Origin of the sequence: Enterococcus sp. DIV2449a, from assembly GCF_051711225.1 — a bacterium.
GTDB classification, from domain to species: domain Bacteria; phylum Bacillota; class Bacilli; order Lactobacillales; family Enterococcaceae; genus Enterococcus_D; species Enterococcus_D casseliflavus.
This window is the reverse complement of sequence record NZ_JBIOME010000001.1, coordinates 575,980-620,000: the sequence shown is the minus strand read 5'-3', so window position 1 is coordinate 620,000 and position 44,021 is coordinate 575,980. Positions and strand designations below refer to the sequence as shown.

36 protein-coding genes, 2 rRNA genes, 1 other RNA gene and 1 pseudogene (2 of these 40 only partly in view) are annotated in these 44,021 nt (G+C 42.7%); 14 read left to right on the top strand and 26 right to left on the bottom strand.

Translation table 11 applies throughout. The annotated features are described in order from the left end of the window. From IGI76_RS02960 to IGI76_RS02945, 4 genes are all read right to left on the bottom strand, one after another. Positions 1 to 863, bottom strand: a 23S ribosomal RNA gene (locus tag IGI76_RS02960) (it extends 2,052 nt beyond the left edge of the window). Between the two features lie 229 nt (positions 864 to 1,092). Continuing rightward, positions 1,093 to 2,652, bottom strand: a 16S ribosomal RNA gene (locus IGI76_RS02955). Together the 16S and 23S rRNA genes form the textbook arrangement of a ribosomal RNA operon. A gap of 565 nt (positions 2,653 to 3,217) precedes the next feature. Beyond that, positions 3,218 to 3,580 carry a hypothetical protein gene (locus tag IGI76_RS02950; protein ID WP_005227664.1) on the bottom strand — a complete coding sequence of 121 codons (363 nt, stop codon included), beginning with the start codon at positions 3,578 to 3,580 and terminating at the stop codon, positions 3,218 to 3,220. Positions 3,581 to 3,647: 67 nt separating this feature from the next. Further along, positions 3,648 to 4,028 (bottom strand): CvfD/Ygs/GSP13 family RNA-binding post-transcriptional regulator, encoded by a 381-nt coding sequence (locus IGI76_RS02945; RefSeq protein WP_005227662.1) that lies wholly within the window; start codon positions 4,026 to 4,028, stop codon positions 3,648 to 3,650. A gap of 93 nt (positions 4,029 to 4,121) precedes the next feature. Between IGI76_RS02945 and IGI76_RS02940 the strand changes: the two genes are divergently transcribed. Beyond that, positions 4,122 to 5,303, top strand: coding sequence for a MalY/PatB family protein (locus IGI76_RS02940; protein WP_438781023.1), 1,182 nt, complete (start codon positions 4,122 to 4,124; stop codon positions 5,301 to 5,303). A gap of 90 nt (positions 5,304 to 5,393) precedes the next feature. Here IGI76_RS02940 and IGI76_RS02935 read toward each other — a convergent pair whose 3' ends face one another. Beyond that, positions 5,394 to 5,981 (bottom strand): peptidylprolyl isomerase, encoded by a 588-nt coding sequence (locus IGI76_RS02935; protein ID WP_438781021.1) that lies wholly within the window; start codon positions 5,979 to 5,981, stop codon positions 5,394 to 5,396. A 140-nt stretch (positions 5,982 to 6,121) separates the two neighbouring features. On the opposite strand from IGI76_RS02935, the gene IGI76_RS02930 reads away from it, so the two are divergent. The 5 genes from IGI76_RS02930 to IGI76_RS02910 all read left to right on the top strand — a co-directional run bounded on the left by IGI76_RS02930 (position 6,122) and on the right by IGI76_RS02910 (position 9,859). After that, the gene (locus IGI76_RS02930) at positions 6,122 to 7,099 is read left to right on the top strand and encodes an NAD(P)/FAD-dependent oxidoreductase (protein WP_010748839.1); all 978 of its coding nucleotides are present in this window, start codon (positions 6,122 to 6,124) and stop codon (positions 7,097 to 7,099) included. A gap of 5 nt (positions 7,100 to 7,104) precedes the next feature. After that, entirely contained in the window at positions 7,105 to 7,746 is a 642-nt protein-coding gene (yqeK, locus tag IGI76_RS02925) for a bis(5'-nucleosyl)-tetraphosphatase (symmetrical) YqeK (RefSeq protein ID WP_010748838.1), read from the top strand. Between the two features lie 108 nt (positions 7,747 to 7,854). Next, a complete protein-coding gene (locus tag IGI76_RS02920) occupies positions 7,855 to 8,364 on the top strand; it encodes a phosphatidylglycerophosphatase A family protein (protein WP_010748837.1) in 510 nt (169 codons plus the stop codon). 83 nt (positions 8,365 to 8,447) lie between these two features. Further along, a complete protein-coding gene (locus tag IGI76_RS02915) occupies positions 8,448 to 9,014 on the top strand; it encodes a helix-turn-helix domain-containing protein (protein ID WP_016249835.1) in 567 nt (188 codons plus the stop codon). Next, on the top strand, positions 8,972 to 9,859 hold the full coding sequence (locus IGI76_RS02910; RefSeq protein ID WP_438781735.1) for an IS3 family transposase: 888 nt from the start codon (positions 8,972 to 8,974) through the stop codon (positions 9,857 to 9,859). The genes IGI76_RS02915 and IGI76_RS02910 overlap by 43 nt, the downstream gene beginning before the upstream one ends. A 108-nt stretch (positions 9,860 to 9,967) precedes the next feature. Here IGI76_RS02910 and IGI76_RS02905 read toward each other — a convergent pair whose 3' ends face one another. From IGI76_RS02905 to IGI76_RS02860, 10 genes are all read right to left on the bottom strand, one after another. Next, positions 9,968 to 10,606, bottom strand: a complete 639-nt coding sequence (locus IGI76_RS02905; RefSeq protein WP_074934539.1) for a TIGR01906 family membrane protein — start codon at positions 10,604 to 10,606, stop codon at positions 9,968 to 9,970. After that, positions 10,603 to 11,373 carry a TIGR01457 family HAD-type hydrolase gene (locus tag IGI76_RS02900; protein WP_010748835.1) on the bottom strand — a complete coding sequence of 257 codons (771 nt, stop codon included), beginning with the start codon at positions 11,371 to 11,373 and terminating at the stop codon, positions 10,603 to 10,605. Before IGI76_RS02900 ends, IGI76_RS02905 begins: the two co-directional genes overlap by 4 nt. Position 11,374: 1 nt before the next feature. Continuing rightward, positions 11,375 to 11,995: a YutD family protein gene (locus tag IGI76_RS02895; RefSeq protein WP_005227649.1), complete on the bottom strand. Its 621-nt coding sequence runs from the start codon at positions 11,993 to 11,995 to the stop codon at positions 11,375 to 11,377. Positions 11,996 to 12,085: 90 nt separating this feature from the next. Beyond that, a complete protein-coding gene (locus IGI76_RS02890; protein ID WP_333718967.1) occupies positions 12,086 to 13,468 on the bottom strand; it encodes a bifunctional metallophosphatase/5'-nucleotidase in 1,383 nt (460 codons plus the stop codon). 633 nt (positions 13,469 to 14,101) lie between these two features. Next, positions 14,102 to 14,188: signal recognition particle sRNA small type (gene ffs, locus IGI76_RS02885), an RNA gene on the bottom strand. A 29-nt stretch (positions 14,189 to 14,217) separates the two neighbouring features. Further along, the gene (tadA, locus tag IGI76_RS02880) at positions 14,218 to 14,724 is read right to left on the bottom strand and encodes a tRNA adenosine(34) deaminase TadA (RefSeq protein ID WP_010748833.1); all 507 of its coding nucleotides are present in this window, start codon (positions 14,722 to 14,724) and stop codon (positions 14,218 to 14,220) included. A 131-nt stretch (positions 14,725 to 14,855) separates the two neighbouring features. Beyond that, entirely contained in the window at positions 14,856 to 15,191 is a 336-nt protein-coding gene (locus tag IGI76_RS02875; RefSeq protein WP_005227636.1) for a hypothetical protein, read from the bottom strand. A gap of 68 nt (positions 15,192 to 15,259) precedes the next feature. Next, on the bottom strand, positions 15,260 to 16,627 hold the full coding sequence (locus IGI76_RS02870; RefSeq protein WP_270788097.1) for an RsmB/NOP family class I SAM-dependent RNA methyltransferase: 1,368 nt from the start codon (positions 16,625 to 16,627) through the stop codon (positions 15,260 to 15,262). Positions 16,628 to 16,766: 139 nt separating this feature from the next. After that, positions 16,767 to 17,516, bottom strand: coding sequence for a YczE/YyaS/YitT family protein (locus tag IGI76_RS02865; protein WP_081116963.1), 750 nt, complete (start codon positions 17,514 to 17,516; stop codon positions 16,767 to 16,769). A gap of 99 nt (positions 17,517 to 17,615) precedes the next feature. After that, positions 17,616 to 18,419: a MerR family transcriptional regulator gene (locus IGI76_RS02860; RefSeq protein WP_270788102.1), complete on the bottom strand. Its 804-nt coding sequence runs from the start codon at positions 18,417 to 18,419 to the stop codon at positions 17,616 to 17,618. Between the two features lie 106 nt (positions 18,420 to 18,525). Here IGI76_RS02860 and IGI76_RS02855 point away from each other — a divergent pair. Further along, positions 18,526 to 20,259: pseudogene (locus IGI76_RS02855) on the top strand (ABC transporter ATP-binding protein). Further along, a complete protein-coding gene (locus IGI76_RS02850) occupies positions 20,252 to 22,036 on the top strand; it encodes an ABC transporter ATP-binding protein (protein WP_333718966.1) in 1,785 nt (594 codons plus the stop codon). The pseudogene IGI76_RS02855 and the gene IGI76_RS02850 overlap by 8 nt, the downstream one beginning before the upstream one ends. Positions 22,037 to 22,161: 125 nt before the next feature. Here IGI76_RS02850 and IGI76_RS02845 read toward each other — a convergent pair whose 3' ends face one another. From IGI76_RS02845 to IGI76_RS02825, 5 genes are all read right to left on the bottom strand, one after another. After that, on the bottom strand, positions 22,162 to 24,573 hold the full coding sequence (locus IGI76_RS02845) for a glycoside hydrolase family 2 TIM barrel-domain containing protein (protein ID WP_438781017.1): 2,412 nt from the start codon (positions 24,571 to 24,573) through the stop codon (positions 22,162 to 22,164). A 24-nt stretch (positions 24,574 to 24,597) separates the two neighbouring features. After that, positions 24,598 to 26,304 carry a glycoside hydrolase family 3 protein gene (locus tag IGI76_RS02840; protein WP_333718964.1) on the bottom strand — a complete coding sequence of 569 codons (1,707 nt, stop codon included), beginning with the start codon at positions 26,302 to 26,304 and terminating at the stop codon, positions 24,598 to 24,600. A 108-nt stretch (positions 26,305 to 26,412) separates the two neighbouring features. Continuing rightward, positions 26,413 to 27,702 carry a PTS sugar transporter subunit IIC gene (locus tag IGI76_RS02835; protein WP_008378054.1) on the bottom strand — a complete coding sequence of 430 codons (1,290 nt, stop codon included), beginning with the start codon at positions 27,700 to 27,702 and terminating at the stop codon, positions 26,413 to 26,415. Positions 27,703 to 27,707: 5 nt separating this feature from the next. Further along, positions 27,708 to 29,078 (bottom strand): glycoside hydrolase family 1 protein, encoded by a 1,371-nt coding sequence (locus IGI76_RS02830; RefSeq protein ID WP_333718963.1) that lies wholly within the window; start codon positions 29,076 to 29,078, stop codon positions 27,708 to 27,710. Between the two features lie 113 nt (positions 29,079 to 29,191). Further along, entirely contained in the window at positions 29,192 to 29,992 is an 801-nt protein-coding gene (locus tag IGI76_RS02825; RefSeq protein ID WP_010748825.1) for a MurR/RpiR family transcriptional regulator, read from the bottom strand. 205 nt (positions 29,993 to 30,197) lie between these two features. Here IGI76_RS02825 and IGI76_RS02820 point away from each other — a divergent pair, with 205 nt between their 5' ends. Beyond that, positions 30,198 to 30,965, top strand: coding sequence for a helix-turn-helix domain-containing protein (locus IGI76_RS02820; protein ID WP_010748824.1), 768 nt, complete (start codon positions 30,198 to 30,200; stop codon positions 30,963 to 30,965). Here the strand turns inward: IGI76_RS02820 and IGI76_RS02815 are convergent. Then, entirely contained in the window at positions 30,870 to 31,733 is an 864-nt protein-coding gene (locus IGI76_RS02815) for a hypothetical protein (protein WP_228077445.1), read from the bottom strand. The two genes, IGI76_RS02820 and IGI76_RS02815, sit on opposite strands and share 96 nt — an antisense overlap. A gap of 881 nt (positions 31,734 to 32,614) precedes the next feature. Here IGI76_RS02815 and IGI76_RS02810 point away from each other — a divergent pair. Next, a complete protein-coding gene (locus IGI76_RS02810) occupies positions 32,615 to 32,818 on the top strand; it encodes a hypothetical protein (protein WP_081116967.1) in 204 nt (67 codons plus the stop codon). A 196-nt stretch (positions 32,819 to 33,014) separates the two neighbouring features. On the opposite strand, the gene IGI76_RS02805 is transcribed toward IGI76_RS02810, so the two are convergent. Beyond that, positions 33,015 to 34,505 (bottom strand): helix-turn-helix domain-containing protein, encoded by a 1,491-nt coding sequence (locus IGI76_RS02805; RefSeq protein WP_333718961.1) that lies wholly within the window; start codon positions 34,503 to 34,505, stop codon positions 33,015 to 33,017. A 177-nt stretch (positions 34,506 to 34,682) separates the two neighbouring features. On the opposite strand from IGI76_RS02805, the gene IGI76_RS02800 reads away from it, so the two are divergent. Then, positions 34,683 to 35,258, top strand: coding sequence for a recombinase family protein (locus IGI76_RS02800; RefSeq protein WP_005227582.1), 576 nt, complete (start codon positions 34,683 to 34,685; stop codon positions 35,256 to 35,258). Positions 35,259 to 35,427: 169 nt separating this feature from the next. Here the strand turns inward: IGI76_RS02800 and IGI76_RS02795 are convergent, their stop codons facing one another. Continuing rightward, entirely contained in the window at positions 35,428 to 38,325 is a 2,898-nt protein-coding gene (locus tag IGI76_RS02795; protein WP_333718960.1) for a bacterial Ig-like domain-containing protein, read from the bottom strand. 266 nt (positions 38,326 to 38,591) lie between these two features. On the opposite strand from IGI76_RS02795, the gene IGI76_RS02790 reads away from it, so the two are divergent. From IGI76_RS02790 to IGI76_RS02780, 3 genes are all read left to right on the top strand, one after another. Continuing rightward, on the top strand, positions 38,592 to 40,097 hold the full coding sequence (locus tag IGI76_RS02790; protein WP_016609732.1) for a helix-turn-helix domain-containing protein: 1,506 nt from the start codon (positions 38,592 to 38,594) through the stop codon (positions 40,095 to 40,097). A gap of 459 nt (positions 40,098 to 40,556) precedes the next feature. Continuing rightward, positions 40,557 to 41,432 (top strand): LysR family transcriptional regulator, encoded by an 876-nt coding sequence (locus tag IGI76_RS02785; protein ID WP_074934566.1) that lies wholly within the window; start codon positions 40,557 to 40,559, stop codon positions 41,430 to 41,432. 489 nt (positions 41,433 to 41,921) lie between these two features. Then, positions 41,922 to 42,074: a hypothetical protein gene (locus tag IGI76_RS02780; protein WP_270788088.1), complete on the top strand. Its 153-nt coding sequence runs from the start codon at positions 41,922 to 41,924 to the stop codon at positions 42,072 to 42,074. Between the two features lie 51 nt (positions 42,075 to 42,125). Here IGI76_RS02780 and IGI76_RS02775 read toward each other — a convergent pair whose 3' ends face one another. The 3 genes in view from IGI76_RS02775 to IGI76_RS02765 are tightly spaced (at most 36 nt apart) and all read right to left on the bottom strand, a layout consistent with a single transcriptional unit that may run on beyond the window. Further along, on the bottom strand, positions 42,126 to 42,659 hold the full coding sequence (locus IGI76_RS02775; RefSeq protein ID WP_005227576.1) for an IbrB-like domain-containing protein: 534 nt from the start codon (positions 42,657 to 42,659) through the stop codon (positions 42,126 to 42,128). Continuing rightward, entirely contained in the window at positions 42,586 to 43,077 is a 492-nt protein-coding gene (locus IGI76_RS02770) for a hypothetical protein (RefSeq protein ID WP_005227570.1), read from the bottom strand. Before IGI76_RS02770 ends, IGI76_RS02775 begins: the two co-directional genes overlap by 74 nt. 36 nt (positions 43,078 to 43,113) lie before the next feature. Next, on the bottom strand, positions 43,114 to 44,021 hold the 3' portion of the coding sequence (locus IGI76_RS02765) for a DUF3440 domain-containing protein (protein WP_333718959.1). It continues 400 nt past the right edge of the window; 908 of the gene's 1,308 nt are visible here — the last part of the coding sequence; its start codon lies beyond the right edge, outside the window; its stop codon occupies positions 43,114 to 43,116.

Here is a 44,021-nt window from a genome sequence, read left to right as displayed (position 1 = left end):
CTATTTCGGAGAGAACCAGCTATCTCCAAGTTCGTTTGGAATTTCTCCGCTACCCACACCTCATCCCCGCACTTTTCAACGTACGTGGGTTCGGTCCTCCAGTGCGTTTTACCGCACCTTCAACCTGGACATGGGTAGATCACATGGTTTCGGGTCTACGACAACATACTCATTCGCCCTATTCAGACTCGCTTTCGCTACGGCTCCGTCTCTTCAACTTAACCTCGCATGCTATCGTAACTCGCCGGTTCATTCTACAAAAGGCACGCTATCACCCATTAACGGGCTCTAACTTGTTGTAGGCACACGGTTTCAGGATCTATTTCACTCCCCTTCCGGGGTGCTTTTCACCTTTCCCTCACGGTACTGGTTCACTATCGGTCACTAGGGAGTATTTAGCCTTGGGAGATGGTCCTCCCGGATTCCGACGGAATTCCTCGTGTTCCGCCGTACTCAGGATCCTCCTAGGTGTTATCCAAATTTCGCCTACGGGGTTTTTACCCTCTTTGACATACTTTTCCAAGTATTTCGACTATCTGAATAGACTACCATATCGGAGTCCTACAACCCCAACAAGCAAGCTTGTTGGTTTGGGCTTTTCCCGTTTCGCTCGCCGCTACTCAGGGAATCGAATTTTCTTTCTCTTCCTGCAGGTACTTAGATGTTTCAGTTCTCTGCGTCTACCTCGACTGCGCTATGTATTCACGCAGACGTAACATCCTATAAAAGATGCTGGGTTCCCCCATTCGGAAATCTCTGGATCATAGCTTACTTACAGCTCCCCAAAGCATATCGGTGTTAGTCCCGTCCTTCATCGGCTCCTAGTGCCAAGGCATCCACCGTGCGCCCTTATTCACTTAACCTTTGACCTTACGGTCGGTTTTGAGTACTTCTTCTAGCGATAGAAGGTTGCTCAAGAAAATAAGCGTTGAACTTATTAAAAAACTCTTTTAACATTTCAACTCGGTGTGTGTTACTTGTTTTGATTATTTCTTCGATATCCAGTTTTCAATGAACAAATTTTGTTTGAGAGTAAACCTCTCAAAACTGAACAAAGGCAAACGATGTGTAGTCTTCCGAAATATTCCTTAGAAAGGAGGTGATCCAGCCGCACCTTCCGATACGGCTACCTTGTTACGACTTCACCCCAATCATCTATCCCACCTTAGGCGGCTGGCTCCAAAAAGGTTACCTCACCGACTTCGGGTGTTACAAACTCTCGTGGTGTGACGGGCGGTGTGTACAAGGCCCGGGAACGTATTCACCGCGGCGTGCTGATCCGCGATTACTAGCGATTCCGGCTTCATGTAGGCGAGTTGCAGCCTACAATCCGAACTGAGAGAAGCTTTAAGAGATTAGCTTAGCCTCGCGACTTCGCAACTCGTTGTACTTCCCATTGTAGCACGTGTGTAGCCCAGGTCATAAGGGGCATGATGATTTGACGTCATCCCCACCTTCCTCCGGTTTGTCACCGGCAGTCTCGCTAGAGTGCCCAACTAAATGATGGCAACTAACAATAAGGGTTGCGCTCGTTGCGGGACTTAACCCAACATCTCACGACACGAGCTGACGACAACCATGCACCACCTGTCACTTTGCCCCCGAAGGGGAAGCTCTATCTCTAGAGTGGTCAAAGGATGTCAAGACCTGGTAAGGTTCTTCGCGTTGCTTCGAATTAAACCACATGCTCCACCGCTTGTGCGGGCCCCCGTCAATTCCTTTGAGTTTCAACCTTGCGGTCGTACTCCCCAGGCGGAGTGCTTAATGCGTTTGCTGCAGCACTGAAGGGCGGAAACCCTCCAACACTTAGCACTCATCGTTTACGGCGTGGACTACCAGGGTATCTAATCCTGTTCGCTCCCCACGCTTTCGAGCCTCAGCGTCAGTTACAGACCAGAGAGCCGCCTTCGCCACTGGTGTTCCTCCATATATCTACGCATTTCACCGCTACACATGGAATTCCACTCTCCTCTTCTGCACTCAAGTCTCCCAGTTTCCAATGACCCTCCCCGGTTGAGCCGGGGGCTTTCACATCAGACTTAAGAAACCGCCTGCGCTCGCTTTACGCCCAATAAATCCGGACAACGCTTGCCACCTACGTATTACCGCGGCTGCTGGCACGTAGTTAGCCGTGGCTTTCTGGTTAGATACCGTCAAGGGATGAACATTTTACTCTCATCCTTGTTCTTCTCTAACAACAGAGTTTTACGATCCGAAAACCTTCTTCACTCACGCGGCGTTGCTCGGTCAGACTTTCGTCCATTGCCGAAGATTCCCTACTGCTGCCTCCCGTAGGAGTCTGGGCCGTGTCTCAGTCCCAGTGTGGCCGATCACCCTCTCAGGTCGGCTATGCATCGTTGCCTTGGTGAGCCGTTACCTCACCAACTAGCTAATGCACCGCGGGTCCATCCATCAGTGACGCAAAAGCGCCTTTCAACTTTCTTCCATGCGGAAAATAGTGTTATACGGTATTAGCACCTGTTTCCAAGTGTTATCCCCTTCTGATGGGCAGGTTACCCACGTGTTACTCACCCGTTCGCCACTCTTTTTCTTTCGGTGGAGCAAGCTCCGGTGAAAGAAAAAGCGTTCGACTTGCATGTATTAGGCACGCCGCCAGCGTTCGTCCTGAGCCAGGATCAAACTCTCATAATGATTTGTTTGAATGACCATACGGTCATTAAGCTCATAAAAATTAACTTTGCTAGCTATTGCTTGCATGTATTTGTTTCAATAAATTGAAACGTCCTACACATTGGTTCGTTTGCTTGCTTTGTTCAGTTTTCAAAGGTCTACCGTGCTGCGTTAGCAACTTTTATATCATATCAGAGCGACGTTTGATTGTCAACTCTTTTTTAAAAGTTTTTTCGCTCGTTGTTTTTCAACTTCGTAGCGGCTGTCTCAGCGACTTAATTAGAATAACGAATGATTTGTTATTTGTCAACAACTTTTTTCAATTAATTTTGTTGATGTATCAACATTGATTAAATGTTTTATTATTGCGACTTAGTTATAATATCATCTGTTGCATTTTTGGTCAAGTCTTTTTTTTGAAGTTTTTTCAACTGTTGTTTTGACCCGCTGGCTCAATTGCCAACGTTGACTAATTTACCATTCTTCTTGAATCAGGTCAAGGAAATATTTCATTTTATTTACAAAAAGTTTTCAATAAAAAAAGACCGTCGTAACGGTCTTCAGTTTTTTCGCTAATATTCAGGTGCTAAAAGAACGGAACGCCTTCAATCTCGTAGTCTTCAATGATCTTACGAAAGATATTAGGCTCTTCCCACGCATACCCTTCTGGCAGCTGTTGCGTTTGTCCTGCTTCTTGTGTTTCAAAAACAAATAAAGGAATGTTTTGCGTATCAATATTGCCATTTGTGAGTTCAACGAGTTCGATCGCTGTCACATCAAGGTGGATACGGTCTTTAAACAATTGTAAGATCGTAGCCAAGCCGGTTTTATCTTCAGAAAAATCCGTTGACGCTAATTCCGCAGTGCCTTCGTGTATTTGCATCAAAAATCGTTTCGAACCATTTGCTAAGTGCATCATAACTGTACCCGCTACTTTTTTGGATCCCAAAATACCCACCTCAGTTATTCATCTGTTTGTAAACTAATTTTAGCACATTTTCAGAAAATATGCACGATTATCTGCTGCTGTTTTCTTTTTCTAACATTTCTTTGGCCTCTTTCACCCACACTGGTAAAGCTTCTCCAATCGTACGAAAACCGATCCGCTTATTCTTATTTGTAAAGTAGCGTTTACGCTTAAAGGGTGGCTGAACAAAACTCGTTTCCAATGTACGGCGGGACAAACTGATCTTTTGGCTGTATTCGTCAATATCAATGATTTGTACACGGATCTTTTGCCCGATCTGTAAGACTTCATGGATATTTTTGGTAAACCCAGATTGGATCTCTGAAACATGGATCAATCCTTGTGTTTCCTTATCTAACGAAACAAATGCACCATAGGGTTGAATCCCAGTGACTGTTCCTTCTATAATGTTCCCGATTTGATAATTCATAGTCTTTCCTCTCTTTTCCACTTTCATTATACTTGAACTAGTGGTAGATTTGAAGCATCAGAAACAACGTTGCACAATATAGGAGGGAAACGCATGATCAATTTTGACAAAGTTCATCCGCGCTTAAATACCAATAGCGTCAAATGGGATACCATTGCAAAAACCTATAAGGAAGAAAACTTGTTGCCGCTTTGGGTAGCCGACATGGATTTTCTGGCACCAGAACCTGTGAAAAAAGCGTTAGAAAAAGCAGTTGCCCAAGGGATCTATGGGTACTCTACCATCCCTGATTCGCTGCTTGAATCCATCATCGATTGGCAGCAAAGACGTCATGGTTATACCATCAATAAGGAAGCGATCCTTTTTAACAGCGGTGTCGTCCCTAGTATTGCACTGGCGATCCAAAGTTATACGCAAGAAGGAGATGCCGTATTGATCCACGATCCGGTCTACCATCCCTTTGCCCATGTTGTCAAAAACAATCAGCGGACCTTAATTCAAGAACCATTATTGGAAAAAGATGGCCACTTCGTCATCGATTTTGAGGCGATGGAACAAACCATCATCGAAAAGAAGGTAAAATTGTTTCTTCTATGTAATCCTCATAATCCTGGCGGTCGCGTGTGGTCAAAAGAAGAACTGATGACGATCGGCCGTATTTGTCAAAAGCACCGGGTGGTCGTTGTTAGTGATGAGATCCATCAAGACATCGTTTTTGCACCAAATCAATTTGTCTCTTTCCAAACAGTCGAGCCAAGCTTTGCCGATTTTTCGATCATCTTGACCTCAGCAACCAAGACCTTTAATTTAGCTGGGATCAAAAATTCGATGGTCTTCATCAAAGACCAAACCTTGCGCAGCCAATTTGCAAAAACACAAGAACGTAACGTTCAAGGGGAAATCAATACGTTTGGGTTGGTCGCTACTGAAGCAGCGTATCGTGAATCTGAAGCATGGTTAGAAGAACTTTTGTCCTACTTAGAAGCAAATCGCACCTTTGTCTGCGACTTTTTGACTGAACAACTCCCAGCAGTGACCTTTCAAAAACCCGAAGGTACTTACTTGATCTGGCTGGATTTTTCTGCCTATGGCCTAACGGACAATCAGCTGCAGCGCAAACTGATCAAAGAAGCCAATGTCGTATTGAATCAAGGAAGTATCTTTGGTCCTCGCGGCAGTCACCATATGCGGCTAAACTTTGCCTGTCCTAAAGAGCTATTAAAAAAAGCACTCAATCAAATCGCCGCCGCGTTTAAAGACCAACCCATCGGTTAACTCTTTCTTATGAAAAAAAGAACCCTAAAGCTGCCATTTCAACGATCTCCTTGAGGATGACCGTTGAAACTGCTTTTGGGTTCTTTTGTTTTATTCGCTGATTTCGATCGTTTCGATCACTACATCATGCACTGGACGATCTTGTGGTCCTCGTTGCACGCCAGCGATTTCATCAACGACTGACATTCCTTCGATCACATGACCGAAGACTGTGTGACGGAAATCTAACCAAGGAGTACCACCTGCTTGATACGCTTCGATGATTTCAGCTGGATAACCAGCACCTTCTAATTGACCTAACATGTTGCTAGGAACATTTTGATTGTTTACGATGAAAAACTGGCTGCCGTTAGTATTCGGACCAGCGTTTGCCATAGATAAAGCGCCACGAAGATTGAACAATTCTTTTGAAAATTCATCTTCAAAGCTGCCACCATAGATGCTTTCGCCGCCCATCCCTGTACCAGTTGGATCGCCACCTTGAATCATAAAATCAGGAATGACACGGTGGAAGATGATCCCATCGTAATACCCTTTTTTCGCTAATTCAACGAAGTTCTTCACTGTTTTTGGCACCAATTCTGGGAACAATTGTACAACTACATCCCCACGATTGGTTTTGATGACTGCTTTATGGCCAGTTTGTTTTTCTAATGCTAACTGTGGAAATTCAGACACATTAACTCCTCCTTCTCTCTCATAAATCCATGATAGCAGAAAATTGAAAAAATGCTAGTTTGGATAATTTTTGCTATAATGAAGCTATTCGTACACTACGAACACGCTTCACCCCAACGTGGTTAGAAAAGAGGAATAACATGGATATTTTTGATATAACGATTATCGGCGCGGGACCTAGCGGGATGTTTTCTGCTTTCTATGCCGGTATGCGTAACGCCAAAACCAAGATCATCGACAGCTTGCCGCAATTAGGCGGTCAGCTTGCTACTTTATACCCAGAAAAATACATCTACGATATCCCAGGTTATCCGAAAATCAAAGCGGGCGATCTTGTCCAAAACCTGGAAAAACAGTTGACGACCTTCAATCACCAATATTGTTTAGAAGAAACCGTCTTGTCGGTCGAAAAACAAGAAGACTATATCGAAGTCACCACCGACAAAGGAATCCATTACTCGAAAGCCGTGATTTTGGCTTTAGGAAACGGCTCCTTCCAGCCGCGCAAACTGACTTTGCCAGAAAGCGAGCGGTTTGAAGGATACGGCCTAGACTATTTTGTCACCGATTTGATGAAGTATGCTGGACGCAAAGTAGCGATCGCCGGTGGCGGCGATTCTGCCATCGATTGGGCATTGATGCTGGAGCCAATCGCTAGTGAAGTCTACTTGATCCATCGCCGTCCTGAATTTCGTGCCCATGAACATAGCGTCAGCAAATTACAGGCTTCTGCCGTCAACATTTTGACTCCTTATGTGATCCAAGAAATCCAAGGAGAGCAACGTTTGACTGGTGTCTCGTTGCAACAAGTCAAGGGTGATGAAACGGTCAGCCTTTCATTGGATGCTTTGATCGTCAATTACGGTTTTTCTTCCACATTGAACATCAAGGATTGGGGCATGAAAAGCAGCCGCCAAGGAGTCTTCGTCTCTTCAGATATGAGCACGTCTGTTCCTGGGATCTATGGCTGTGGGGATGTCGTTTTATACGATGGAAAAGTCGACCTGATCGCTACTGGTTTCGGGGAAGCCCCAACTGCGGTGAACAATGCGCTCCACTACATTGATCCCAAAACGCGGACACAACCTGCCCATAGTACAAGTCTTTTTAAGGAGTAGCTGAGATGAAACAAGCTGGTCAACACCAACTTGCCGCCTATATCCTCCCTTTGCAGGGCAAGACCCTCACTGAGCAAATGGTTCAGTATCTGGAAGCCTTCGATCATGCCGAAACGGCGGTCCACAATCTAGCCGTTGCCCAAGAAGCCAAACGATTGGCAGAACGGTTTCAAGTCAATGCGGATAAAGCTTATTTGGCAGGACTGCTGCACGATGTCAGCGTCGTCATCCCTCATGACCAGCGAATCGCCTTGCAGATAGCAGTAGGCGAACCGATCTTAGACGCGGAGCGGCAAGCACCTTTTTTGCTGCATCAGCAGCAATCCGCTTTGTTGGCAAAAACGGTTTTTCAGGTATCTGATCCAGACATTCTGTCCGCCATCAGCTGTCATACCACCTTAAAGGCCCATTATCGTCGTCTCGATCTACTCGTTTTTTTAGCCGACAAAATCAAATGGGATCGTAAAGATCAAGCGCCTTTCTTAACCGGCTTATTAGACCGCCTCGATGATTCCTTGGAAGCCGCCGCTGGGTATTATATGGACTGGCTTTTTGCTGGTGACTTGGTGGTCCCCCATCCTTGGGCAGTGGCAGCCAAAGCAGAACTAGCCAACAACTGTGCTTCAATGGATGTCAGAAGGGATTAAGACCCAAATGGCATGGCCTGCAACTGGAATAGGGCACTACTTATGATCGCAATCCATCAGTCGCACGTTGACTTTTGAATAAACTATTTTTACATGGAGGGGAACTATATGGTATTAGAAAGCAAAACACTTGAAGACAAAGCAAGAGAATTGTTGGCCGACCGCGGCGTCTCGCTGCAAGACATCGGTGAACTGGTGATGTTCTTGCAAAAAGACTACATTGAAGGCATCACCTTGGAGATGTGTATCGAAAGCGTCAACGCTGTCTTAAGCAAGCGGGAAGTCCACAACACGATTTTAACGGGGATCCAATTGGATATTTTGGCAGAAGAAAATCAACTGCTGCATCCACTGCAAGAAATCGTTAAAGAAGACGAAGGGCTTTATGGGATCGATGAGATCCTCGCTCTATCCATCGTCAACGTGTACGGCTCGATCGGCTTTACTAACTATGGATACATTGATAAAGTCAAACCGGGTATTCTGAAAGAACTGAACAAGCACGACGGTCCCCGCGTTCACACCTTTTTAGATGATATCGTAGGTGCCATCGCAGCTTCTGCCGCAAGTCGCTTAGCCCATCAACACCCAAGTAAATCTCATTACATTACGCAATAAAAAAAAGACCGACGATTCGCCTCCCTTGAAGCGACCCCCAAAAGTTAGACCAGAAAATCTAACTTTTGGGGGTCGTTATTTGTATGGCAAAATATCCTTTTGAATTAAAACTAAAAATCGTTAAAGAATATCTTAGTGGCGTGGGCGGATATCGGTATCTTGCCAACAAATACGGTATTTCAAGCAAGTCTCAAGTAAGTAATTGGGTGAATGCCTATCGTGAATACGGAGAGGAAGGTCTATTGAGAAAACATCAAAATCAGAAATATTCTGTTCAATTTAAGTTAAATGCGCTAGAGTTATATCAAACAAGTGAGATGTCCTATCGAGAAGTTGCTAGCACTTTAGAAATGAACAACCCTGCGCTTATTGCCAATTGGATGCGTAATTTCAGAGAAGCAGGTATTGAGGGGCTCTCAAAAGAGAAAGGGCGACCACTTACTTTGACTAGAAAAAAAGAAAACAAAAAAGAAAATACAACAACTGAAGAACGCGATCGTATCAAGGCATTAGAAAAGCAAGTCCGATCCCTTCAAATTGAGAATGCCTTTTTAAAAGAGTTGAGGAAGCTGCGAAAACAGGAAGCCCAGCAAAGACGCAAGAATCAATCGCACGAATCATCGCCAGCCTCCGAGGATCATTCAAACTAGTTGAGCTTCTTGAAACATTGAAATTTCCTAAAGCAACCTATATGTATTGGCAGAAACGGTTTGACAGACCAAACCCAGACCAAGAAATTGAAGAAAAAATGCTTGAAATTCGCAAAGAGCATAAAGATTATGGCTGTCTGCGACTAAAAAAAGAATTAGAGAATCAAGGGATTCATGTCAATAAAAAGAAGATTCAACGTCTGATAAAAAAACTAGGTATCGAAGTAAAGTCTTACACTCGAAAATCTCGACGGTACAATTCTTATCGTGGGAAGGTTGGCACTGTCGCCAAAAATCGTATTCATCGTCGGTTTTATACAAATATCTGTCACCAAAAAATTACAACTGATACCACAGAGTTTAAGTATTATGAAGTAGACACCACAGGTGTCGTTCGTCAGAAAAAGCTGTATTTAGATCCTTTCATGGATTTCTACAATAGTGAAATTCTATCTTATCGGATTTCTGAAAAACCAAACGCACTAGCCATAATGGAAGGATTAGAAGAAGCAATCCATATGACAAATGATTGTCCATTTCGTAGAACCTTCCATTCAGATCAAGGATGGGCCTATCAAATGAATGCTTATAAGAATAAATTGAAGCAGCATAAAATCTTCCAGAGTATGTCTCGTAAAGGGAATTGTTTAGATAACTCACCTATGGAAAACTTCTTTGGTTTATTAAAGCAAGAGATTTTTCATGGAGAAGTCTATCGGAGTTTAGATGAATTGAAAACAAAAATTGACCAATATATCTATTATTACAACCATAAACGCATCAAAAAGAAATTAAATTGGCGAAGTCCGGTTCAGTTTCGAGAAGCTGTAAAAACAGCTGTCTAACTGTTAATTTTATCGTACAAAAAAGGAGTGGATTTCTCCACTCCATAAAAGTCTAACTTTTTGGGGTCACTACACCTCAAAGGAAGGGGATCGTTGGTCTTTTTTTCATTATGCTGTTTTTTTCAAGCCTCGTTTGCCCCACCAATAGAAGGCAAAAAAGAAGACTTCAATCAAGACGAAAAAGAGAATAAAGCAATGCATGAAAAACGTTTCTGGCAGCACGTTGATGATCGGATCGGTGGCTGGATTAAACAGCCAATCGTCGTTACTGAAGAAAATCTCATGGAACGTAACGAAAAAGCGGTCAAAGCCGACAGCCATCAAAAACCCGAAAATCAGCGGCAAAATCATCCCCCATTGAAAGGGACGAATCAAGCGCCATTGCTGTTGTTTTTGCCGTAACCGATTGACGAACCAGATACTGGGCAGCAAAGTGACGATCATGACGGCATAATTTAATAGAAACAACTGTTTCACATCGTAAAAATGCCCAGCGCCAGCTTCAGACATTGGAAAATCTGGCAAGGCGAGCGTACTTGCAAAGGGATTGTTTAGAAAATCTAACAATAAGCCATAGTTCTTCAACAACTCTTCTCTTGTTAGCGAGGTATAATCCAGCAGATTCAAGTGATCGACATCAAACCAATATAACGGTCGAAAATTGATCGTTAGGGTGATCGCTAGACTGACCAAAAACAAAAACAAGCAGACAAATCCTAAGCGTTCAAGCCACACTTGTTTTTTCATTGTTCAAAATCCCACTCATCTAAAGAATCCACCACATAGGTTGGTGCTACTGGTAATGTCGGAACTGCCGCTTTCGGGGTAAAGCCAGATAATACGAGCAAAGAATCGATCCCGTTTTGGATCCCCGAGCGAATATCAGTTTCGTAATTGTCCCCCACCATCAAGACCTCTTCTTTTGATAAGCCGATGTGTGCCACCGCTTTTTCCATAATGATGGCTTCTGGTTTGCCAATAAAGATCGGTTGCGTTTGGGTGGCAGTCTCCACCATTGCGATCAGTGAACCTGCACCAGGTAATAAACCTCTTTCCGTTGGGATATTTTTGTCGGGATTGGTCCCGATAAAGGTTGCTCCTTTTTGGATCGCTAACGTTGCTAGAACAAATTTTTCATAGGTCACGTGGTTGTCTAAGCCAACCACGACATAATCTGGGTTGGTTTCCTCCCACTCAAACCCAGCAGCTAAAATCAAATCGATCAACCCCGCTTCGCCGATCACAAATACTTTGCGGCCTTTGCCATGGTCTTTCATAAAATCGATTGTCGCCAAGCTTGCGGTATAGATCGTTTCTGGTGCCACATGGATCGAAAATTCATCCGCTAATCGCTGCGCCACGACTTCAGGACTGCGGGTCGTATTATTGGTCACAAATAAATAGGGCAGTCCTTTTTCTTGTAAGGACTCTACGAAGCGTTTCCCAGCAGGGATCGGCGCTTTTCCTAAATAAATCGTGCCGTCTAAATCAATCAAATAGCCTTTATATTTCATCTTATTCTTCCCTTTGTCGAATCGTAAACTCTTTTTTGCCTTTTTTCACCGTGGTTGTCTCGGTTTTTTTGACGTTCTTTTCTTTTGGTTTACGATTTTTGATCGTTGGTTTGCTTTTTTTCTGCGGTACGGTGTCACGCTTTTCTTCTATATGGGCGTTTTGTTGTGCGTTTTGATTTTGATTGTTTTGGGTTGGCTTTTTCTTGCGTCGGCGGGAGGTACTTTTTTCTTTTTTGCCGCCAACTCGTTGGATCACGAAATAGGCACAACCGAAGTTGCAATACTCATACAAATAGTCTTCCAACATGTCGATGCGCTGATCAGGTAATGCTTTGCGGTTATCTTTTTCAAAAAAACCTTTCAAACGCAGCTGCTCATAACCCCAATCGCCTACGATATAATCATAACGTGCCAACACTTCACTGTAACGCTCGCCAAGCTTTTCTGGATTGAAGCCTTCACGATAATCCATGACCAATTTGTATTGTCGATTGCCAATCATTAATTCTTCATCATTTAACAAAGTCACCAACTCGCCTTTTTGCGGTTGTTTCGCTGGTTCTTCAATAATTTCTTCTAGTACAGATGTCATTTCATCTGTGATCGTTTGTTTTTCGGTCATTTTTTCACCACCTGTTGTTTATTATACCTTGTTTTATTCCCCAATGATAGTCGCGGTTTTTTCGCAAAATCCAGCTGGAGGAGTGACGAACTACTGGATGGGGTATTTCTGACTCAGGTAATCACCGACCACTGTGCGAATAAAGTCTGGAAAAAGAAACTCAACGGTTCCAGCAATCTCGATCGTCGGGAAAAACGGAATAAACAAGTAGTGATCCACAAGGGTCAACGTGTAGCTTTGAGCAGGATCGACGGGCTCTTGTTTCCACAATACTTGGTGGTTTTTTTCATCAAAGCGGATGCCTTCATAAACCAGTTCGCCAAAAATCTCCCCTCGAAAACCCATTCCCATAATTGGGAAATTGCGCAAAAAGTTGCGATTTTTTTCCATCTCTAAGACCAATCGAATGACATCCGCGCCTTGCAGCGTCACCCGTATCAAATGCATCGGATGGGGTAAAATCGTGTGCAGCTGATCTTGATCGACCCGCCCTTGTGGCAAATCATCTAAGAATAGCCCCGTATTTAAGATGGCGGCATCCGTCTGTCCTTTGGCACATAATGCCAAAAGCGCCTCCCGAACCAAGGAATGTTCACTTTGCCAATCCCTCGTAAACGCTGCTGGAATTTCTGCCACCTGATTTGCCCGCAGCAAGCGATGGCCGATCGATAGATATTCGGCGATCTCTTCCTCATCTTGCGGAAAAGCCACCAACGAATCCGTCGGAATCACACGGGCGCGATGCTTGATCGGTCGGTGGTGATCATCTAAGACCACTTCGACTTCGCCAATGTTAAAACCAAACTTGCCAGCTGCCCCAATTTGAACCCCATTGATGACTTCGCCCTTTTCAAACAAATGGTGCGTGTGGGAACCTAATATAACATCTAGTTCTGGAAAGTCCCTCGCAATCTGGCGATCAGCATTGATGCCTAGATGGCTCATCAAGACCAACAGATCGACCTCGGGGCGCAAATGCTGCACCAATGAAGGCAAAATCTCCAAGGGTTCGCGAATGTCCCAGCCGTTTGGGGCATATGTCAGCGGAAACGGTGCTGTAAAAGCGATCAGGCCGATTTTGGCGCCTTGATTGCTTTCCATGATTTTGTATTCTTGTGCCCACTTCGGCGGACGTAAATCCTGTTTATCAAATAAATTGCCTAAAATGACAGGAAATTCTGCTTGGTCATATAAATGCTGCAAGACCTCTTTGGGATTGCCGACCCCTTCATTGTTCCCAATCGTCACCGCATCGTAATGTCCTTGATTCATCAAATCGACATTCCCCTTGCCGTCAGTTGCTTCTGTCAAAGGATGCCAGCGATCGACAAAGTCGCCTAAGTCGACTGCGATCACTGTCTCTTCGGTCGTATCCGCTTCTCGTTTTCTTTGATCCAAATAACGCCGCATCTTCGGCCAATGTTCTAGGTGGGAATGCAGATCGTTGGTATGGATAATCGTAATTTTTTCCATTGTGCGCCTCTTTTCAAATACGTCGCCTGAAATCACTATCCATTTCTATTGGCATCAAGGGTTGCCAGTAGAAAGACGACGGAAGTCTCTACAAAATAAGCATAGCATAAAATCTCTGGGAAACCATTGGAATGCTTGGAAAAGAATGGTGACTTTTTGTAAAAAAGAACCAGCTGCAGTGACAGTTGTTCAAAAGAAAAAATCACTTTTCTGACTGTAAAAAGGAAAGTGATTTTTTCTGGTTATTTTTGGAAAGTTCTATCGATAACATGACGGTGGCAATTCGTTGAAGCGAAAATAAAGAGTTCTTGAAACGAAGATTCTATCGAATATCGAGAGCAGGTAATCCATGTTTCAGTTCGTCAGAACTACTGATTTTTTGAGAGTATAAAAATCGCCAACGCAAAAGTTATCAGAGTAAGGTTCTAAACAGGAATAAAGCCTTTGTATCAAAAATACAACTTAACCCTCTGAGAGCTGCTATCGATTGCCTAGATTTAAAGCAGAATACAATTAGAATAGTCCTTGGTGTCACAAAGAATTTCAAAAATAAAAAAACCTAAGACAGTCTGTCTCAGGTTTGAATGATCATCGATTCAATTAGTACTACTGCTTTCTTCAATAGCAGGCAGTTTTTCAATCAGACACATGGAGAATCCTGCTTAGTGCTGCTTCCTTCCGGATCTGACACGCTTCACAAGACCTCCATTGTCCTAGCCTTTCGGCAAAACTTAGTATAACGTATTTCGTTAGAGATTGCCAGCCTTTTTTTGTTTTTTCTTTTCTCGTAATGCTCGGAAAAAATCTGTTAGCAGCTGGCCGCATGCTTCTTCTAAAATGCCGCCTTCCACATAGGACCAATGGTTGAAGCGCTCATCTTCCAATAAATTCATCAATGTACCAGCAGTGCCGCCTTTGGGATCGTAGGCACCAAAATACACTTCTTCCACCCGTGCCAATAACATCGCCCCACTACACATCGGGCATGGTTCCAAGGTCACAAACAGCTGCGCTTGTTCTAAGCGCCAACTTCCAACAGTGCGACAGGCTTCTTCGATCGCAAACATCTCCGCATGCGCTGCAGCTTGCTGCTGCGTTTCTCGTAGATTGTGTCCACGACCAATGATTTTATCATCCAAGACGACGACAGCACCGATCGGTACTTCTGCCAACCCTTCTGCTTTTCGGGCTTCTTTGATTGCTTCTTCCATAAAGAAGGCTTTTTCCTCGGCAGTCAAGGTACTTGTTTTTTCCACGACTTCACTCTCACTCCTCTACCTCGCACCATTTCGTGCATTTCCTTGTTAGTATAACGAAAAACGCTTAGAAAGACGAGAAAAACTCGCAAAGACCGATGTCCCTGCGAGTTTCAAATGGAATGATTGGCTTAAAAGACGGAATCAACAAAGCTCGTCAACTTGTCTTTGACATGTTCTGTCGAATCTTTGATGTTGTCTCCGTAAACAGAGATTTTGTTGCGGCCCTCATTGACTTTTTTCATCACACCTAACAACGAATCCAATTCATTGTCGGACAAGCCGTCTACGACATCCAGCAATTTTTCATTGCCGTTGAATTTGTCATCGACAAATTTCTTTACTTTGTGTCGGTTGCAAGCGAAGCGTACTTTATTGAATACTTTGTCTGATACAACGACGGCAGTAGTGATCCCAGCGATCGCTGCAATGCTTAATCCAATCGTTACTTTTGATGATGTTTTCATATCGATCAGCTCCCTTATTTTGCTACTTCCATCATAGCACGAGGACTGAAATAAAAACACTATTTCGTTTAAATCGCTTTGAATCTTAATCCTTTAGGAAAGAAGTTTTTCACGGTTCCTTGGACTTGTTTTCCAAAACCGACTGGGATCTCATCGACTGTCAAAATCACCCATCCAGCATTTCCTGGCACGCTCAAGGTTTCACCTGCCACATAATGCTGCCATTGCGGCAAAGTGATTGGCACTGTCGGTGCCCCTTCTTCTGCATGGATCGCCAATGCCAACGCATAACTTGGCTCGATCCGATTCTTCTTAACGACGCCGACGTGCAAACCTGGGCGCATAAACTTGATCCCTTTTAAAGAAGGCATTTCTTCAGGAACGAGCCAGAGGTTTTCTCCTAGCAGCTGAGGCGTCGCATTCAGTGCCTGTAAAAAAGGAAACTCCTTGCGAAAGGCTTGCCACAACTTTTGAGTCGCTGCATCCAATGGACTCTTGGCTGTCGCTCCTTTGCCTTTTTTCTTCTTTTTCACTGGCGCTGCTTCTGCTAGCGAGGTCAATTTCGCAGCGAAATGACCTTCTCCTTGGTTTAAATGCGGCCATAAGCGGATGGTTTTCTCAATCCCAGGTGCAGCTCCCCACTCCCTGCGCCCATGAGATACATTGTCCAAGTCGATCGCTTCGATCGTGAAGGGGTACTCCTCCATTAACCAAGCCATCATCGCTTCGTTTTCTTCTGGGGCAAAGGTACAGGTGGAATAGATCAGCTGCCCCCCCGGTTTTAGCATCGTAACGGCTTGTGCCAAAATGTCTTTTTGTCTGATCGCACACTGATCAGGTGTTTCTGCTTGCCATTCTTCTAAGGCGACGGGATCTTTACGAAACATCCCTTCACCAGAACATGGGGCGTCCACCACGATCTTGTCAAAAAACTGAGGAAAATGGCGGCTCAATTCTTGCGGTGCCTGATTGGTGACGACTACATTCGCAAAGCCCCAACGCTCCACATTTTCTGATAGGATTTTGGCACGCTTGGGGAAAATCTCATTTGCTACAAGCAGTCCTTTTCCTTGTAACTGGCTTGCCAGCTGCGTTGTTTTGCCCCCTGGTGCCGCACATAAATCTAAGACCAGCTCCCCTGGTTGAGCGGCTGCGATCGTTGCTACGATCATCGCACTAGGTTCTTGGCTATAGACATAGCCAGCTTGATGGAGCAGCGAACGGCCTTTGACTTCGCCAATATAAGCAGCTTCTGCATAGGGGGCAGGTACAGCGGCTGGCCCATATTTTGCCAGCATCGCTTGTGCGTGCGGCTTAGCAACATTCAAGCGAAAGCCTTTGACTGGCTGATTATCGGTTAAAGCGGTAAAAAAAGCTGGTGCTTCTTCTCCTAGCAACCGTTGGTATTTTTCAATAAATGGTGTTGGTAATTGCATACTTACCCCTCCTCGGCTTTTTTATTCTAGCGACTGAGAAGCAATTATGCAAGAATTCCTTGATCAAATGGCAAAAAAACTGCAGCTGAGTGAAGTGGGCGACTAAATCGCTTCGACTTCTCTTTGCTGCAGACCTTTTTTATTTAAAAATCGCTTTTTTGACACTGCTTTCGATGAATGGCTGAGAGACACGGTTGTCCCAGAATTTGATCAGTGGGCCCACTAAAAAGGCACTGATGAAGGTTCCGATTCCAATAGGCCCGCCTGTGAAGAGCCCAATCAAGGCAAAGGCAACGTCTTGAATCACCCGCACCACTCGATAGTTGGCTTTCGTCTGATCGACGATGGTTGGGGCGATCGCGTCATAGGGGGCGCTGCCCAAATTCGCTGACATATAAAACGAAGCACCGAAGGTAAAGAAGATAATCCCGATCAACAAGAACAAGCCTTGCTGCCACCAGTTATTGGGACCGACGGATAACCAATCAAAAACATTGGTATAAAAGTCGATGAAAAATCCTGTCAGCACCATATTGATGACCGTCCCGATGCCGATATGGCGACGGCCAAAGATAAAAATCAATACTAGGACAGCGATATTGATCATCAATTGATAGACCCCAAGGGATAACCCTAGTAGCTCGCCGACACCGATATTGGCAGCTGTGTATGGGTCTAGCCCTACTCCGCCGACCCGCAGCAATGCCGCCCCGAATCCTAAAATGGCGACACCAATCAACGCATAAAGCGAGCGTAATCCTGTTTCTTTTTTCATTAAAATTTCCCCTTTTTTCTCATCTGTTCTTTCAAGTATAACGAGAAAAAAGGAAAATGGGAATTTCAACGCTTCCCAGGGCTCTTTGTAGGGATAAGATCTGGCTTCGTCCATCTCCTTTGCTTCTATTTTGCTTCCATTGAAAAGCCCGCAACAACCATTGCGATTGCGTATCTTGATTTTCGGTTCCTACAGATACGCGTGCCTCGTCCATTACTCGGGCTTCACTGGAACCATCACTTCAAATATCTGCAATTCTTTTTGGGCGGTAAAGACTTCATCTTGCCATAACAATTCCCAAACATCGCCATCGATCTTTAAATGATTCTCTTTTAGAAAGGATTGGATGCGATGGGTAAAAGCAGCAATTTGTTCCTCTCCCTCACTGACAAACCCAGACACATACGTGCCAGTAGGACGCGTGATGATCAGCTTTTCAGGATAGAGATGCAGCCGATCTTGTGGAATCAAGATCAGTGCCCGATAAGGCGATGCGTGAAAGGTCTGATCCTCTAATGTCGTTCCAGCACTTAAAAAGCCGATGGGGTAGCCACTGAAAGCATCTTTATAATCCACTAGCGGATAAAAACGGGCGTACACTTGATAAGCAGATTCTGGATCATCGCCAGCGATCTCTTCGGAAACGATAAACGCCTCTGCTTCGTGGTGCGCTATCGTAAAGGTCTCAAAATCGGCTTTCTGTACTTTTTCATAGCGCTGGATGTAGCGATCGAAGGTTCGTTCCAATTCTTGCAGCGCAGCGATTTTGGTACGAACTTCTCCTCGCCGTTCCACAAGTTCCTTTTGCGTGTATTCAGGGTTGCGGTTTTTCAAAAATTGTCGAATGTCTTGCAAGGGCATGTCTAAAGAACGCAAGAGCAGAATCACGTCTAACTCAAGGCATTGTTCAAAGCCGTAGTAGCGATAGCCGTTTTCACCAATCGATTGCGGTTTGAACAAATCGATCTGATCGTAATAAATCAATGTGCGCCGACTCACGCCAGCATAAGCGGACATCTCACTGATGGTCAATTGTTTTTTCAAAAAAATTTCACTCCTTGCTTGACTGTAGCGTAACGTTACAGTTTATTCTACCATAGAACGACATTTTTGGAGGGAAATCATGAAACAATTACAGTTATTTTATAAAGAAGAACGACGCTTCTTTTTCAGTTTATTTCTTTTGATGCTGGTCCAATCCTTCGGCACACTCTTGTTGCCGTATTTTTTGGCAAAAATCATTGATGAAGGGATCTTGAAAGTCGACACGACAGCCATTTGGCACAATGGCTGGTGGATGTTTGCCATTGCCATCGGCACCGTGATCGTCTCTGTAGGCGGTAGTTATTTATCTGCCCACCTTTCAGGAAAATTCGGGCATTTTTTGCGGATGCGCCTTTTCAAAAAAACACAAGAACTCTCTGTATCCGCCGTTGATGGCTATGGTACGCCCACATTGCTGGCACGTACCACCAGCGACATCAACAACATCCAACAAATTTTGATGATGGCGCTGCAAATGATTTTGCCAGCCCCAATGATCGTCGCTGCTTCAATTTTTCTAACCGGCACCGTCTCTTTACGGATGATTTGGGTCCCAATCGTAGCGATCCTATGTTTTTCAATGATCGCTTATGGAGTGATTCGCAAAGCGATCCCATTATCACAAATCACGCAAAAACTAGTCGATAACATGATGCGGATCTTACGAGAAACCTTTACTGGCGCTCGGGTGATTCGAGCATTCGACAAAGCTGCTTACGAAAAAGAACGGACAGATCAAACACTGACGGAATATGCGAAAACCATGATCCAAGTCAATCGCCTCTTTGCTGTCTTGAATCCGACCGTCAATTTAGTAATGGGACTCTCGATTTCGACTATCCTTGTCTACGGCGGCTATCAAAGTCTGCAGGGCCACCTTGCTATTGGTAGTATTACTGCCATCATCGAATACACGATCCTGAGTCTCTGGTTTTTGACTATGGCAGCGATGGTGATCGTGATGGTGCCTAAAGGCTTGACTTCCTTGCAACGGATCACAGAAGTTTTGGAAGAACCAATTGATTTGATCGACGGTGACCAAACCTTAAACAAGACCGCCGTGTCAGAAACGATCGCAGCTTTCAATCACGTGCAGTTTACGTATGAAGGTGCCGAAGAACCTGTCTTAGAAGATATCAGCTTCGAGATCCATCGAGGCAAAACGACAGCGATCGTTGGTGGAACTGGTTCTGGCAAAAGCAACATCGCCAAAGCGCTGTTGCGTTTCAAAGATGTGACTGCTGGTTCGATCACGCTTTTTGGCCGCAACATCAAAGAGATCTCACAAGCCGAATTACGGGACTAAATTAGTTATGTCCCGCAAAAAGCGCTCTTGCTTAGCGGCACGATTCAAGAAACCTTGCGTTTCGGCAATCGTCCAGCAACCCATGAGGCGATGGCAAAAGCCGCTGAAGTTGCTCAAGCCAAGTCATTTATTGAAGGCTTGCCTGAAGGTTATGAAAGTCCAGTTGCTCAAAAAGGCAGCAATTTCTCTGGCGGTCAAAAGCAACGATTGAGTATTGCCCGAGCGCTGACAAAGCCAGCAGAAATCTACTTCTTTGACGACAGCTTTTCTGCTTTGGATTATCAAACAGACGCCAACTTGCGGCGTGCATTGAAAGAATACACGAAAGATGCCGCCGTCATTATCGTGGCTCAGCGGGTATCGACCGTCAAAAATGCCGATCAAATCATTGTCTTGGATAACGGCAAGATGGTCGGTAAAGGAACCCACGAAGAATTATTACGCAATTGCCAAACTTATCAAGAGTTTGCCTCATCTCAAGGAATGGGAGGAATGAAGGATGAGTAAACAAACAATGGATACCCCAAAAAACATGAAACATACAAGCCGACGCTTGCTGCGTTTGCTGATGGAACAAAAAGCCCGCTTTCTACTGATTATCGCTTCCGCCTTGTTCTTTTCCTTACTAATGTCCATCGCCCCTTTGATCTTGGGGCGTGGACTGGATAATCTGATTGCCTTGTTTCAACAAGAAGGCTGGCAGATCAATGATTTTTGGCAAAGTATTTTAGGTCCAGTCGTCCTTTTAGCGGGAACGTGGCTTTTGATTAGTCTCTTTTCCTTGCTGCAAGAGTATACGATGGCCAGTGTCAGTGAAACCCTGACCTTGACTTTACGCAAACAAATCAGTGACAAATTCAATCGCCTGCCTATCAGTTTTTACGACAAACATCATACTGGCGATATTTTAAGCCGAGTGATTCTCGATTTAGATAAAGTATCCGAAGTCTTACAAGTCGGTTTGATGCAGTTGATCACCGCAACCATCAGCATTACCTTCGGCTTGATCGCTATGCTTTATCTCAGCCCATTACTGACGATCGGCGTGGTTCTGATGTTGCTTTTGAGTGCTTTTGTGACCACCGTTCTCGCACGAAAAAACTTGAGCTACTTTACCAAAAACCAAGAAACATTAGGTGCAGTTAGCAGTCGTGCGGAAGAGTTTTATACCGCAAATCCGCTGATCAAATCCTACAACCAACAAGTTGCCGTTGAAGCGGAAATGGCGGAATTGAGTGAAGCCCAATTTAAAGCCTTTCGGAAAGCACAGTTCGTCAGTGCAGCTATCAATCCATTCGTGCTCTTTATCAATCAAATCGGCTTTATCTTAAGCGCCGTCGTTGGTGGTCTAATGGTGTTGCAAGGGCAATTATCCATTGGTCTCGTACAAGCCTATCTGCAATACATCAACCAAGTGTCTGAACCGATCACGCAAGCCTCTTATATTATGAACACCTTGCAAAGTGCCTTAGCATCTCTCGAACGAATTTTTGAGATCCTTGATTATCCTGAAGAAGAAACTGCGACCCAACAACTGCCAGTTCCACAAAACATCAAAGGAAAAATCGATTTTCAACACGTCTCCTTTGGCTACAGCAAGGAAAAACTCTTGATGGAAAACGTCGAATTTTCCGTCAAACCAAAACAAACGGTCGCGATCGTCGGACCAACAGGTGCTGGAAAAACCACCATGATCTATCTTTTGATGCGCTTTTATCCATTGAATGGTGGGAAGATCTTGCTGGACGATCAAGACATGATGTCCTTTTCGGCACCGGCAGTACGGAAAAAATTCGGTATGGTGCTGCAAGATACATGGCTGTTCCAAGGAACCATTGCTGAAAATATCGCTTATGGCAATCCCGATGCCACTCGGGAAGACATCTTGGCTGCCGCGAAAGCCGCCCAATGCGACCACTTTGTGCGGACCCTGCCCAACGGTTACGATACCGTCATTGGTTCCGAAAGCGAACTGTCACAAGGACAACAACAATTATTGACGATCGCTCGGGCGATTTTAGCAGACCCAACGATCCTGATCCTTGATGAAGCCACCTCCAGTGTCGACACGCGGACGGAACAAATGATCCAAACGGCGATGGATCGTTTGACCCAAGGACGAACCAGCTTTATCATCGCCCATCGTCTTTCTACCATCAAAAACGCTGACTTGATTCTAGTGATGAAAGACGGCTCCGTCGTCGAAAAAGGCTCCCATACTCAATTGCTGGCACAAGATTCCCTTTACGCCCAACTATATAACAGCCAGTTTGCAACAGCTTGATGAAAAAGCCGAACCACCAACCTATGACTTTATAAACTGTCGAGGTTGTGGGTCGGCTTTTTTCTTTTTCCGTAAAAATCTGTGAGCACCAAGGCTAACTACTATTACCTTCAATTGCTTCTCTTTTACTCAACTTTTTTTAGTGCTGCTTGGATAAGCGGTACTTTTCCTGGTTCTTTTTTTATGATTGCCATTAATTTTCCTGAAAAAAGTTTTTTCTCTTGGCAATTATACCCGTCTAGATCTGCGGGATCGCCATTAGCAAGTCCGAGGATTGTTCCATTTTTTACCAAAACCGCTACAAGTTCGTCTGCAGTTGGCACCTCGATCCCTTCTGAATCGATTCCTTGGATCTCAAATAGAGAGTAGTCCGCTCCACAGAATCGTTCTTTAACTGTGACAGAATCAGTCGGACCGCTTGTTTTTCGAGTTGCTTCAATTGTTTGTTCCTCTTTGACACCAATGGCTTTTAAACAACCTGGTTCATAAGGAATATGCCAAGATAGGCCATCTTTATCATTTTTTTTCTTTCCAAAACTCTTCCCGTTCAGAAACAACTCAACAGTATGACAATTAGAAAAAGTCCTCACCTCCGTAACCCCTTGGTCAATTGTTAACCCTTCTTTGTTCCAGTGAGGAAACACATGAACCATTGGTGTTTCAGTCCACCTTGATTGATAATAATAAAAAGAATCCTTTTCAAATCCGACCGTATCTGTAATTCCAAATTGAGAACTGATTCCAGGCCAGTGAAACGGTGCTGGCTCACCGTAGTAATCCATAAATGTCCACAAGAAGACACCTCCCATATAGGCATGTTCTTCTAAGTAACGCAGTACTTCTTTCGGTTTAGCCGTACCACCGGTTCCTGGCTCTTCAGGCTTTCGTTTCCCAGGTAAGACCATAGAATAAAGAGAACCAAAGTTTGAAGTATGACATTTTTCGCTGTTATCTTGATAGACCCCTCTTGTCGAAAAGTAAGAAGCACTTTCCGTACTAAGATATGAAAATAGCGGATACTTTTCCTTTACAGCAACTAAACCTGTCCCATTTACAGCAGACTCAGGATAATTGACCCCGTTCACATCAAAAATACGCATATAAGAAGCATCCACCTGACCAGCAGGATTAAGTAATTCCGCTGAAACAATGAGACTTTGCGAAGTATGGGTTCGGATCACAGCTGCTAATTTTTGTGCCATTCGGTAAGCAAGCGGCGTATGACCAATCACCTCTTCATTACAAAGGGACCAAAAACAAAGAGAAGGATGATTACGTGTTTGCTTCACCATTTTTACCAGCTCATTTGTCCGCCACTCACCAGATTCCAAGATGCGGTTCTCGTTCATAACGATGATACCTAATTCATCACATAATTCAAGGAGATCTTTGGAAGCAAAGTGATGTGCACTGCGATAGGCGTTTACCCCCATTTCTTTCATTTTCAACAGCTTATACCGTAAAATATCTTTTGGTAATGCGACACCTAGACCACCAAAGTCTTGATGCTCACAGACCCCTCTTAATTCTTTACGTTCCCCATTAAGCAGAAAACCTTTCGTAGTATATGCGACTGTCCTAATACCAAAACAAAGCTGATAGTCATCGATTTGGTTCTCGCCATCAAATAGTTGAAAAGTAGCTTGGTATAGATGTGGATTCTCGAGAGACCATAGCTGAGGCGCGCAGATTTTTTGGCAATAACTCCATTCTGTTGTCGCCAAAGGATCTACGTTACACTCATGGATATTTTGTTGATCAGCCACCTGACTTTTGATCGTTATCTTTTGTTTTTTCTCAAAATAATGGTTAGCAAGACCAATGGTGATTTTAAGGAGCGCTTCCTGCTGGTTTATTTCAGTTGTTTCGATAAACGATGCTTCTGCCACAATCTGAAGCTTTGGTTTTATTTCTAAATATACATCCTTATATATACCTGCTCCCTCATACCACCAGCCTTCCGCGCCTTTCGTCGTATCCACTTTGATCAACACCACATTCACTCCCTCTGAGCCGATGCGTATCAGTTCAGAGACATCAAAAGAAAAATCAGAGTATCCACTGTAATGATCACCTAGAAATACACCATTAAACCAGACAGATGCCATACGCATGACGCCCATAAAGTGGAGAGTCACTTGCTTTTCGTTCACTTCATCTAGAGTTAACGCAAAAGTCTTACGGTAATAGGCAATGCCATCTGGCTTTGATCCACTCATCAGTAAATCGGGATCATTAACATACGGAAGTTCATTTTTCCAATCATGAGGGAGATCAACAGATACCCAATCTTCGTCAAGTTCACTTTCCAAAGCAGTGTTCGCCAACATTCTCAAGCCTTTTTCACGATCACCTTGAGCAATCAGCCGTAGAAAATGTTCTCCACCAGCACCTATCAAAACAGTATCCCCCGCTTCATTTTCAAGCGGAGCTGCCAAGCCACCGATAGCTGCGGCTTTTCTGACTGTTTTCATTGGCTCTTCTATCTCACCTAAGTGAAATTGCCAGCCATCATTCAGTAATCGATTTTGTCTCATTTTTTCTCCTCCTTCTTATAAAAGTTATTTTGCTCTAGCTAAAAAGTCCCCACAAAATGGATCGATCGGGCTCTTACCTTTAAACGGTTCTTTCCCTAGCAATTTCTGGATTACAGCCTCCACTGTTTCTGGATTTCCTGTATACGCATTGATAAAAGTTGAAACATAAGGGATGTCAAATAAGTGATAGGGATTGGCAGTAGAAACAAAAATGGTAGGGAGATCCTTTTCATACCAGGGAGCATTTGCGGCCATCAAATGATTCCAATCCAAACGAACTGTTGTCTGATTGCTGGCGGTCTCAACATTAGCAACATACAATGCCAAATCAAATTTATTTCCAAGATCCTCAACCCCTGCCTCGAAAACCTCTTGGAAATCCAATTGTTGATTATCGAAAAGGTTGACTTCAAATCCAGCAGCTTCTAATCCAGCTTTAAAAAGCGGACCCACTCGTCCTCCCTCTTTAAATCCACCGTCGTCAGAATCACCCAAAATAACGAGACGGATTCGAGGGTATCGTTGTGGGGTGAGTGGTAAGTGTCTTTCTCTGTCTTTGACCAATGTAATCGACTCATCAGCAATTTTTTTCGTTACCCACTGATATTCAGTACGATCGATGACACTTTTAGGAGTACTATTGACTGTCTCTTCCCTTACTTCAGTAAATAAACCATGGTACATCTTGTCTGCTAAAATTCGTGCGACTGCTTCATCCAAACGTTCCATACGAATGCTTCCCTCTTTTACAGCAGATGCGATCACTTCATAATCTTCATCAATATTTTTATTAAAAAGCAACATATCGATTCCTGCATTGATTGAAGCAACGAGTCGCTCTCTATGAGGCATGATCGTCGTGTAACCGACCATTGGTGTTGCATCAGTGATAGCCAAACCATTGAAGCCCAGTGTATCTCTTAGTAACCCGTTAACTAGAAGTTTCGAGCAAGAAGCAGGCATCAATTCGGTTTCTCTGATAGTTGGTGAAAGTTTTCGCTCCCACGCAGGCTGATAAATGTGTCCCACCATGATACAGCTGACGTTTTTTTCAATAAACTGGCGATAAATAGTCCCATACGATTCCATCCACTCATTCGCGGAGAGTGAATTGATCGAACTCAGTAAATGTTGATCCCTTTCATCAACACCGTCCCCAGGAAAATGCTTGATCACTGGAATGATGTTACTCTCAGAAAAACCGTCTATCTGCGCTTGAGCCATGCGAATAATTCGTTTTTGATCACTTCCAAATGTGCGAGTATTCGTGATTGGGTTCTTGAAGTTATAATCAATATCGACAATCGGTGAAAAAGCCATATTAATACCAATTCGAGCCGCTTCCAGCCCAGCAATTTTTCCTAAGTAATAGGCATTTTCGGTGCAATCTGTAGCGGCGATCTGCATAGGATTACCGACCCATGTCCCTTCCGTAAGAATACCATTCCCACCTGACTCTAAATTTGCTGAAAGAAATAACGGTATTGTGCTAGCATCTTGGACTGCTCTTAGCTGATCCTTCAATTTTTCAGCATTGTCGGGGCGATACATCATTCCACCCGGTTGGTATTTCTTAATAAAAGCCGTCAATTCCTTTACAGAACCTGATTGTCCAATCACGAAAAAAAGCTGACCAATTTTTTCCATAACTGACATGTTTTCTACGATCTTCTGAATTTGTTTTTTCCTTGTCTCTGTAAATTTGAAAAGTGTTTCTCTTGTCTCTCTCACTGAGTTGTCCTCCAATCGATAGTTTCACAGACGACGAGCGCAAGAATCACTTCACTCTTGCGCTCGTTTGTTGTTATTATGGTTAACTGTAAATCCTGTGCGAGTTTCTTATCCAGCTTGTTCTTGTGCTAAACGTTCTTCTTGAACTGCTTGATTATCTAAGGTTTTAAAGAACGGGTAATAGATAGCCATAGAAATAGCAACTGCAAATAGTTGATAGATACCAAAAGAGAGACTCCCTTGAACGATGCCGTGGATCAGCGGAGGTAACGAGCCCGCCCCTAGGATGCCAATCGGTGCGGTAATGATTCCCATAGAAATCAATGCGTACCCAAGAGAAGTGATCACTAATGGCGTCAATAAGAACGGAATCAAAAGCATCACATTCAACATTACCGGCATTCCAAAGACAACTGGTTCATTTACACCAAAAAGACCGCTTGGAAATACGATTTTTGAAAATGATTTGTAGCGCTTACTCTTGGAAAATAAAAACATGTCAGTCACTAAACCAATCGTTGCACCGCTCCCCCCTAAACATGCCAAATCGTATAACCCAAAATTAATGGCATGAGGGACTGCTTCTCCCGCCGCCACAGCAGCACTATTGTCTGCAAGATAACCCAAGAAAATCGGCATGAGAATCGGCAATACGGTCATTGAACCATGAATCCCGAAAAACCATAAGAGATTCGAGATCAAAATAAGAATCAAAAAGGCAGTTAAGGAACCCGTCAATCGCTGCAATGGTTCTTGAAGCAATGTATAAACAAAATCTGTCGCTGAATTATAACTAGTTACGCTAAAACCAAATTTAACAATTCCAAAAAGTGACGCAATCACAACTGCTGGAATTAAAGAAGTAAATGACTTGGTCACCATTTCTGGCACCCCATCGGGCATTTTGATCGTAATATTTTTTTCCACAAACAATTTCATCAGTTGAATCGTGATCAGTGAAACGAAAATTGCCACGAAGACCCCGCGCGCGCCTAAATAATTGGTACTTAAAAATGAAGCTCTTGCTTCGGGATTTTCAGTGAGTGGCGTTAATAACAGGAAACATACCAATGAGATGAACCCCGTCCCCAAGGCTTGTTCTTTGATCCCGAATATTCCTGCTCCACAGTAGGCAATACTAAATGCCATATACAAACCTAATAAATCAATTGTGTAAGCTGGAATATAATTCATTACTGTCCCAATGTTGGTCACTGATAGAAAGTTTTGATACGGTTCCCAGCTTAAACTAGAAATAACTGTAAAGATGGCACCTAACATAATAACGCCTAGTAATGACATCGAACCTGTACTCACACTTTTTAAATAGCGATTCGAAGAAATTTTATTCGCAACGGGAATAAATCTTTTTTCCATAAAGTGGATAAATGCATTCATTTTTCTTACCCCTTTTTAGTGTTTTTTATTTTATTTTGGTACCAATAGTAACTGTCTTTGGGAATTCGTCGACATTCTTTTGGATCTTCATCTGTGCGATCAACAAAAATCAAACCATATCGCTTTTTAAACCCTTGGTGTGAACTAACCAGATCAAGTAGTGACCAAGGACTATAACCCAATAAAGGATATCCTTCCTCCATAAAACGCTCACATTGCTTAATATGCTGTTCTAAGTAATCAATACGATAGACATCGTGAATTTGCCCATCTTCAATACGATCAGAATACGCTAAACCGTTTTCAGTCACCATCATTGGTAAATGGTATTTTTCATAAATCGACCGCATACCTATATATAATCCTACAGGGTCAATACCAAATTCCATCCATTTCGTCTTCGTTAAATAAGGATTGTTCCCTAAGGTAAATCGCTCATTTCGATAAAATGGTGGTAGTTTGCTTGTATCTTCTCCCGGTTCAACGGCACGTATACAGGTACTACAGTAATAGTTTATCCCTATAAGATCTGGTTTATTCTTCTTCAAAATTTCTTGATCAGCTGGTTCCGTTTCTGGATACCAACCTTTCTCATTCAAATAATTGCAGTAGCTTTTCGGGTACTCGCCGAATACTGACATGTCGAGAAAACAATTTTGTAAAAAGTCTTCGGCGTTCTTAGCTGCTAAGATGTTCCTTGGCGAAGGTGTTTCAGGATAAACAACTTGCATAGAGCACACCGGTCCAATTTTCCCATCTCTTACGATTTTTCGAAAAACTTGAATTGTCTTTTTCTCAGCTAGCGACATATTGTAACTCATTTGATACATCTGCTTCATTTTTTCATCTGCATCCGTTTCGTGATTGCCATTTAAATCAGAAGCTGCTGTGACGATCAATTGCTCGTTGATCGTTCCCCACAACTTGACTCGATCACCGAAATGCTGAAAGCAAACTTTTGCATAAGCAACAAAGTAATCAATACATTTTCTTGATTTCCATCCGCCAAATTTGGTTACCAATGCTTGCGGCATTTCAAAATGATAGAGGGTAGGAAAAGGTGTGATTCCTTTTTCAAGACACCCATCAATCAAACGATTATAAAAATCGATGCCTTCTTGATTCGGCTGATCACCATCACCCATGACACGTGTCCAATTGAACGAAAAACGATAGAGATCGATCCCTAAGTCTGCCATTAATTCAATGTCTTCGCTTAGATGATGATAGTGATCGGACGCGATCTTCGAATCTGCAATTCCCTCCGGTACGTGACGCACATCTGTTGTTGCAATCCCTTTTCCACCTTCACCAAAGCCTCCTTCTACTTGAAATGCTGAGGTTGATGCCCCCCAATAAAAATCTTTTTTAACCATTGTTCCTTCCACCTTTCCCTTATAAGAGAACGATACCATTCAGAATTAATTCTAACGACAACAAAACAAGACCTCTGGTTTCAAATCCAAAGGTCTTGTTTCAAAATATGAAACTATTGAGGCAAATAGAACTTTTTCATATACATATAAATCAGTAACTCCATCGTGTATAGAATAGCAATCCGTCCTTCGGTGTTTTCGTTGATCTCTCCACAGAGGATAATTTGGTCTGCACTTCGCTCAATGATTGGAGAATGCTTAAACGTAAAGACGATAATTTTGATTCCCTTTTTCTTCAATGCTGCAATCACTTTTTCACTAAAGTAAAAGAAACCACCCTCCATCGAAAAAATCAAAACCAAGCTATCTGGCGAGCTTTCTTCCACAATTTTTAATTGCTCTTCCACTGTAAAACCAATCCGAATAATTTTATCCATGCTTGCTAATTTGCTTTGCAAATGCTGTCCCATAAAAGCAGCAAATTCTAAGCCAAACACAGCAACGTTTTCTGTTTCATAGATCGCAGAGACCACTGTTTCAAGTTCTGAAATCGAGAGATGTTCTTTGGCGTACCTCAAATTGATCAAAAGATTTGAGGTGAATTCGTCCAGAAATTTCTCCCTTTGTTCCACGGGCTGGATCACTTTTTTGGAATAATCGCTGACGATATCGATCTCTTTTTCAACCGCTTGTTTGAATTCCGTATAAGATGAAAAAGCCAAAATTCGAATGAATCGCGAAATCGCTGCAGTCGACACAAAGCATTCTTCTGCGAGTTCATAAATGGTCATCTTAGGGATTTTCGAAAAACTTCTTAGAATCGCCTGTGCAATAAAGTAATTATTGTCTTGTTTTTTCTGATTATTTAAATAGCGCAACAAAAGACTTCTGACTGAGGTTCCTTTATTTTCCATTCGTGCTACCTCCTAAATACGCTTTCACCTAAATATACAATGAAAGCTAGGGAAAGCAAAGTTGAATTGGTGAAATTCTCCTTATACTCTGCGCCCATTTCGATAATTTAAATCTAAAAACCTTTCCCTTGCCTTGCCCGTATCCATATTCCATAATCAGACGTGAGCGATGATCCATCAAACAGACCGTATGGGAGTGTTACGAATGAAAAATTTTCAGATGACGTTTATTACTTCTACGACCACCAATCGTTGGTTGAAACTATTGAATCTTTTGGAACGGCATAAGACCCTTTCGAATCGTGAGTTGTCAAAAGCTGTCCAGAGTTCGCGGCGCACGATCATTTATGATATGGAGGGGCTACGGAACTACTTTGGAAGTACGCTAATGATCGAATCCACGTCGAATGGCTATTCTCTTCATGAATTACTACCGAAAGAATATCTGGAACGAAAACGAGCGCTCCTTCAGAATGAACCGTTATTCGTTATTCTTGAGCATCTGTTTAAGGGAGAATATCGGACAGTTTCCGAATGGGCAGACTATTTTTATCTTTCTGAGAGTTCCCTTTTACGCTATTTGACACTTTTTGAAAAAGCCCTGAAGCCCTTTCAGTTATCTGTTGATCATAAGAATTTCCGTCTGATCGGATCAGAAGCGGATATTCGCAAATTTTTCCATGCCTTTTATTATGAGTCGGATGCTACGCCTCATACGGTACGTCCAACCATCGCTGTGCAAAATATCGTCTTAGATTTTTTTCGCAATATACGCGGCAAAACCAATAATACAGCTTCATTTTGGTATATCAGTTATTGGTTGTATATTATCCTTGAGCGTCATCAAGCGGGAGAAACTGTCGTTGTCTCCGAACAATTAAAAAAGATCGTCTTGGCAGATGAACTCTTCCAAGAAATCCAGCCCCTCAATCAATCTTTGCTTCTCTTCACTAGGAAACATTTGTTCCTCTAAGTTACTTCTTGTTGATGCAATTGTTTGCTGTGTTACACCTTCTTGTAGTTGCTCAAAAGTATCCCCTACAAAAAGATCATAGACACTTTGCCCGAATTGGCGATCATCTTCATAATAGCGATCTTCCATCAAGACGCCGGTAGCTGCCGCATGGATCGGATTACCTGATGGATTAAGATCTCTGATCGTATAAGTATCACCACGTCTCGGTCTCAATTGGTCATTTAAATTTACTTGCCAAATCATATGGGAGCCTGTCGCAGCATTTTTAAATGTCTGAGCCGACTGTCCATTGCTAAATGTAACCCTCGCGCCATAATTTATGAAATGCTTACTGATATCATGATTGAATACAGGTAACCCATTCGCATCTTCCTCTATCCATACATTAAAAATATAAGCACTACTTCCAGTTGTATTGAGTGTTTCTCTTTTGTTAAGACCCTTCAAAGAATAGATGGGGCTTCCTTGAGTATTCATCTGTAGTACTTGTTCAGATAATGCGTTTGTGTCCGTCATATCCCTAGCTTCTGACTTTTGGGTATCATCTGGTGCTAAATGTTGTTCTTGTGGATCGACTGGTTCATTTTCAGCTTGTTTTGCTGCCTCTGGCTGCTTCTCTTCTAACCCATCCACTAGTTTTTCTATGTTATAATTTTCTTCCAAATCCTCGTGCTCTTGTGCCATCGCTACCACTAGTAATGATGATAAAGTCATTTGGCAAACGAGTAATAAACCTGTTGCTTTCAATTTAAAATTGTTTTTCATTTTATTTTCCCTTCCAACTCAACCTATATATCTTTCTATCGTTGTATTTCTTCATGTTCTCCGGTTAATGATGCTTGTACGAATTCATCCTTCCTCATCAGGTAGTTTGTCATAGAATGACTTCGCATTTTCTTCTGAGCCAATCACCGCTGCTAGAATGGAGAACATTGTCCGATGACTGATCATTAACAAACCTGTGACTTCATCACTAAATTAGTTATTCATAAGTCACCCCTGCTTCTCTATTCTTTCGTACGTTAAAGATTCATTTCACTTTTATCACGCGTCCTTTCTTACTCCCTTAAAAAAAATCTGTCTTAGACCTTATTGGAACAACCTATTCGATAGAAACTCACTAAATATCATAGATGAGCTCTAAAAAAAGATGTTTTTTTGACGAAATTTTATTGTTTTAATCGAGGTTAAATTTAACACGGTTGCTCATCGAGCAATAAATCAAGATTTGCAAACCTGTGTGAATAAATTGATTTTCATTTTCTTTTCAAATAAGGCATTTTGAAAGTTTGTGCAAAAAAAAAGCGTTATAAAAAAAGACGATTCCTTATGATTTAAAAAGGATCGTCCATTTTTGTTATTACCTGTAACCACTTGACTCAATACGATGGATACATTGTTTTTGCCTACTCATTCTTAGCATTGTCTGAAACATTTTTATCAACAGTTATCTTCAACAGAATGCTTCTTTTCTATAAAAAATGTCAGAAAAAAGCAAAATAAAAGAAATTATATGTAATTTTACACATCTTCTAAAAAAATTCATTTTTCTTTGGTATACTAAACGTAGATCTGCATATCATTAGATTTACGTTGCCCGTTAGTGAAGTTTCAGGCAACGTTTCTTTATGGGGGATAGATAAAAAATGGAAGAGAAAAAGATTTTTGAGAAGCGCTGGTTATTAGCTACCAGTGAACAACGAGAGAAATACCAAGCCTTGATTGCCTCTTACCCTTCAATCGAATGGACATTCAAAGAAAAAAGCTACCTTTTATGGCTGTGTCAGTTAGACAGTGATACGTTCAAAACCTTTGAAGCGATTTTTGATAAACTAGTAAATGCCAACTAATTATTTTCGCGTAGGCTGTTCTTTCACCAAAATAACCCAATCTTTTGGTATTCAGGAATAGTGGGCATATTTTCAGATAACTCCCTTTTTTATTAGACAAACGAATAAAAGCCGCACCCGTCGATCGTAACGGTTGCGGCTTTTCTCTTTGATCTATCCACCCATGTCCTCGTCATGCTGTGTTGCAACACGTGGATTAGGCTGTGGGAACGCTTAACGCTTGCCCTAACTGAGGATCGATTTTTTCAATCACTCTTAGCCAATCTTGATGATCGAGGATTGCTTTGAGTAAAAGAGAATCAGTCGATAAGATGAACTCTGATAAATATTCACTATAATTCGTGACCACAAGATCAATGGCGTTTTCCTTCAAATAATCGCTCGTCAATTCATTGATTTTTTGAAAAAATACCCGATGATCATTGCTGACATAACGCAAGAAGCGCGCACGAATCGTGTGACAGGCATAGAGATCACCTTCTATTATCAACGCGATCCGTTTGACTTTTTGAGCATAAAGCTCCCTGATTGCTTCACTGTAAAGGGTCAGTGCCGCACAAACATCTGACAGATACTCCTGTTTGACCCCTAGAATCGCTTGGTGCTGCTTCATAAATGCCAGATTTTTTTGATAAGCAGCAGAACCATGCTTTTGCGCTTCAGTTTTTACTTCTGTTAGCAAGTGATTTAAAACGGGCGCCAGCTGCTCATTGATTTTCTTTGACAGGAAAAAGGCGTGGATCATCGTCTGGACCTGTTGAGGCTCTTGAAAGGAAATGCCCCATTCTTGCACGAAGCGCTGACTCAGTTCTTCGAGTTCAGGATACAGCCCAAACGCTGCAACGAATTGCTGCTCTTTTTCAGGCTCGGTCAAAGTTCGTTTCATCACGGTCACTAAATAAAGCCACATCATTTCTTGTTGCGGTAGTCTTACTCGGTATAGCGCTTCGATTTTAGGCGCTAAGTTCTTCATTATCGCAAACGCCTCATGCGTTTCGACGATTGCTGCCAACGATCGAGGAATCTGAACAGTCTTTCCCAGTTGATAGCGCTTGATCGTAATATACAAACTATAATAAAAATCACTCGGAGAAACGCCTGTATTCGCCAGCGCTGTGGGAATTTTTGAGAAGGCATCACTGACTAACGCGATCAGTTCTTTGGGGGGCAAGAGCGTATGCGGCGTGACATCTGATTCATAATAAAAATCTTTAAAAAACTTGCGAATATTGGCTTCTGATCCACTCAAATTCACCGGTTGCAAGATCCACTCTAAATGATACTTTCGTAACGTCGCAGAAGCGGTATTCAAATAACGACGCATCGTACTTTCTGATACATATAAGCGCTGCGCCCACTCTTCAACCGAACAGAATTCCCCGTGGAAAATGGCTTCCACGATTTGATACATGCCTTCTTCTGCAACAAGCTCCTTTTTTTGAGACAAGTATCTTTTCGGATCAGTTTCCCTAAAATGATAGCCATTGGCTTCAAGAGTAAATTCCGCTGCCTCCTGCAGATAGGTTTTCAATTCCTTGATGTCAGAGCTGATCGTCCGTTGGGTCACATCAAGCTTGTTGGCTAAACTTGCGATGGAACAAGTCCGTTCTCGCTCAAAGGTATTTAACATTTGAAGCCATCGAACGGTCGTTTTGTTTAGCATAAAATTTAACTGCAATTCTCTCATTTTGCCCTCCGTGTTTCTCCTTCACCGACTGGTTTCTTTTCTATAGTACAATATTTGCGTCTATAAAAAACCTTCCTATTTCCCAAATTTACTTAAGTTGGTGTTAGAATATGTACTTAAGTGAACAAACAAGGTATTCTCTATGTAGACTCTTTTTGTGCAACTGGAGGAATTTGTATGACAAATATGGTTTATGGATACGCCCGTGTATCCACAAGACAACAGGATCTCTCTCGTCAATTGGATTTACTTGACCGGTATGAATGCAACAAAATTTATACTGAAAAGATCAGTGGTGTACGCGCAAATCGTCCTGAATTAAATAAACTAAAAAAACGAGTGAAAGAAAACGATAAAATCATTATTGAAAGTTTCTCGCGGCTAGGAAGAAGTACCAAAGACCTGATTGATCTCGTCTACTTTTTTGAAAAGAAAGGGGTAAAAGTCATCAGTATCAAAGAAAATTTTGATACACAAACCCCTCAAGGAAAATTAATGATGACTGTTTTCCAAGCCTTTAGCCAATTCGAACGAGACATCATCGTTGAGAGGACCAAAGAAGGCTTAGAATCCGCGCGTGCTAGAGGAAATATTGGCGGTCGTCCACGAATCGATCCCGCACTGATCCAACACGCATTGCACCTTTATCAAAAGGAAGGAAAAGCCGTTGTGGATATCTGTGCCCAAACAGGCTTAAAGCGCTCGACTTTTTATCGCTATCTTAGTCTGGAGAAGGATGAGGTCATTTCATAAATACACGTGCTGGTTGAACTTCGTACTTTCGGCTGCTCACTATATAAAAAACAGGACGAACATTGCTGATGTTTGTGATGGCTTAAAGATCGATTTTTTTCTCTCTTATAAGCGATTCATCCAGCTTGTTCGTCCTGTATGTTTTATTCTGCTAGCTCTTCTGTTGATCCTATTGTTGTTTTCTCCATGATTTCTTACGGAACAAGAACACCAGTCCGCCGATTAAGAATAAGATACCTGTCACACTTAGCAAGACACTGCTTGTTTCTCCTGTTTTTGGCAGTTGCTTAGCAGTGGATTGTTTGCTTGCTTTGATCCGTGCTTTCTGTTCCGTTGCTGAGAGTTTGTCTGATTGTTCTGATGGCCGTTTTCCGTTTCTCTCTTGATCGTTTGTTTCTGACGTCTCTGTCTCAGGACGTGTCTTGATCGGTTCTTCTATTATTGGATCAGACGCTTCAGTTTCAGGGATTTCAGTCACAGGCGACTCACTTTCCGGACGATTTTCTTCTGGTACTTCTGTTGGCGTTTCTTCAGGTGTTTCGTTAGGCGCTTCGCTGACTTTTGCTTGTACAGTAATCACGGCATAGGCAATCACTGCTCCGTAATGGTAGGAGACCGTGTACTGACCGACTATGTTGTTGTTCACTGTGCCGTTGACTTCTACTTCTGAAAAGGCTACTTCTTTGCCATCACGATCGATGGCAGAATCAATGTTTGTTTCTGGTAGCCATTCATCGCCTTGCTTGATCGTTGAATCGTGAACTTTCAGGGACGTTTGATCCGCTTTTACGGTGATAGTGGCTTTGCTTTTTAAACCGTGATAGCTGTAAATGACCACGTATTCGCCAGCTTTTGTTGTATCTGCTTTGCCTGTAACAGTGATATCCCCAAAATCAACAGGTTTACCATCCCGATCCGTTGCGCTGTCGAAGTTGTCCTTGGCTTCCCATTGTTCCCCTGTGTACAACTCGCTATCGTGAACTTTAACTGTCGTTTGATCGGCTTTGACGGTGATAATGGCTTTGCTTTCTACGCCATGATAGCCGTAAATGACTTCATACTTGCCTGCTTGCGTTGTATCGACAGTCCCCGTGACAGTGATATCCCCAAAATCAACAGATGAACCGTCTCTATCTGTTGCACTATCGAAGTTGTCCTTGGCTTCCCATTGTTCCCCTGTGTACAACTCGCTATCGTGAACTTTAACTGTCGTTTGATCGGCTTTGACGGTGATAATGGCTTTGCTTTCTACACCGTGATAGCTGTAAGTGACCTCGTACTTGCCTGCTTGCGTTGTATCGACAGTCCCTGTAACAGTGATATCCTCAAAAGCAACAGGTTTACCATCTCGATCCGTTGCGCTATCGAAGTTGTCCTTGGCTGTCCAGTTTTCTCCTGTATACAACTCGCTATTGTGGACTTTGACTGTCGTTTGATCCGCCTTGACGGTAACAAGGGCTTTGCTTTCTATTCCGTTATAGCTGTAAATAACCACATATTCGCCAGCTTTTGTTGTATCTGCTTTGCCTGTAACAGTGATATCCCCAAATTCAACAGGTTTACCATCCCGATCCGTTGCACTATCGAAGTTGTCTCTGGCTGTCCAGTTTTCCCCTGTGTACAACTCGCTATCATGGGCAGTCACGTTGGTTTGATCGGCTTTGACGGTGATAATGGCTTTGCTTTCTATCCCATCATAACGATACACTACCTCATAGGTCCCCGCTTTCTTGGTATCCACGCTTCCGTCAACGCTCACATCGGCAAAAGCAACTGGATGGTTGTCCCGATCGACGGCTTGGTCGAAGTTATCTTCTGGGGACCAATTTTCGCCGACGTACAACGAAGAATCGTGAACAGTAATCGCAGTGAATCGAGGTTTGACGAGGACCGTTGCTTCTTTGCTTACATTGTTTAAGTGGTAGCTGATTGTATAAGTACCCGCTTGACTAGTATCGACTTGCCCAGACACACTGCCGCCCTCAGCGAGGAATTCCTCGTAAGTCAGTATTTTTCCTTCTTTTGAGACTGCTTGTTCAAAATTATCCGCCGCTGACCATGTATCCTGTTCATAAATCGTGGTATCTTTCACGGATAGCGCTGTGAAATCCGTTGGTGCTTTTTGATAGACGTAGGTCACTGTCGCTTCGCCTCGAGGAAAATTCCCTTTTGCATTCGTCGGTAGTTGATTGGTATCAAGAACGTACCCTGGAATTTCTGGAATAAACGCACTTGTAGAGACATTATAGGGTTCATTGGTGCTATTATGGATGGTTTGAGAAGGATAGATTTCCATCCCTGATTCATCCACATATTTAACCGTCAAATGGCTATTCGTAAAGCGAACATTATATGTCGCCGTGAACAAAAGGTTTCCGTTAACGTCGGTATATTCTAAAACCGCTGTTAAACCGTAATAGTTGATCGTAAAACCTGTGAAGCTTGTCCAAGATATATTTAATTGATTGGTACCAGTCACTTCACTTGTATACCATAGCCCCACCAGCATGTATACCTTATCCGTTTTGTAGACATAAAAATCTTCTGTCAGCTGCGGGTCTTGGTATAGTGTTTGGTGTGCGTATTTTTCCGGGATTGGCAAATCCAAAACCAGTGCTTTATACTTGATCGGATCATATTCTACAGTCAGATCGTAGTTGAAACTCTCGATACTCTTCGTTGATTCTGCAGCGAAAGGTTGACTATCCGTAGATTCTACAATGGTTTCAGCAGATGGGGCAGTAACTGAAATTTGAGTTTTTTCTGCAGTATCAGATGCGTTAGATTGATTTGTTTCTGGGTTTGAAGGGGTGGTCACCACTTCACTTGCGGTTGTTTCGGAAGATACGACGTCAGCATTTCCTTCTTGGGAATCTGTCTTTTCTCCTGAGTCCATGCTTCCTGTTGAATCTGCCAGCAAGGGAACCGATGAGTCTATGGATGGTGTTTGCTGCTCTGTTTGTTGTGTTTCTGTTGCCTGAGCGATCGGCCATGTGCTTGGAAAGGTTGTCCCTAAAATCAGCATCCCTACTAAAGCGCTCTTACTTATAACTACGCGTTTTTTCATTTTCATTTTTTCTCCTTTTTCTTTTCCCCAACGTTATTCACACTTATCTTTGGACCAATCTATCCAAGCGTTTTAGGTCTGCAACTGGCAAGGTTGTTTTTTCTAAAAAGCTGTTTTCAATGACTGTATCACACTCGATGAAACATGCGGCGCACCATTAACATGAAATCCGCCAATTTTCAAGGGATAAGACTTCTTGATTGGCGCAGAGTATTATATAATTTACTTAAAACGAGCGTAATTTCAATGGATAGGTGGTGACTTCAATGTTAGAAAATTTATCTATCAACTTGCATCGGGACAAAGCATTTTCTCGACAAGTAAAAATCTTACAAGTGCTAAATGCTGCACCGACAGGGTATCATCCACAAGAATTGGCGACATTACTAGGGCTATCTTTGCCTACAGTTACCAAAGAGCTGAGTATTTTAAGTGACAGTTTGCCAAAAGACCTGGTCAAGATCACACTCTCAGAAACGAACATCGTCTCGATCGCTTATGCGCCGAACGCTTCCATCAATTCTGCCATCCAATACCTGGGGATGGAAACGCTGGAGTTTAAAATCATGACGAGTATTATTGATAATAAAAAATACTCTATTCACCGAGCAACGATTGAATTCGGTTATTCTCGCAGTCATCTTTTACGGACGATCAGCTACATGAACAAGTCGTTGCAAACCTATTCTGTAACTATTGCCACGAATCATCTTGACTTTATTGGTACCGAAGCGGACATCCGATTTTGTCTGTTCGTCTTTTTTTCTGCTTATGGCGATAGCACGATTTTAGATAAGGATAGTCCCGCGGATGCCCGCCTGCTGGTCCAAAAAGCCAAGGAAGCCAACACGAAAGATTTGCATTACAGCCATTACCGACTTGCTCTGTGGCTAAGTATCGCCAAGCGTAGGTGGCGCTATTCTTACTTTTTGACCTTGCCGCCGTCTTTAGAACGCAATCTATTGGAGAAAGAACGCTTCGCTATTTTCTCAGAAATATTAAACGAACATTACTTGAAAAAATACCGAATCATCCACTTGCCGCAACAAGAACTGCTTTGGATCTTTGTCAATGCGCTCCATTGTCTTTCCTATAGTACGATGGACATCAACGGCGAAAGCGATGCGGATTACATTTTTCACCATACAGAAAGACCAGAAATTATTGCAGAAGCGGCTGCCTTTTTAGAGAAATCTGGCGTCGCTATTCCACCTGCAGCCGCCCACAAGATCATCGCGTATCTCGTGAATCTTCGCCTGCTGACGATGATTTCTGCCAATTATGAGTTTGCTGATCCGCAGATCAAAGCCTTTGTTGAAACGACATTCAAGACGGATTACCTTGCTTGGAATGAGTGGTTGAAACCTTTCAACGATCAAAGCCGCTTCTTTTCCTTTACTCACTTGGAACATATCGCAGTCACATTGACTTTGTTAAGCGAGTTAGCGCCTAATCCCCAGCTGAAAAAACACCTCAAAGTAGCCTTTGCTTTTCAAGGCGGTGCTGGATTAGATGCTTTCTTAGCTGCATCAACGGAATTATTTAAAAACGACCATACAGAAATCAGTTACTTTTTTGAAGTGGCTCCTGATGAACAAGAATTGATCCATCGGGAAATAGATTTGATCGTCAGCAATTTTGACTTGCATCTGAAAAGCAACACCAAATTTCAGCAACTACGCATTTCAAATGTCCCCACCCTTTCGGACTGGACGATCATCCACAAAACGATTGAACAGCTGATTCAGCCAAGAATCACACCGATTCGTTGACCTAAGGAAACTGACGGCCTTCTTGAAGGAAGCGCCGCCAGTTTTTCATTGCGCGGTTTGCTATTTTGACCCTTTCCTAAGTATCCATTTTTCTTTTCTCTTAGCGTGTCTATTTTTTTCACATCAGAAAAAAATCAGACCTTTTTTGCAAGATTCCTCTCCTAATAAACGCTTTTCCATTCAAGCGCAGCGGAGAAAGCCCCTGTCTTGTTTTTATGTGCTGTTCGTAATCCCTGAAAAGTTGGCCTGCTTCGTGGATTTTTTAATAAATGAAATTTTAGCGGATATCCTTAGCCACAAATGTGAAATTCGTTATTTTAAAAGCAAAGAAACATACGGTCATAACAGACTGCATGTTTTAAATAACTTTTGTATCTAATTTTTTTATTTACTAGAAAAAAAAGAAATTTTCTCCCCGCTCCTTTTTTGTATAATAGGTAAAAAGAGAGGGGAACAAACGTGGATTTTATCAAGGAGCTGCAATCCTTCAAAACAATCGTCGAGGAAGGTACGTTTACTAGAGCTGCCGCCAAACTAAACTATGCCCAGTCGACCGTTACGAACCATATCAAAAAGTTAGAAGACGAATTAGAAGTAGCGTTATTTTTGGAAGGAAAAAGCAATGTATTGACCTTGGAAGGCGAATTGTTGAAACAGGAAGTACCCGAACTGATTGCCCACTGGGAGCGGGTCAAAGAACAGTTGATCAATGCTTCCCATACGGTCGAGTATTCGTTGCGGATGGGCATCCTTCAACCCTATGACATTTTGGTTTTGCCTGCACTGCTTCACGATTTTTCGCAGCACTATCCAAAAATAAACTTCGAGATCATCGTGGGCTCAACACTGGAATTAGCCAATGCACTAAATGAAAACCGAATTGATTTCGCCTTATGCTCACTTCCTCACGAGAAACATTTTGCCTACGAGGAATTGTTTCAAGAAGAGCTTTGCTGCATTACCTCAATCTCAAACCCATTAATCATCAATAAGCTAGCCGACCTTGAAGGGAGCCATCTCTATCGTTCCAAGTCTGATTGTCCAGCTCGCACAAAAATTGAAAGCTATCTTGACAATCAGGTTCCTTCGATCCATTGGGAGTCTGTCAGCAATATCAGTACGATTCCTTACTTGATCGAACGAACTGGATACTGCAGTCTGATCCCTCGTTCCATCATTGAGCAAACTCATGCTCGAGTAAAAATCGTCTCGCTTCCTTTACCTGATCCCCACATGTCGATCGGCTTATTGTCAAAACATCCACTGATGCTTTCTCCCAGCATCACAAAAAATTTTGTCGTCGAGCTAAAAATGCGCTTACTATCTTTGTTATAAAACGGTTTTAATCCGCATTGATTTTTATGCAATTATGCTTTTTCCAGAAAATGATGGCAATCATTTTGTAACCCTCGTCACAGCGGGTAACAAAAGAGCTGCACCACGTCTTTACATATTAAAGACGTGGTGCAGCAAGGCTTTTAAATTCGCTTACGGTTATAAAGTTACAAGATAGTATCTTTTCTCTCGATTCGATTTTTTGTTATCATTTTACTTTTTTTATGCAACCTGATACGATTATTCATGTAAACCGAAGGAAAATCAGAAAACATGTCGTTATTCTTAACATTTCCGATTTTTTCTCCGATTGTAAAAAATAGAAACGTTTTTTCATTATTTACAAAGTATACTCAATTTTGAAGCGACGAGTTCTCAAGAAACTGAGGCTTGTACCCCGCAGGGCAAAGTCTTTGGGTAGTTATTGCTCAAGGAAGCTGTTTTTGCAATTGTCAGAAAAAATAGACGATGAGAAAAGGAGGAAAAACCATGTTTATCATTGAAGCGATCTTCAGCTTTCTAAGAGACGCATTAGGTGTGATCCTAGCTATTCTCTTAGGGACGCTTTGCTTGTCGATGGTGGTCAATTTGATCATTATCGTTGTAAAAAACACCTATTCAAAATTTAAAAAGAATTATTAACGAATCGCTATCTTCTAATAGATAGCTTTTTTAAATAGTTTTTTCAACCTCTCAGGTCTCTTTTTTGCCTTTGTAGTATCTTTTTTCAAACTCAATCCAAGACTTGCTGAATTCATGGTTAGAAAAGGCACTTTTCAAACCTGAACGCTGCTTAAAGCGAAAGACCTCTTCGCGGTCCATCCCCAATTCCTTGGCAATTCGTTCATCCGACCACTCGTTAGCTACCAACTGCTGCACGATGTTTCCCATCTTCTCGATACCATGGGTACCACGTGCTCGATTGTGGCGAATCGTTGAAGCAATGCGATTCTCAAATGGCTTATCGATCACCGTGACCGGAACACTTGGCAATTCCAAGCGGTCTTTTGCTACGATGTACCGATGAAACCCATCGATCAAAATATACTTGTCTTGCTCCTTATCGTGGTAACAAACCAATGGCTGGGTAAAGCCATCTTCTCGAATCGACAGTTCCAGTAGATCCATTTCTGGAGCAGCCACGGTGTTGGGGTTATACGTATTCGCGTGAATCTTGCTGACTGGGATCAGCTTCGCCGCTAACACTGGAAAATCGATATCGCTCATGAGGTACTACACTCCTTTTTAGAAATGAATAATTTTTTGTTTGTCGATAAACCGCAAACCCTTTTGACTCCAAAAGTGCAATTTCACTAGGCTGGTTACTAGAAGCGAGAATCTCTGCTTCTGGGTAGTTGCGGCTGATATCCACCAGCATCTTCCGTAAAAGAAACTTTTTAAATTGAGCGGCTGGATCTTTTTCATAAAATTCCCCTAGCTCCACTTTATTGGCGCCTTTTTCATAATAAGAAAAAGCAGTCACCCGTTTTTCGTCATCAAGAATCACGTACCAGTAGCAGTTCTCATCATTGACCAAGTACGGAAATTGCTGCTGATACACCCGTTCTGCAAAAAAAGCCCCCATCAATTGATAGAATTGGCTTTTCTTATACGGTGGAAAAAATAAAACCAATCGTTCGTTCACAAAACCCTTCCTCTCTAAGGACGCACTCGTCCATCGTTAGGTGATTTTTTTCGTTAAATACTCGTATTTGGCATTCAATTTTTTTAACTGATACTTGGGTAAATGCTCGATCCCCAAAGCCGCCCCAAAATCGACCGCCAACTCATACAATTCAGACTCATCTTTTTTCGTCAAACTATATTGTCGCGTACTCAAAGAAAAATCATTTTTTTCTAACACACGAGCGATCCCTTTCCAGTCATGCCAGAGTACTTCGTTTTTCAGCCAGTCCTTACGTTTGGTCACATCGGGTATATCTTCCACTTCGATCCCATGCTTTTCTCGATAATGATCAATCAAGATCGTGATTTTGCGGTAATAATGATCCTGTAATTTCTTTGAATAAAGTCCAATTGATTCCAGTAAAAAGACCGCATACTCTTGCCAAGTCATATGACTGGGCTTTCTCGTATTGTAATGCGCCAGCAATCCTGTCTGGGCATACAATCGACCAAAATTGGCTCCTGACACACGATTTACGACGCGTTCCCACGTTTCCGGTTCCACCAAAGCATATTGGTACAAGCCTTTTCGTTGCTGCATACCGTAAGGCTGACAGATCCGCATTTGATGGATCGGAACGCCATGATCATACAACTTTTCATAAAAGCCATTGATCGGCCAGTCAAAATGGGCATAGGCTCCCCACACATCTTCGGTTTTCCAATCATAGATTGGGTAAAAATTAACGACCATTGAATCTGCTACTTGCCGTTTGATCCAGCATTGCTTCCGAAAGTTATACTTTGGCGATGTGATCGATCGATACCGATACAGACTTTCCTGGGTTCGTATCCCCACACCACAAGCAACCGGCTCAAACTGATGATAGCTTGCGTACCAATGAGCAAAGTTTCGTAAAAACTTATCAGGGTTCATATTTGCACTCTGATAGATTTCCATCA

Bases quoted from the DNA above. Each gene is read 5' to 3' on its own strand.
- IGI76_RS02905 (WP_074934539.1), bottom strand. From the start codon at position 10,606: ATGAAAAAACAAGTGTGGCTTGAACGCTTAGGATTTGTCTGCTTGTTT.
- IGI76_RS02890 (WP_333718967.1), bottom strand. From the start codon at position 13,468: ATGGAAAAAATTACGATTATCCATACCAACGATCTGCATTCCCACCTA.
- IGI76_RS02810 (WP_081116967.1), top strand. From the start codon at position 32,615: ATGGAAGAGAAAAAGATTTTTGAGAAGCGCTGGTTATTAGCTACCAGT.
- IGI76_RS02845 (WP_438781017.1), bottom strand. From the start codon at position 24,573: ATGAGACAAAATCGATTACTGAATGATGGCTGGCAATTTCACTTAGGT.
- IGI76_RS02790 (WP_016609732.1), top strand. From the start codon at position 38,592: ATGTTAGAAAATTTATCTATCAACTTGCATCGGGACAAAGCATTTTCT.
- IGI76_RS02795 (WP_333718960.1), bottom strand. From the start codon at position 38,325: ATGAAAAAACGCGTAGTTATAAGTAAGAGCGCTTTAGTAGGGATGCTG.
- yqeK (WP_010748838.1), top strand. From the start codon at position 7,105: ATGAAACAAGCTGGTCAACACCAACTTGCCGCCTATATCCTCCCTTTG.
- IGI76_RS02870 (WP_270788097.1), bottom strand. From the start codon at position 16,627: ATGCAATTACCAACACCATTTATTGAAAAATACCAACGGTTGCTAGGA.
- IGI76_RS02930 (WP_010748839.1), top strand. From the start codon at position 6,122: ATGGATATTTTTGATATAACGATTATCGGCGCGGGACCTAGCGGGATG.
- IGI76_RS02920 (WP_010748837.1), top strand. From the start codon at position 7,855: ATGGTATTAGAAAGCAAAACACTTGAAGACAAAGCAAGAGAATTGTTG.
- IGI76_RS02820 (WP_010748824.1), top strand. From the start codon at position 30,198: ATGAAAAATTTTCAGATGACGTTTATTACTTCTACGACCACCAATCGT.
- IGI76_RS02945 (WP_005227662.1), bottom strand. From the start codon at position 4,028: ATGAATTATCAAATCGGGAACATTATAGAAGGAACAGTCACTGGGATT.
- IGI76_RS02865 (WP_081116963.1), bottom strand. From the start codon at position 17,516: ATGGACGAAGCCAGATCTTATCCCTACAAAGAGCCCTGGGAAGCGTTG.
- IGI76_RS02830 (WP_333718963.1), bottom strand. From the start codon at position 29,078: ATGGTTAAAAAAGATTTTTATTGGGGGGCATCAACCTCAGCATTTCAA.
- IGI76_RS02780 (WP_270788088.1), top strand. From the start codon at position 41,922: ATGTTTATCATTGAAGCGATCTTCAGCTTTCTAAGAGACGCATTAGGT.
- IGI76_RS02850 (WP_333718966.1), top strand. From the start codon at position 20,252: ATGAGTAAACAAACAATGGATACCCCAAAAAACATGAAACATACAAGC.
- IGI76_RS02775 (WP_005227576.1), bottom strand. From the start codon at position 42,659: ATGAGCGATATCGATTTTCCAGTGTTAGCGGCGAAGCTGATCCCAGTC.
- IGI76_RS02875 (WP_005227636.1), bottom strand. From the start codon at position 15,191: ATGAAAACATCATCAAAAGTAACGATTGGATTAAGCATTGCAGCGATC.
- IGI76_RS02900 (WP_010748835.1), bottom strand. From the start codon at position 11,373: ATGAAATATAAAGGCTATTTGATTGATTTAGACGGCACGATTTATTTA.
- IGI76_RS02895 (WP_005227649.1), bottom strand. From the start codon at position 11,995: ATGACCGAAAAACAAACGATCACAGATGAAATGACATCTGTACTAGAA.
- IGI76_RS02940 (WP_438781023.1), top strand. From the start codon at position 4,122: ATGATCAATTTTGACAAAGTTCATCCGCGCTTAAATACCAATAGCGTC.
- IGI76_RS02800 (WP_005227582.1), top strand. From the start codon at position 34,683: ATGACAAATATGGTTTATGGATACGCCCGTGTATCCACAAGACAACAG.
- IGI76_RS02860 (WP_270788102.1), bottom strand. From the start codon at position 18,419: ATGTCCGCTTATGCTGGCGTGAGTCGGCGCACATTGATTTATTACGAT.
- IGI76_RS02835 (WP_008378054.1), bottom strand. From the start codon at position 27,702: ATGAATGCATTTATCCACTTTATGGAAAAAAGATTTATTCCCGTTGCG.
- IGI76_RS02825 (WP_010748825.1), bottom strand. From the start codon at position 29,992: ATGGAAAATAAAGGAACCTCAGTCAGAAGTCTTTTGTTGCGCTATTTA.
- IGI76_RS02805 (WP_333718961.1), bottom strand. From the start codon at position 34,505: ATGAGAGAATTGCAGTTAAATTTTATGCTAAACAAAACGACCGTTCGA.
- IGI76_RS02915 (WP_016249835.1), top strand. From the start codon at position 8,448: ATGGCAAAATATCCTTTTGAATTAAAACTAAAAATCGTTAAAGAATAT.
- IGI76_RS02815 (WP_228077445.1), bottom strand. From the start codon at position 31,733: ATGAAAAACAATTTTAAATTGAAAGCAACAGGTTTATTACTCGTTTGC.